Here is a 57671-nt window from a genome sequence, read left to right as displayed (position 1 = left end):
ACAAAGGCGCCTTCGAACTCGTCCGGTCCGCGGCCACCCTTGATCTGCTGGCCGCCTGCCTGGCAGGCGGGCTGCCGGTGCCCGTCGCGCTCGAGGCCGTCGCGCCGACCGCCTCACCGAAGACCGCGGTGGCTCTGCGTTCGGTGGCGTCGCATCTCGCCGTGGGCATCGGGCCGGCGGAAGCGTGGGCGCCGGTCCGCGACCTGCCTGGCCTGACCGAACTGGCCGTCGCCGCCGTCCGGACGGCGCGGGCGGGCACCGCGCTCGCCACGCATGCGAAGGACCTCGCGCGAAGGCTGCGCGAGTCGCTTTCCGCCGAAGCCGAGGAACGCGCGGAACGGGCGGGAGTGCTGCTGGCGGCACCGATCGGCCTGTGCTTTCTCCCCGCGTTCCTCTGCCTCGGTGTCCTGCCCGTCGTGCTCGGCCTGGCCGGGCGGCTCGACGGCGTCCTCTGAACTGAAAGGCGATTCCCTATGAACAAGGTCCCCGACTTCCGTGCAGACGACGGCATGGCGACGATCGAATACGCCATCGCCACCCTGGCCGCCGCCGCGCTGGCGGCCGTCCTTTACATGGTCATCGACAGCGAAGCCGTCCGCGCCGGGCTCACCGCGCTCGTCGAGCGGGCGCTGTCGGTGAAGTTCTGATGCGCGGCGAGGATCGCGGCTCCGTCACCGTGGAAGCCGCGCTCGGCATCGGCGCGCTGACCTTCGTCTCGGCCCTGTTGCTCGCCGGGATCGGGGTCGCCTCCGACCAGCTCCGCTGCATCGACGCGGCCCGCGAGGCCGCCAGGCTCCTCGCCCGCGGCCAGCCCGCCCGTGCCGAACAGGCGGTGCGGGAGATCGCGCCGCCCGGCGCCCGGCTGGACGTCGTCCGCGAAGGCGACACGATCACCGCCGGCGTCGAGGCCGAACCGGTCGCCGGGCTCCTGCCGGGTATCCGGCTGCGTTCCAGCGCCTTCGCCATCGCCGAGCCGGGGAGCGGGCCGTGACCGGGGACGATCGCGGCGTCGCGACCGTGTGGACCGCCTCGATCGTCACCGTCCTGGTCGGCGCGGCGGCGTTCGCCTTCTGGATCGGTGCCGCCGTCACGACCCGGCACCGCGCCGAGGCCGCCGCGGATCTGGCGGCGCTCGCGGCGGCCTCACACGCGTCGGACGGTCCCGCCGCGGCCTGCGAACGGGCGCGGCAGGTCGCCGTCCGGATGTCGGTCACGTTGCTGACCTGCCGGTGGGAGCGCGGTGATGCCCTGGTCGAAGTGCGTTCGGAGCCGTCGGGGCGGCCGGCGGTCACCGGACGGGCGGAGGCACGGGCCAGGGCGGGTCCGGTCGACCGGTCACCGTGACGGAGCTCGCGCGGTGAACGGTCGCCGGGCGGCGACCAGCGGGTGGTACGCGCGAGTAACCGCTGGGCGCGAGCAGCGGTCGTTGACGCGCGGCGAGCGGTCGAAGCCATGATCAGCTCGCCGCCGAACGGCCGCCCGCCGCTCACCGCGAGCGCCGCCGCGCAGGAGGGAAGCCCAGGTCGGCTGCGACGAACGGCTCCGTACCGGTCGTGCACGCCCGTTAACCGGACGTCCGGCGTTCGGTCCGTCCGGTCGCACTACCGCGCGTTCATCGCTAAGTAACCGCCGGTTGTCGCGTGAGGTCTTCTCCCGATGTGCAACTTGCCGTTTATTGAGATGTGCGCCACTTCGAAGAGTTCGCCGAGGCCGGTGCGACAGAGACAGACACAGGACAGAGTTGACCTGAGGCAGGGACAGTAATGTTGGACGCGAATTGGCCGGACAGCTGGCGGGGCGCCTTCCGCATCGAAATGCGGGCGGAGGCGATCGGTCTCGCCTGGCGTGGCTGGCCGGTGCTCCCGGGTGCCGAGCCCGCGGCGCTGACCGCCGAAGGTGACGACCTCACCTGGCGGCGTCCGGTCCCGGCCCAGGACAACTGGCGTGAACTGACCGAGACCCACCCGCACGAGGTCGCCACCTGGTTCGGCGACGACACGCACAGCCTCCTCGTCGCCACCGGCACCGTGCTCGACGCCATCGAGGTCGACGACGAGCTCGGCAAGGCCGCCGCCCGCCTGCTGCGCGCCACCGGGCACCCCGCCCCGATCGTCGCGATGCCGAACGGCCGCTGGCTGTTCCTCACCACCGTCGCCGCGAGCATCCCGCGGGAACTGGCCGACCAGGCCTCGATCCAGTGGCACGGCGCGAACGGCTACATCCCGCTGCCCCCGTCGCCGTTCCAGCACGGTGTCGTGCACTGGCGGGTCAAGCCCGAGGTCTGGGGCTGGCAGCTGCCCGAGGCCACCGAGGTGCACGACGTGCTCGTCCGTGCGCTGGCCGGTGACCAGGCCGTCGCCCCGGTGGCGAGCCTCAGCACCGCCGCCTGATCAACCCACAATTTCAAGCCACCCCGTGGCCGGACACGGACCCGTGCTGACGCAAAGCCCCGAGCACGGTGTCCAGAACGGCCACCGCCCCCGCCTTGTCCAGCGGATCGTTGCCGTTCCCGCACTTCGGCGACTGGACGCAGGACGGGCAGCCGGCCGGGCACTCGCAGGAAACGATCGCCTCCCGCGTCGCGGCCAGCCAAGGGACAATCGCGGCAAATCCGCGGTCGGCGAATCCCGCACCCCCGGGATGGCCATCGTGCACGAACACCGTCGCCTCCCCGGTGTCTTCGTGCCACGCGGTCGACACCCCGCCAATGTCCCAGCGGTCGCAAGTAGCGAACAGCGGTAGCAGGCCGATCGCCGCGTGCTCGGCGGCATGCAGGGCACCGGGGACGCGCGCCGGATCCAATTCGGCGCCCGTCCCCGGTGCTCCGCCAAGTTCCTCGGTCCCCACCCTGGAGCCTCCGGTCCCCACCGGCTCCAGAACTTCGGTCCCCGTCCGATGGCCCCCGGTCCCCGCCACGCCATCGGACGCGCCGAGCAGCTCGGCCGAGATCGTGTACCAGACGGCACGGGTGTGCAGGCTCTGTTCCGGCAGATCCAGCGGAGTCTGGTCCAGCACTTCACCGGACGGACGTCTCCGCAAGTAGCCGACCACTTGCGAGCTCACCGAAACCTCGCCGAGGTTCACCGTGACCCCGCCGTGCACTCGCCGCTCTTCGGTGCGCAGCACGCTGATGTCGACGACCTCGCGCGGTGACGTGGTCCAGTCCGGATCCTCCGCGTGCACCAGGGCGAGACCGGTCTCCAGATCCAGTTCGTCGACCACGTAGGACGAGCCCTGGTGCAGGTACACCGCGCCGGGATGGACCGCGTAGCAGGCGGAGCCCGGGTCGACCGTGCCGAGCATCCGGCCGGAGTCGGCCTCCACCACCGCGATCTGTTCGCCGCCGGAACCCCGGATGCCGACTTCGGCGTGCGGCCGGTCGCGCGAGGTCCAGTACCAGCCGCTCGTGCGGCGGCGGACGATCTTCTCCTTGACCAGATCGGCGAGTACGGCGCGCGCCGAGTCGCCGCCGAAGGCCGCGACCTCGGGCTCGGTCAGCGGGAGTTCGGCGATGGCGCAGGCCAATTGCGGCCCGAGCACATACGGATTCGACGGGTCGAGGACGGCGGCCTCGACGGGCCGGTCCAGGATCGCGGCCGGATGGTGCACGAGATAGGTGTCCAGCGGATCGTCGCGGGCCACGAACACGACCAGCGCCGCGTCGCCCGCGCGCCCGGCCCGTCCCGCCTGCTGCCAGAACGACGCGAGCGTCCCCGGATAGCCTGCCAGAACCACCGCGTCCAGCCCGGCGATGTCGACGCCGAGTTCGAGCGCGTTCGTCGTCGCGACACCGAGCAACCGCCCGGACAGCAACGCCGCTTCGAGGGCGCGCCGCTCCTCCGGCAGATACCCGGAGCGGTACGCGGCGACGGATTCCGCCAGTGCACCGTCCACTTCGGACAGAATCCGCCTGGCGCCGAGCGCGGTCAGCTCCGCGCCTCGCCGCGACCGGACGAACGCCAGCGAGCGAGCGCCTTCGATGACCAGTTCGGCGAGGATCCGGGAGGCCTCGGCCCCCGCCGAGCGCCGCACCGGTGCTCCGTTCTCGCCAGAGAGTTCCGACAGCAGCGGGGGTTCCCACAACGCGACCGTGCGGGCGCCGCGCGGCGAGCCGTCCTCGGTGACCGGGACACAGTCCTGTCCGGTGAGTTTAGACGCGAACGCCGCCGGGTCCGCGGTCGTCGCGGACGCGAGGACGAAGACCGGCGAAGCGCCGTAGTACGCAGCGACCCTTCGCAACCTGCGCAGCAGCAGCGCCACGTGGGAACCGAAGACACCGCGATAGCTGTGGCATTCGTCGACGACGACGAACGAGAGCCGCCGGAAGAACCGGGACCAGCGCGCGTGCGACGAGAGGATCCCGCGGTGCAGCATGTCCGGGTTCGTGAACACCCAGTTCGCGTGCGCGCGGACCCAGTCCCGCTCTTCCAGCGGAGTGTCCCCGTCGAACGAAGCCGCCCGCGCCTTCTTGATGTCCAAAGAGGACACCGAGCGCAACTGGTCGGCGCCGAGCGCCTTGGTCGGCGACAGGTACAGCGCCGTGGCCCGCTCGTCCTCGACCAGTGCCGAGAGCACCGGCAACTGGTACGCGAGCGACTTGCCCGACGCGGTGCCGGTCGAGATCACGACGTGCCGGCCCTCACGGGCCAAGGACGCGGCCTCCGCCTGATGCCGCCATGGTGTCTCGACTCCGTTCGCCTTCAGCGCCTCGACGACCGGACCCGCCGCCCACTCCGGCCAGTCCACGGAATCCGCCGGACGGGCCGGCAGATCGGCCACATGGGTGACCGGGTACAGCGAAGCCGGGATCCCCGCCGTCGCGCGGTCGAGAAGCCGCCGGCCCTTGCCGGATCGCACCGTGCCGTCCACCTTCGGAAGCTTCGCACAGCGCACCGACAGAAACGGTCCGCCGCCGGACGGAACGGGCGCTGGAAGCGGCCGCCGATGATCGATACAGTGACCAGCCTCACAAGATTACGGAACGTGCGGTGGCGGGGACGCCTTGCCGCCCGCCATCCCACTACCAATACACTCCCGCAATCCACACCGTCTGTGGCGAGCGTCATGTGAGACGTGCCTTGCAGTGCGACTAGCGTGACGTTCGGCTCAGATCCCCATGCCAGCGTCGGCACGCCGGTTCCATCGGCGGATCGTCGTTGGCCAACGGCGACGTCTCCAGGAGGACGAATGTCCCGGCAGTTCCTCGCGGAGGGCGAACTCACGCTCTCCGGAGGTGGTTACACCATCGTCGGTGTGATCGCCGTGGTCGCCCTTGCCGCACTGGTCATCGGCTACGTTCTGCTCAAGGAGGTCTTGGCCGCGGGCCAGGGCACCTCCAAGATGCAGGACATCGCGAAGGCAGTGCAGGAAGGCGCGGCTGCCTATCTCAAACGGCAGCGCAACACCCTCGCGATCTTCGGTGCGATCGTTTTCGTGCTGCTCTTCGCTTTGCCGGCCGATGACTGGAACGAGAAGATCGGCCGGTCCATCTTCTTCTTGGTCGGCGCTGGGTTCTCCTTCGCGATCGGCTATCTCGGCATGTGGCTGGCGACACAGGCGAACCTGCGTGTCGCGGCCGCTTCGCGCGAGGCGGGCGGTCGCGAGAAGGCGATGCGCCTGGCCTTCCGCACCGGTGGCGTCGTCGGCATGATCACCGTCGGTCTCGGTCTCTTCGGCGCCGCGGTGGTCGTCCTCGTCTACACCGGACAGGCCCCGAAGGTGTTGGAGGGCTTCGGTTTCGGTGCCGCGCTGATCGCGATGTTCATGCGTGTCGGCGGCGGTATCTTCACGAAGGCCGCCGACGTCGGCGCGGACCTGGTCGGCAAGGTCGAACAGGGCATCCCCGAGGACGACCCGCGCAACGCGGCCACCATCGCCGACAACGTCGGTGACAACGTGGGCGACTGCGCCGGGATGGCGGCGGACCTCTTCGAGTCGTACGCGGTCATGCTCGTCGCGGCGCTGATCCTGGGTAGCACCGCGTTCGGCGTGCACGGCCTGATCTTCCCGCTCATCGTGCCCGCCATCGGTGTGATCACCGCGGTCATCGGTGTCTACATCACCAAGGCCAAGGCGGGTGAAGGCGGTCTGGTCACGATCAACCGCTCGTTCTACATCTCCGCGGCGATTTCCGCGGTGCTCTCGACGATCGCGGCGTTCGTCTACCTGCCCGGTTCGTTCTCCGAGCTGACCAGCGGTGCGACCAGCGAACCCGGTAGCCCGGCGCTGATCGCGACCATCTCGGTGATCATCGGCATCGTGCTCGCGGCGGTCATCCTCAAGCTCACCGGCTACTACACCGGCACCGAGCACAAGCCGGTCAAGGAGGTCGGCAAGTCCTCCGAAACCGGTGCGGCGACGGTGATCCTGGCCGGTATCTCGGTCGGGTTCGAGTCCGCCGTGTACACCGCGCTCGTCATCAGCGCGGCCGTGTTCGGCGCGTACCTGCTCGGTGGCGGCGTCGCGCTGTTCGCCGTGGCGCTGGCCGGTACCGGTCTGCTCACCACCGTCGGCGTCATCGTCGCGATGGACACCTTCGGCCCGATTTCGGACAACGCGCAGGGCATCGCCGAGATGTCGGGTGACGTCGACGAAGACGCCGCGCAGATCCTCACCGAGCTCGACGCGGTCGGCAACACCACCAAGGCCATCACCAAGGGCATCGCGATCGCGACGGCGGTCCTCGCGGCGACGGCGCTGTTCGGGTCCTATCAGGACGCGATCAGCAAGGCGCTGAAGTCGATCCCGGAGGCGGCGCAGGCCAGCGCGTCCGCGCTGAACTTCTTCGTCAACGAAGTGGTCAGCCCGAACACCCTGGTCGGTGTCATCATCGGTGCGGCGGTCGTGTTCCTGTTCTCCGGTCTCGCGGTCAACGCGGTGTCCCGTGCCGCCGGCGCGGTCGTCTACGAAGTGCGCCGCCAGTTCCGCGACATCCCGGGCATCATGGAGGGCACCACCCGTCCCGAGTACGGCCGGGTCGTCGACATCGTCACGCGTGACTCGCTGCGTGAGCTGACCACGCCCGGTCTGCTCGCGGTCTTCGCCCCGATCGCGGTCGGCTTCGGCCTCGGCACCGGCGCCCTCGCCGGTTATCTCGCCGGTGCGATCGCTTCCGGCACCCTGATGGCGATCTTCCTCGCCAATTCCGGTGGTGCCTGGGACAACGCGAAGAAGCTCGTGGAGGACGGAAGCCACGGCGGCAAGGGATCGGACGCGCACGAGGCCACCATCATCGGTGACACCGTGGGTGACCCGTTCAAGGACACCGCCGGTCCCGCGATCAACCCGCTGATCAAGGTGATGAACCTGGTGTCGGTGCTGATCGCCCCGGCGGTCGTGCAGTTCTCGATCGGCGCGGACGCCAACGTCGGCATCCGCATCGCGATCTCGCTGGTCGCCGTCGCGATCATCGTCGCGGCGATCGTGGTCTCCAAGCGTCGCGAGTCGGTGCTTTCCGAGAACCCCGCGCAAGCGAAGGCTTAACGCCGGAAAGTTTCCTCCGCCGGGCCCGTCACGATTTTCGTGGCGGGCCCGGCGGCTGTCCGGCGCAGGCTAATGTCTGCGCGTCACGCCGATCCGATCCCGGGGGAGTCCCTGCCATGAGGCGTTCGATCATCCTGTTCGCCGCCGTTTTCCTGCTGGCGGGCTGTGGCGGCGCCGAGCGGACGGCCGCCCCTTCTCCTTCTTCTCCCGCCCCCGCGGCCGGGAGTTCCTGGATGGACGGTTTCTGCGGTTCGCTGATCGACTTCGCCAAGATCGGCGATTTCACGATGCCCGACTTCGAGCAGGACGACGTCGCCAGTGCGCGGAAGGTGATGGACGAGGCCTTCGGGGTGTTCGCGCCGGGTTTCGACAACGCGGTCACCGGTTTGGGGAAGCTCGGCCAGGCGCCGAGCGCGGAAGCCGACGCGGCGCGCAGGAGCATCGTCGACGCGCTGACGCCGATCCGGGACAAGGTGCTCGCCGCGAAGGCCGCGCTCGACGCGGCGCCGAAGGACGACAAGGCCGCCGTGGCGGCCGCCGCGGCTTCCTTCCGGCAAATCGGATCCGACATCAACGACATGCCCGACCCGTTCCAGCAGCTGGAAACGAACGTTTCGGTGAAAACACTGGCCGCGCAGGCCCCGAACTGCAAGAAGCTGCCTTCCTGACCTTCTTTCCGCCGCGTTGATTTGCATTGCCCCCCGGTATCGGTACCGTCGGGGGCCAGCCGGGAAGTCGTCAGGTCGGGAGGTGTTTTCGTGCGGCCGCGGTTCACCGTCCTTGCCGCGCTAGCAACAGGTATCGGACTCGGCCTCGCCGGGTGCGGGCAGCAGCCCGCGGTGACTTCCCACGCCAGACAAGAAGGTCTCGCGACGGTCAGCGCGTCGGAGGCCGACCCCGCCTCCGCTTGGACGGAGGGGTACTGCGGCGCGGCGGGTGGCCTCGTCCGGACGCTGGCGACGCTGCCCAGCGTCGATCCGAGCACGCCACAGCAGGCTTCCCGTACCTCCAGCGAGCTGATGACCTCGGTGGTCGAAGGGCTGGACCGCACCTCCGCCGCCTTCGAGAATCTCGGTCCGGCGCCGGTCACGGGCGGTGACACCTCGCGCACGGCCGCCGTCGCCCAGCTCGCCGGCATCCGCGCCCGTGCCGACGACGTCCGTCACCGCCTCGACTCCTCAAGCGACCCCGAGGCGACAAAAACGGCGCTTCGCGACGCGAGGACGTCCCTCGACGAGCTAGACCGCCTCGACCTTCTCAGGGGCCTTAACGACGTCCCTCAGCTCGCCGCGGCGAGCAGCCGGATTCCGATTTGCCAGGAATTGGTCAAGCAACCTCGCTGAGTCACCCCGCGATCACTGGCCATGACTCGAACTTGTGTTCTATTCTGTCCGGGTGGACGGGACGATCTCGCTCTTCTCGGCGGAGGCGAGCGGGCCGGGGCTCGCCGATCTCGCCGGTGTGCTGTGCGGGCCCGGGCGGATGACGGGCTTCGGGCGGACGGCCGCGCGGCTGTCCGCCGTGGTCGACGAGCCGTGGCGGGCGGGTGCCCTCGCCAGGGAATGCCGTCGTCGCGGCGCGGAGGCGCAGGTCTCGGCCGCCGAATGCGGGCGGCCGCTCGTGAGGACGCCGTTCCGGGTCGACCTGCTGCCACTGGAGCAGCGCTGGAACCGTGGTGACGAGAAGGTCCTGCCGGAGGGCTTCCGGCTCGACGGGGCCATGTTGAGGATGTGGGCGCTCGCGGCGGGCAGTCCCCAGGGCAACGGCTATCTGCTCGCGCTCGATCCGGAGGCGCCGGAGACGCACGAGCGGCTGATCACGGCGCTGGCCCAGCTGGGCGTGCCGGCGAAGGCGCAGAAAGGTGAAGAGGCGCTGCTCCGGGTCACCGGGCGGAGGCGGCTCGCGCATGTGCTGGAGCTGATCGGAGACGCGCCGGCGGGTGCCGAGCCCGCTTGGCCCAGTCTCGTGCCCGTGGTGCGTGCCGTTTGACGCTCGTGAGTGGTAAGGACGGTTAGAACCGTCTTTACCACTCACGAGGGTGGGGCATCAGGGTTTCGGAGCCCGGCAGTTCGGGTTCGACAGGTCGAGTTCACTGTGCGAGAGGCAGGAGGTCAGCTGGTAGGTCTGCTGCCCGTAGTTGATGCCCTTCCGCACGGTCACCTTCCCGGCCGCGTCGACCTCGCACGGGTTGTTCATCGTGCACCGCTGGCCGCTTTCGTTGCCGGTGTTGTTGACGCCGACGACCTTGCCGGTCGACCTCTCGACGATCGGCGACCCCGAGGTCCCGCCGATCGTCTTGCACGCCGAGGTGTACCTGATCGAGTCCTTCCAGACCCAGTTCGCCTCGCGCAGCTCGTGGACGAAGCCGTCGACGTTGCAGGAGTAGATCTTCTTCCAGTAACCCGACACCACGTCCATCGCGATACCCGCCGACGGACGGGTCGGCGAGAGCGCCAGCGGGGCGATACCGTAGGCCGACTTGATCTTGGCGTAGCTGGTGTCGAGCTGGTAGAGCGAGACGTCGGTGTCGGTCATCGTCGCGTAGAGCAGCTTCTTCGCCTTGAGCGTGCCGAGCGAAGAGCGGCCGTCCTTGGACAGCAGGCTGAAGGTCCGCGTGGACGGCTTGTCGACGATTACTTCCCCGGGGTCCGGGAAACCTTCTTGCAGGCAATGCCCGTTGGAAAGGACGAGGGCGGGGTCGTCGAGGCTCGCCTCGGGCGGTTTGACCACCGACCCGGAGCAGTTCGACAACGCCACGGTTCCGGCGAAGGTGGTCGTGGCCGCTTGCGCCGGCGCGGTTCCGACCAGCGCGGACGCGGTCAGCATGGCGAACAGTGTGCCGAGGAGTCGTCGGGTCACGTGGAGTCCTTTCGGGTCGGCGTGGACATCAAGTGAAGCGTTGGCAGGAGGGAGCCACCACCGTCGAACGGAGGGTGTTCGCCCCGTCACGCGGGCCCCCGGGCGGACGTGTCCGACGTCACGTGCTAGGTGTTGAAAGGAAACATCGACGAGGTCAGCGGCGATGCGCTGGACACACGATCGGCGGCGTGTTGCACCACCTAGCCGTGGTCCGGGCGGTGCGAGCGTGCACACTGACGGGTCGAGAGGCGGCGCGAAGGCGCCGAAGATGAGCGGAGAGCAGGACAGCGTGGCAGGAGCACGGACGAAGAAGACCGCGGCGTCGGACGACGGCGCTGGCCGTCGTCGGCTGGTGATCGTCGAGTCGCCGACCAAGGCCCGCAAGATCGCCCCGTACCTCGGCGGTAACTACGTCGTGGAGTCCTCCGTCGGACACATCCGCGACCTCCCTCGCGGCGCGGCCGACGTCCCCGCCCAGTACAAGGGCGAGTCGTGGGCGCGGCTGGGTGTCGACGTCGACAACGACTTCAAGGCGCTCTACGTCGTCACGCCGGACAAGAAGTCCAAGGTCACCGAGCTGAAGGGGCTGCTGAAGGACGTCGACGAGCTCTACCTCGCCACGGACCCCGACCGCGAGGGCGAAGCCATCGCGTGGCATCTGCTGGAGACCCTCAAGCCGAAGGTCCCGGTGCGCCGGATGGTCTTCCACGAGGTCACCGAGCAGGCGATCCGCGCCGCGGCCGACAGCACCCGCGAGCTCGACGGGGACCTGGTCGACGCGCAGGAGACCCGCCGCATCCTGGACCGGCTCTACGGCTACGAGGTCTCGCCCGTGCTGTGGAAGAAGGTCATGCCGAAGCTTTCGGCCGGCCGCGTGCAGTCCGTCGCGACCAGGATCGTGGTCGAGCGGGAGCGCGAGCGCATGCGCTTCACCTCGGCGTCGTACTGGGACATCTCGGCGACCATGGACGCCGGAGCCGACGCCTCCCCGCGCACCTTCCCCGCCAGGATGATCGCCGTCGACGGCGCACGCCTGGCCACCGGCCGTGACTTCGGCTCGGACGGGCAGCTCAAGGCTTCCAACAGCGAGATCCGCGTGCTGGCCGAGGCCGACGCGGTCCGGCTGGCCGAGGCGCTGAAGAACCGCGAATTCAAGGTCGCGAGCGTCGAGGAGAAGCCGTACACGCGCAAGCCGTACGCGCCCTTCATGACCTCGACCCTGCAGCAGGAGGCGGGCCGCAAGCTGCGGTTCACCTCCGAGCGCACCATGCGGATCGCGCAGAAGCTGTACGAGAACGGGTACATCACTTATATGCGTACCGACTCCACGACGCTGTCGGAGTCGGCCATCTCGGCGGCGCGCAGCCAGGCGACGCAGCTGTACGGCAAGGAATACGTCTCGCCGTCGCCGCGCCAGTACACCCGCAAGGTGAAGAACGCGCAGGAAGCCCACGAGGCGATCCGTCCCTCTGGCGAGGTCTTCCGCACGCCGGGCCAGGTCGCGAAGGATCTGGACACCGACGAGTACCGCCTCTACGAGATGATCTGGCAGCGCACGATCGCGTCGCAGATGGCGGACGCGAAGGGCACCACGATGTCGGTGCGGATCGTCGGCACCGCCACCAGCGGCGAGGAGGTCACGTTCGCCTCGTCGGGCCGCACGATCACCTTCGCCGGGTTCCTCAAGGCGTACGTCGAGGCCGTCGACACCGAAAGCGGTGGCGAGGCGGACGACAAGCAGAGCCGTCTCCCGCAGCTGGTCAAGGACCAGGCGCTGACCGCGACCGAGCTGAGCCCGGACGGGCACACCACGTCGCCGCCGGCGCGCTACTCGGAGCCGAGCCTGGTCAGCAAGCTCGAAGAGCTGGGCATCGGCCGCCCGTCGACGTACGCGTCGATCATCAAGACCATCCAGGACCGCGGCTACGTGTGGAAGAAGGGTTCCGCGCTGGTGCCGTCCTGGGTCGCCTTCGCGGTGATCGGCCTGATGGAGCGGCACTTCGAGCGGCTGGTCGACTACGACTTCACCGCCGGCATGGAGGACGAGCTCGACCGTATCGCCGCCGGTGACGAGCACCGCACGCAGTGGCTGTCGAAGTTCTACTTCGGTGGCGACATGGGCGTCGACGGTTCGGTCGGCCGTCTCGGCGGGCTGAAGAAGCTGGTCGGCTCGGGCGTCGAGGACATCGACGCCCGCGAGATCAACTCGATCCCCCTGTTCACCGACGCCGACGGTCACACCGTCGTCGTGCGTGTCGGCCGCTACGGCCCATACCTCGAGCGCGAGGTCGACGGGACGTCGCAGCGGGCGAACCTGCCCGAGGACCTGCCGCCGGACGAGCTGACCAAGGACATCGCGGAGAAGCTGTTCGCGACGCCGCAGGAAGGCCGCGTACTCGGCAAGGACCCGGTCAGCGGACACGAGATCGTGGCGAAGGAAGGCCGTTTCGGCCCCTACGTCACCGAGCTCCTGCCCGAGCCTGAGCCGCTGCCCGAGGGCGCGACGGCCGCGCAGAAGAAGGCCGCCAAGGCGAAGCAGCCGAAGCCGCGGACGGGATCGCTGTTCAAGTCGATGTCGATCGAGACGATGACTCTCGAAGACGCGCTGAAGCTGCTCTCGCTGCCGCGCGTGGTCGGCAAGGACCCGGAATCCGGTGACGAGATCACCGCGCAGAACGGGCGTTATGGGCCGTACCTGAAGAAGGGCACGGACTCGCGTTCGCTCACGACCGAGGACCAGCTGTTCTCGATCACGCTCGAAGAGGCCCTGAAGATCTACTCGGAGCCGAAGCAGCGTGGCCGGTCCGCGACCGCGAAGCCGCCGCTGAAGGAACTGGGCGACGACCCGGTGTCCGGTAAGCCGATGGTGGTCAAGGACGGCCGTTTCGGTCCGTACGTGACCGATGGCGAGTACAACGCGACGCTGCGGAAGTCGGACAGCATCGAGGAGCTGACCGCCGAGCGCGCCGCCGAACTGCTGGCGGAGAAGCGCGCGAAGGGCCCGGCGCCCAAGCGCAAGGCTCCCGCGCGTAAGACGGCGGCGTCGAAGACGACGGCCACCAAGGCGACCGCGGCCAAGAAGACCGCCGCGACCAAGTCGACGGCGACCAAGACCGCGGCGGCGAAGAAGCCCTCGACGCGTTCCACGGCCACGAAGACGAAGTAGCTCCCCTCAAGTGCAATGAAGGGGCCTTTCATAGCAAATTTTGCTATGAAAGGCCCCTTCATTGCACGCGGGGACAGGGCCGGTCAGGAGCGAAGGCTCGCCCAGAAACCGCACCGGTGATCGACGGCGTGAGAGACAGGGCGGATCGCGTCCGGCGCGAGCGAAAGCACGACATCGGAATCCCACTGCGGCGAGCCGTGCCCGTTCGGATCACCCGTGCGCATGAACGTGGTCCAGTAGCCGATCATCTGCTCCGAAAGACGTTTCCGCGCCTCATCGAGCGAGTCTTCGACCCCGCTGAGCTCGAACAGATAGACCAGATCGAGGGCGTGCGCCGCGCCGTGCGGGAGGCCGGGCGCCTCGATCCGGTTCACGTTGGGGGCGTTCTTGTCGTCGAACTCGTAGGAGTGCACCGGAGTTCGCCGTGAAAGCAGCCTGTTCCCCTCGGCCGTCGGGCAGGCCCACGAACGGTCGGTGGTGACCGTCGCCCACGCCATGGCGGGCGAAAGATAGTCCCGCGACGGATACTTCGCCGCCACCTCGTCCGCGTGTTCGCCGAAAGCGTTGCGCAGAAACTCCTGATAGCGCTCCTCGGTGATCGGTTTGTGCAGGGCGACGCCCGCGATGAACGACCTCATCTCGTCGTGCGTGCCGCCCGAGAGCACCGGCACGCGGTGAAAAGCGCCTTGTCGCACGGCTTTCGCGGGATCGGACGGCAGCAGCGGCGTGTGATAGGTCAGGTGATTGGCGAAGGACTGGTGATCCTTCAGCAAATCCGCGGCCGGGAGACGACGCAGGCAGGCGAGCGCGTCCGGGCCCTCGCAGCCGTGACTCGCGGCCATCGCCGCGCCGTCGGCTTCCGTCTTGGCGAGCGGCGAGTACGGGGTCTGTGCGGGCTGATTCGGGATGAGCCCGCCTGGAGGCCAGTTCAACAGGCAGGAGCCGGACATGATCGCGCCCTTGTGGAACAGGCCGGTCGCGGCGGGCGAGGTGAGCAGCGCGCAGGTGCTCATCCCGCCAGCGGACTGCCCCGCCAGTGTCACGTTCCGCGGGTCGCCGCCGAACGCGGCGATGTTGCGCTGGGTCCAGCGCAGCGCGGAAAGCTGGTCCATGAGCCCGAAATCGCCGGAACCCGCGAGGCCGGGAACACCGAAGTAGCCGAAGACGCCGAGCCGGTAGTTCGTCGTCACCACGACGACGTCGCCCTGATCCGCCAGCCGTCGCGCGCCGTAGAGGCTTCCCGCGTCCATGGTGTAGCCGCCACCGTGCAGCCAGACGAGCACCGGCAGGCGACGGCTCCCCGCGTCGCGCGGCACGGTGACGTTCAGGAAGAGGCAGTCCTCGGCGCTGCCCGGCAGGTACTGGGTGCACGCGGGGCCGGGTTTCGTCGCGTCGGCGACGTCCTTCCACGGTTCGGGCGGTCGCGGCGGCTTCCAGCGATCCTCGCCGACGGGTGGCGCGGCGAACCTGATCCCGTTGAACGTCCTGGCCGGTCCGGATTCCATACCCCGGACCGGGCCGGCGTCGGTGCGCACGACGAGCGGGTCCGCGGGGGCGGCGAGCGCGAGAAAGCCGGTGACGATGGCCAGCAGGAGATGCATGAGAGGTCCTTTCACGACGCCGCGAGGCGGCGCCACAGCCCGACGCGGCGGAAATAGAGGTGTTGCAGTACCTGCACGGCGACGAACGTGACGCCGTACAGCGCGGTGCCGAGGGCGGGTACGGAGTCCACGGGCAGCGTGTACGCCAGCAGGACCCGCCCGGCGGCGTCGGCGATCAGGGCGACGCCCCACAGGACGGTCGCGACCCGCCAAGCACGCCGGAACCACGCGTGCCGCGGCCACAACTCGTCCCATTCGCCGGCGCGCAGGGTGTCCGCGAATCGGCTCTTCGCGACCATCGAGCGGGCCATGCCGAACGCGAGCGGCCTGGAGAACAGCAGCGAAACCAGGAATCCGGCGCCGATCACCCCGGTGACCCAGCCCGCCTTCGCCAGCATGAACCGCGGGCTGCCGGTGATGAAGGAGAAGCCGGCGCTGACCGCGAAGATCGCCAGCACGAAGATCGCGAGCGTGTCGATCTTCCGCCATCGGATCGCCCGGTAGAGGACGAAGAGAACCGTCGGCAGGGCGCAGAGGGCGAGCGCGAGCAGCGCGCCGACGCCGAAGCCGCGAAGCACGTAGTACCCGGCGACGGGCACGACGACTTCGAGCAGCACCACACCCCACTGGCGGATCACGGGATCACTGCCTCCGGGTCGCGAGATCGAAGAGGGTCACCAGTTCGGCCGCGTAGGTGGTGAGGTCCGGTTCCGGCGTTCCGGCGAGCAGGAACACCGGGCCCTCCACCGAACGCCGGATCGTCGTCGCCATCACGTGGACGTCGAACTCGCGGAACTCTCCCGACTCCTGGCCCCAGCGCAGGATGCGTTCGACCGGTTCCAGCGCCGCCCGCTCGTTCGCCGGGTCGTAGTCGAGTGCGCCGCCGAGGAAGATGTTCAGCAACGCGCGCATCCGGGTCGGCTGCGTTGCGGCGAATTCGAGGTTCGCCTCCAGGTACGTCCGCAGCGCCTCGCTCGCGGACGCGGGCTCGCTCATCCGCTCGGCCATGAACGCGCCGATCTCGCGGAAGACGTCTTCGAGGACCGTGCGGACGAGTTCCTCCTTGTTCGCGAAGTGGTACGAGATGAGCCCGGTGCTCGACAGGTTCGCCTGTTTCGCGATCCGGGCGAACGACGCGCGGGCGTAGCCGAGCTCGGCGATCGTCTCGACGGCCGCGGCCACGATCTGTGCGCGTCTCGCACTCTCGGTGAACGTCTTCGCTTTTGCTTGCATGAGCAAAAAATAGCTCAGTCGAGCAAAATTGTCGACCGGAAACCGCTCGCCGACCGTTCGCCGAACGACCTCGCCCGTTCGAACAAAAGTTCTAAAAATTGTCGGTACCAGGGTGTTCAATGGTCAGGTGAGCACTTCAACGACCGCTGTCTTCGACGTCATCGACGAGGTCATCGCCCCGCTGGCCGCCGAGGTTCCGGAGCGTCCCTCGGTGATGGAGTTCTACGATCCGGAGCTCGCCGTGCCGCCGGTCCTCGCCGGCGAGGAGCCGACTCCGGGGCTCACCCTTGCCGAGGAGGTGGAGCAGTACACCCGGTTCGTGAGCGGGATGGCGACCATCGGGCTGGCCCCCGGCGGTGAGGTCACGCCCGAGGCCGTCGGGCTGTATCGCGCGCTGCGCGGCGGGTTCATCCGTGGCGTGGTGACCGGGGTGTTCCCGTCGCGCGCGGAGCCGTGGGAGGTCCGGTTCTTCGGCGACGAGGCCTACACCACGGTGCTGAACAAGCTCGGCAGGCGAGCGCGGCTGCGGTCCGGTTTCCTCAGCGCGCTGCCGGGCTGGGTGTTCGACGGGCTGCCCGACCATCCGCCCGGCACCGGCGAGACCGTGCGCATCGAGACGGACGCGGGCGGGCTGATCCCGGTGCGGGCGCGGGAAGCCGTCGAGGTGATCCGTGAGGGTGCTTCGCGGCCGCGGCACGGCACGGTCCTCGTAGATCTCGCGGTGCGGAACGCCATCCTCGCCGAGTACCCGCACGGCGCGTTCGGCCTGGTGGACAACGACCTCGGCCGGTACCAGTTCAGCGCGGCGATGGACGGCGACGGCCGCTGGACGCTCACCTGGGGCCCGGCCAGCCGGTCGACGGCCGAGCAATGGATCGTGAAGGCGGTGCAGAACCATGCGTGAACCGGCGACCGTGAAGGAACTGATGAGGCGCGCCGCCGAGCCGGTGCTGCGCGCCGTGCCCGAGCGGCGGAGCGTGTACCTGGGCTACGACCCCGAGATCACCGACGACGAGATCCGCCGTCTGTGCCCGTCGTACGACGAGCCGGCGGATCTCGTCACCCAGGCCGAGCGGTACGCGGCCAAGGCGGCGATGCTCGAAGTGGCAGGCCTGATGGAGAACGGCGAAATCCATCCCGCGGCGGTCCGGATGCACGGGGTGATGCTGCGGGGTTCGGTGCGAGGCGTCCTCACCGGCGTCTTCGCGTCCGCGCCCCGCTCGGTGCGCGTCGATTGCTACGGCGACGGGCATCAGGCGGTCGTCTGGCGGATGAGGACGGGGCGGCGGACCACGTTCAGCCTGAGCGATTTCGGCGAGCTGGGCGCCCGCGTCTTCGGCGGGCTCCCGCACGTCCCCGCCGGTGAGACCGAGCCGATGCGCATCAGGATCGACGGGCACGGCGTGCCGCTGCCCGGCCAGGACGAAGGGGTCGGCCTGGTCGCGGACACGCTGAGCCGTCCGCGGACCGGCACGGCGATCCTCGATCTGGTCGCCTTCGGCGGACTGAACGCCGAGTACCCGGACTATGGCTTCGTGATCGTCGACAACGATCTGGGGAGGTTCGTGTTGTATGCCGCCCCTTCCGAAGGGTGGCTGATGTTCGGTGGAATGGACCGCCGGGCACTGGCGGGCTGGCTGCACGAGGCGGTGGATTTGAGCCGGACGTAGCCGCCTTGAGCGAGGACGAGGGGGAGGCATGGACCTGGACCGGCGCGCGGCCGACGCGTGGTTCCGGCGGCGAGGGCTGCCGATGGTCATCCACCGGCGGAGGCGCGGGGCGGGGATGTTGCGCCGGTCCACACCAGGGCTGGTGTTCCTGTGCCTGCTCGACCTGCTGCTGGCCGGGCTGCTGAAGCTGCTCGACGTCCCCGAGGACGTGCTCGCGGCCAGGATGCGCGACAGCGGTGTCGGCTACGTCCTCGGCGTGCTGGCGCTGACGTTCGCCGTGGTCGTGGTCCCGGTGATCGCCGGTCGCCTGATGGCGAAGCTGCTCCGCGTGCTGAGTCGCACCAGGGTCCGGTTGGCCGTCATGGCGGCGACGATCGGCTTCTGGCTGTTCGTGCTGCCGCTCGGCGAGCGGCTCACCGGTCTGGTGGCGTGGGACAACCCCTTCTGGATCGCGGTGCTCGCCAACCTCGCCGCGCTGGGCGTGCTGATGCTGCTGGTCCGGATCGGCGTCGGTTCGATCCTGACCTGGGCGGCGCGGAGCGCGGTCGCCCAGGTCAGAGCCATCGGCTCGCTGGCGTCACGGGCGTTGCCGCTGCTCCTGCTGGTGGTGATGTTCAGCTTCTTCACCGCCGAACTGTGGCAGGCCGTGGAACGGCTGACCCCCGGCCGGTTGTGGCTGGTGGCAGGCTTCCTCGTCCTGATCGGCGCGGTGTTCCTGGCGTCGATGCTCTCCGACGAGATCAAGGAGCTGAAGTCCTGGACCGTGGAACCCGGGGCGACCGTCCTGCGCGGCACGCCGTTCGACGACGACACGCCTCCACCGGACCGGCGCGCGCTGACGAAGATCGAGCGCCTGAACATCGCCTTGGTGCTGTTCTTCGCCCAAGCGGTGCAGATCGTGGCGTTCGGGGTGCTGGTGTTCGCCTTCTTCGTCGTGTTCGGGGTGCTGATCCTCAGCCCGGAGGTCGTGACCGAGTTCGCCGGCCGCGAATCGGCGCCCGGAACACTGCTGGGTGTCCCCCTTCCGGTGAGTTCCGCGCTCGTCAACGTCTCCGTTTTCCTCGCCGTCTTCTCCGGTCTGTACTTCGCCGCATCGACCGCGACAGATGCCCGGTACCGGCGTTCCTTCTTCGAACCTTTGCTGGAGGATGTGAAGATCAGTCTCGCGGCGCGTGACATTTATCTGGCCCATTGGGCGGATGTGCGGCGGGCCGAGGTGGTTACCCTGGAAGCAGAGGACATTCCGTAGTGAGGTGGTCACCATGAGCGGGAAGGGCGAAACCCCCTTCTTCGATGCCCCCGACTTCGTGAAAGGCGACGGCACTCAGGCAGATCCTCCGGGCGACACGTTCGCCGACCCGCTGTCCGGGCTGGTCACGACCGGCGCGACGGCCCCGGCGTCCCCCTCGGCGGGAGCCGACGACGTCCGCGTGCAGGTGCCGGGACCGGTACAGCACGACCCCGAAGTCGTCAGCAGGATGGTCAACGCGGCCATGCTCGCGGACGAGCGGCCCGCCGAAGACCCGGGCCCCGAGCAGACCGCCGCGCAGTCGCCCGCCAAGATCGTCAGCACGGTCGGTGAGCAAGGCGCTGCGCCGATCGGGATCCTGCCCCAGCAGCGCACCTGGCCGTCGAGGCCTTCCCAGCTGATCCGCCAGCCCCGGCGCGTGAAGCAGGAAGAGCCGGTCGAGGTCGACGAAGAGGCCGAAGTCGAAGTACGGCGGGCAAAACGCTCCATGCAGATGCCGCGGCTCGGTAAACCGTCGTCGAACATGGCAGGCGTCATGATCGCGATCACCCTCATGATCGTCTTCGCGGTCCTCGCCATCCAGCTGCTGTCCAGCCTGTTCAACAGCATCGCGGGGATCTTCGGGTAACCCGTCCGGCGGATAGCGCCGGACGGGGCCGTCCGTCCATACCTCACCCATCGGGATACCCTGGCCGTACGGTCGGGGTACCCGGTGTTGACCCGGGTCGCACCTCGGCGCCGCGTGACTAGTGGGGTGGGCGTATCAGCGAGGGCGTGCAGTCGGTGCCCGAAGCGGGCACGGGTGATTCGGCGGGGCGTGACGCTTCCACCATGCACCGCGTGCGGCGGGTGCTGGCGATCAAGCCGTTCCGCCGGATCTGGGGTGTCTCCTACCTGTGCAGCGTCGCGGACTGGCTGAACCTCCTGACGTTGACCGGTCTGGTCACCAAACTGACCGACAACTACGCCGCGCAGAACTTCGCGTTCGTCGGGGTCGTGCTGACCTCGCTGCTGCCGGGGCTGCTGTTCGCCCCGCTCGGCGGGCTGCTCGCCGACCGGTTCGACCGGCGCAAGGTGATGGTGCTCTGCGACCTCGGCCGGTGTGGGTTCCTGCTGTCTATCGCGTTCGTCGGCACACCGTGGTGGGTGTTCGTCGGCAACTTCCTGGTCGGCTGCTGCTCGATGATGTGGATCCCGTCGAAGGACGCGGCGGTGCCGAACCTGCTGCGCCGTCCGGACCAGGTCGAGACGGCCAACCAGCTCGGCATGGTGATGACCTACGGCCTCGCGGTGATCACCGCGGCCGGGGCGAACGCCGTGCTCACCGGTAGCAACACGACGTTCCACTTCTTCCAGGGCGACGCCCAGCTCGGCATCGCCAAGGTCGCCGTCGTCATCACCGGCCTGCTGTACCTGACCAGCGCGATCGTGATCGCGACCCGGATCCCCGAGCTGTCGCTGCGCAACGTCCACGCGGTCGAGAAGCCCAAGGTCAAGGCCGCCGACGAGGAGAAGTTCGGCTTCCGGCAGATGATCGCCGACGGCGCCCGGTTCGTGCGGACGACGCCGCTGGTCCGCGGGCTGATGATCGGTGCTTTCGGCGCGTTCGCCGCCGGTGGCGCGGTGATCGGTTCCGCCAAGCCGTACTCGTCCAGCCTGCTCGCCGGTGACGCGGCGTTCAACCTGCTCGTCCTCGCCGTCTTCCTCGGGCTCGCCACCGGGATGGCGGTGGCCCCGAAGCTCGCGCGGCGGCTCGCGCACGACCGGCTGTTCGGGATCTCGATCGTCGCCGCGGGCCTGTGCCTCGTCGTGGTGGCGCTGTCGCCGCATCTCGCCGTTTCGCTGGTCGCGGTCGCCGCGGTCGGTGTCTGGGCGGGGACGGCGTTCCTGACCGGTGTCACGATCATCGGTTCGCGGATCGAGGACTCCATCCGCGGCCGGATCAACGCGATCTACCAGTCGCTGATGAAGATCGTGCTGTTCGGCTCGACGGTGCTGGTGCCGGTGCTGATCAGCGCGGTCCGGACGACCGAGGTGGAGCTGTGGGGCGGCACGATCACGATCGACGGCACGCGGCCGGTGATGATCGGCGGCGGCATCCTCGCGCTGCTCGCCGGCATCTTCGCGTACCGGCAGATGGACGACCGGCGGGCCGAGCCGATCCTCGCCGACCTCCGCAACGCCCTGCGCCGTAGCCCGCGTCGGGTGAACGGGCTGCTGATCGCGCTCGAAGGCACGCGGGCGATCAACACCGAGACGCAGGCCGCGCGGCTGGCCGAATGGCTGCGCGCGGGTACGCGTCCGGTCGTGCTGGCGGCCGACCCGGCGCTGGACGATCAGCGGCTCGCGAAACTTGTCTCAGGTGCTTCGCTGTCCGGTGCGCGGGCGCAGGCGCTGGCCGCCGCCGCGGTGCGGGCGGACATCGTCGAACGGGACATCCAGCCGGCGCTCGACGCCGGGTCCGTCGTGGTGATGGAACGGTTCGTGGACTCGCCGCTGGCGCATCTGTCCGCGGTGGCCGGCCTGGACAGCCAGGAACTCGAAGGGCTCGCCGACTGGGCGACCGGCAGGCTGCGGCCCGACATCACCATCCTGCTCGACGCCGATCCCGGCACCGTGATGCGGAAGTCCGCATCACTGGACGCGCAGTGGCGGGTGCAGCATCTGCTCACGGAAATGGCCGCCGCCGACCCGGACCGGTACGTCGTGGTCGACGCGGAAGGCACCGAGGACGAGGTGAGCGACCGGGTGCGGACGGCGATCCGCGCGGTGCTCGTCGGCAGGCTCGCCGGGCTCGCTCCGGTGGAAGAGGAAAAGGTCGAGGTGAGATGACGGAAGCCCCTGCGCTGATCGGTGTCTGGAAGCAGCTCGTCGGCCAGGAGCCCGCCGCGCGCACGCTTTCCACGGCGTCGGCCGCGGCCGCGCGGATCGTCGACAACCAACCTGTCGCGCCCGGCGCGATGACGCATGCCTGGCTGGTCACCGGTCCGCCGGGCTCGGGGCGCTCGACGGCCGCGCGGGTCTTCGCGGCGGCGTTGCAGTGCGGCACCGGCACCGGATGCGGCGAATGCCCTGGCTGCCGCACCGTGCTGGCCGGGACGCACGCGGACGTCAAGCTCGTCGTGCCCGAAGGCCTTTCGATCTCCGTCGCGGAAATGCGTTCGCTGGTGCAGGCCGCCGCCCGCCGCCCGACCACCGGGAAGTGGCAGGTGGTGATCATCGAGGACTCCGACAGGCTGACCGAAGGCGCGTCGAACGCGTTGCTGAAGGCCGTCGAGGAGCCGCCGGACCGCACGGTGTTCCTGCTGTGCGCGCCGTCGGATCACCCGGACGACGTGTCGGTGACGATCCGCTCGCGGTGCCGTCTGGTCACGCTGCGGACGCCGCCGCCGGAGGCGATCGCGCAGGTGCTCATGGAGCGCGACGGCATCGATCCCGAACGCGCGCGGTGGGCCGCGTCCGTCTCGAGTGGACATGTCGGCCGCGCGCGGCGGCTCGCGACCGACGAGGCTGCCCGGCAGCGGCGGGCGACCGTGCTGCGGATCCCGCTCGGCCTGCGCCGTCCGTCCGATGTGTTCACTTGCGCCGATCAGCTGATCAGTGCCGCGGAGGCCGACGCGGGCGAGGAGAGCAAGGTCCGCGACGAGGCCGAGCGTTCCGAACTCCGCACCGCGATGGGCGGCGATGGCACCGGAAAGGGTGTCGCCGGGGCGAAACGAGCCGCCGAAGCCGCCGTGAAGCAGCTCGAGAAGCGCCAGAAGTCCCGCGCGACCCGAACCCAGCGGGACACTCTCGACCTCGCGCTGGTGGACCTGGCCGCGTTCTACCGGGACGTGCTCGTGACCGCGAGCGGCGCGGGCGCCACGCTGAACCACCCCGACCACGCCTCGGAAATCGCGCAGGCCGCCTCCGCCTGGGCGCCGGACTCGATCCTGCGGCGGCTCGAAGCCGTCCTGGAATGCCGCGAGGCCATCGACCTGAACGTGAAGCCGAGGATCGCCGTCGAAGCCATGGTCACCACCCTGCGCCAAGGCTGACCCGCTCGGCTCGCCACACCCCAGCCCCCGCCCGTCCCAGGGGGGCGACCCCGAGTCCAGTCTACCGGGGGTGGAGGGGGAAAAGGGCTGGTCGCGGGAGTTGTCCACAGGTGGGGATGGTTGTGGACAAGTGCTGTGGGTAAGTGAAGTCGCTTCGGGTTCGCGGGGCGGTGGCGGTGATTGCCCCCAATGTCGCATTTGAGACGCTCAGTGTCCCTGATGCGACATTGGGGACATCAGGCGAGGCAATCGGGAGAGGGGTGTGTGGAAATAGGGACACTCAACGTCTCTATTCCCACACACCCGCACCGAACTGCCCCGGTGACGTGTGTCATCCGCCGCGCCGAAATCCAAAGCACGGGGCCTTCACCGCATCAAAGCGGCGAAGGCCCCACGTACGAACGGACCTCTCACGCCGGGGCTAGGCGTGAAAGGCCGTTCATCACCCTCCTCGCCCCGTCTAGTCCTCCGAGTCCAGCGAGCGCGGCCGCGGCGAAGGCTTGAACCCCCGCGACCCAGGCGAGTTCTTCGCGATGGGAACCACCGCGAGCCGACGCCGTCCCGGCATGGCGGCCACGAGAACGACACCGATCAGCAGCATCGCCGTACCCGTCCAGAACATCGGCACCGTGTCATAGGCCGCGTTGGTGTAGGCCAGGTTCTTGACCGGTCCCTTCGGCGCCGCGCCACCGTTGTTGCCCGCGGGCGGCGGAGTAGCCGTGCCGCACTCGACACCACCGGCCGGCGCGTACGCGCGGGCGATCTGCTCGCCGAGCGAGACCTGGGCCAGCGACGACGGGAGGTTCTTCGCGGCCTCCGGCGGCAGCGCCTTCTGCAACGCGGTCGTCGGCAGGATCTGCAGGTCCAGCAGCCGCGCCGAGGCGCCCATCTGGAAGCCCTTGAACGGCGAGGTCATGTCGCTCGACTTCTGGTTCAGCCCGGCGATCGACAGCTTCAGCACCCCGAGGTCGAGGGTGAGCCCGTTCCCGGCCTCGCCGCCGGGAAGGTGCTTGGTGGCACCGTCCATCATCTCGGCGAGCCCACCGACGACCGGCACGTTCTTCAGCTGCTCGAAGCCGGGGACCTGCTTGAGCGACGGCAGCGGGATCCCGATCGGGATGTCCTTGGTCGGGTTGTTCGCGTCGAGGGTGAACAGCACCTTGTCGCCGCGGACGATCTGCAGCACCGGCGCGGTGTACTCGACCTTCGACGTCTTCTTGTCGCCGGTCGAGGTGACCCGCAGCGTCGGCTGGCTGGCGACCTTGATCGTCAGGCCGAGCGGCGTGCCCTTCAGCAGCTCGATATTGGCCGCCTGCAGCGTCGACGTCGATTCGACGGCCTTGTTCTTCGAGCCGGGGATGTCGACCAGCCGCACGACCGAACGCGACGACAGCGTGTTCGGCAGGCTCAGCACGGCGCCCTTGCCGTCGGCGTTGGTGCTGGTTCCCGAAAGCAGGCCGCCCAGGTTCGCCAAAGGACCCAGGGCCGCAAGACCGGCCTTGAGCTGGTCCGAAGCCTGCGTCAGCTGGTCGGCGCCCGGGATGTTCGGGATGGTCGGCAGCAGCGCGAGGTTCGCGATCGACGTGCTCGAGTCGGCGATCGTGCCGACGCACGGTCCGAGCGTCGGGCTCCAGCGCGCGTGCGCCTCACCGTTGAGCAGGCCCAGGTTGAACAGCGGGTTCTTCGGCGCGTTGAGGCCGCCGCTGATCGGCTTCGGGTTGTCCGGCAGTGCCGTCTGCACGAGGCTGCCCGGCGTCTGCGGCGCGTTGCCCGCCGCGGACAGGCCGAACGGCGACGACTGCGCGATCGCCTTTTCGTAGCTCAGGTAGGCCTCGGAGTTGGCCTGCGCGCTGGAAAGCCCCATCCCGGCCTCGAGCGCGGACTGCTTCGGCAGCATCTCGCCGGCTCCGGGGAGGATGGCGCTCGTCGGTACCGCGTTCGGCAGCAACCGCAGGACGCCGAGCGCCGCCCCCGCGTCACCGACCGCCTTGCCCAGCGGCTGCGGCCCGATCGGCGCCGACATCGGCGGCTGTCCCGGGTTCGCCGGATCGGGGATCGGCGTGGTCGGGATCGTCTGGGCGGTCGCCGGGGCCGCGGTCAGCAGAAGCAGGGCCGCGGCGGCCGGAAGCGCCAGCACACGGGGCAGTCGTTGCCGCATGAACAGGTCCTCCAGTGGGGATGGGCCGATCTTGGGGGACTGAGACCGGCGTCATAGGACCTTAACGACGGTGGCCCTGGAAGGTGACGTTCAAGCCTCCGCTACACTTGTCCCCGTCATCGGGTGCGAGCCCGATGCCCGCCGCCTTAGCTCAGTCGGCCAGAGCGATTCACTCGTAATGAATAGGTCAGGGGTTCGATTCCCCTAGGCGGCTCCGCAGGTCAGGGCCCCATTCGGATACTCCGGATGGGGCCCTGAGCCGTTTCCGGGGCCGACGGCGCTGGCCGCCCCGAAATTCACCCGTTGGTGTCACCCTTGAGGAACATCCGCGACAGCGAAGTGCCCACTCCGGTGAGGTGGCCGACGAGCGCGTCCGCGTCCGCGTCGAGCAGGCCGGAGCGCCACGCGAGCATGATCTCGACGAAGCCGCCGATGCCCAGCAGGACGTTGACCCGGAACTCCAGCCCGTCCACGTCCGGCTTCAGATGCGGCCGGGCGAGTTCGATCAGCAGGCCGGTGGTCTCCTGGACGGTCTGCCGCCGCAGTTGCTCCAGCACCGCGCTGCCCGCGTGGTCGCCGAACAGGATCTGTGCGCGGGCAGGCTCTTCCTGCACGTGGTGCACGACGACGTCGACAGCGGCACGCAGCTGCTCCAGCGCGGGTTGCTCGATGTGGGCGGCGACGGCGTCGAGGACCATCCGCAGGGTCTCGTCGCGGACCTGTTCCCAAGCGGTGGCGAGCAATGCGTCGCGGTTCGCGAAGCTCTCGTAGAAGTACCGGTCGGTCAGGTTCGCCCGCGCGCACACGCCGCGCATGGTGACCGCCGCCCAGCCTTGTTCCTGCCAGATGTCGAGGGCGGCGCCGAGGAGGGCGAGCCGTCGTTCGGAGCGGCGTTCGTCGGCGGTCTTGCCGCTGTAGCGGCGGGACGCGGTCACCCTTCCATCTTGACAGCAGGTGCCCTCAGATTCATTCTGAGGGCATGCGACCGCAGAATGGCCTGCGAACCGGTTTGGCCGCCGCGCTGACGTCCGCTTTCGTGCGGCCGATCGCCAACGCGATCCCGGCCAACCGGGTGGGCGTCGCCTTCTCCCGCGCCTTCATCGCGAGCAGCCTGTGGCTGGCCTCGCCGCCGTTGAAGGGGAGCCGCGTCGAGCCGGGCATCCGCGGCGAGTGGGTCCGCGCGCCCGAGGTGACCGAAGGCAACGCCGTGGTCCTCTACATCCACGGCAGCGGTTACGCGCTCTGCTCGCCGCGCACCCATCGCGGGCTGACCACACGGGTCTCCGCCGGCACCGGGCTGCCGGTCTTCGCCTGCGAATACCGCCTCGCGCCCGGACATCGTTTCCCGAGCGCCGCCGACGACGTCCGCGCGGCCTACGGCCGGCTTCTCGACCAGGGATACCGGCGGATCCTTGTCGCGGGTGACTCCGCGGGCGGGCATCTCGCGGTCGACCTCGCCGCGCAGCTGATCCGGGAACGAAAAGACCCGCCTGCCGCGTTGGCACTCTTCTCGCCGCTGTTCGACGTGACGTTTTCGTTGGCCGCCCAAAGAGAACGCATGAGCCCGGACCCGATGATCTCGGCCGCCGCGGCCGCGCGGCTGGTCGGTCTGTACACAGTGGACGCGGACCTCGCTTCGGCGCGGCTCCGGTTCGCCTTCGACGACATCAAGGGTTTCCCGCCGACGATCATCCAGGCGGGCGGGCTCGAAATGCTCGCCGCGGACGCCATCGAGCTGGCCAGGGCCCTGCGCCGCGCGGGAGCGGACTGCGAACTCGAAGTGGTCCCCGGCCAGATGCACGTCTTCCAGGCGTTGACCCGCTTCATTCCCGAAGCGGCACCGGCGATGGAGCGGGCTTGCCGCTTCCTCGCCGGAAACCTACCGGCGATCGTGAGGGCGGCATGACGAAGCGGACCCACGGAGCACACGCCGTCGTCACGGGCGCGGGCAGCGGGATCGGGAGGGCGATCGCGGCCGAGCTCGTCCGGCGCGGCAGCCGGGTCGTCTGCGCGGACATCGACCTCGAAGCCGCCGAGGAAACCGCGAAAACACTCGAGAACGCGGTCGCCATCGCCTGTGATGTGTCCGATGTGGACGAAGTCGCGGACTTGGCGAACCAGGCACGCTCCTGGTTCGGCCGCGAGCCGGACCTCGTCGTCAACAACGCCGGGATCGGCGCGGGCGGCAAGCTCGTCGGGGAGAGCCCGCTGTCCGATTGGCGACGCACCCTTGGCGTGAACCTCTGGGGCGTGATCCACGGCTGCCACACCTTCGTCCCCGCCATGCGCGCGGCGAAGGCGGGCGGCGTCATCAACGTCGCGTCGGCCGCCGGTTTCACCGCCGCACCGAGGATGGCCGCGTACAACGTGAGCAAGGCCGGGGTCGTCAGCCTTTCCGAAACGCTGGCGGCCGAGCTGTCCGGCACCGGCGTCTCGGTCACCGTGCTGTGCCCGACCTTCGTGCGCACCAACATCTTCGGCGGCGAACTCATCGACGCCGAGGCTCGCGGGCTCGCCAAGCGGGTCTCCGACGTGGTCGGGTTCTCGCCGGAGCGCGTCGCGAAGATGACGCTCGACGCCCACGATCGCGGACGCCTGTACGTGGTGCCGCAACCCGACGCTCAGCTTCTCTGGCACGCCAAGCGGTTCGTGCCCGTCCCGTACACGCGGATCGCCGGTCTGCTCGGCCGGTTCCTGCCCGCCGAAAAGGAGAAGTGATGGCCTACGACTTCGACGCGATGCTCCAGACCATCAAGGACAAGCAATGGTCGCTGGCCGACATCGACTGGGACGCGCCCGGCGCCGAGACGATGACCGACGAACTGCGCGCCAAGATGCGGCCGTTCATGGCCGATCTCGTGTGGATCGAACACGTCGGCGCCCGCGGGTTCGCCTCGCTGGCCAAGAAGGCGCCGACCCCGGTGATCCAGGAGATCTACCGCTACTTCCACGCGGAGGAACAGAAGCACGCCAACGCGGAACTGGCGTTGATGAAACGCTGGGGCATGCTCGACGAGCACGGTTCGATGCCCGAGCCGAACATCAACGTCAAGCTCGCCATCAAGGTCCTCGACGACTACGGCGACACGCTGCCGCTGACGGCGCTCGCCACGCTCATCCCGCTGCTGGAATGCGCGCTGGACGGCGCACTGGTCAAGTTCCTGCTGGAAGAGGTCTCCGATCCGGTTTGCCACCAGGTGTTCCGGCATATCAACTCCGATGAGGCCCGGCATATCACGGCCGATTTCGAGGTGCTGGAACTGATCGGAGCCGGCTCCACGACCAAGCTCCTCACCGAATCCGTCGGCTCGCTCAAACCCCAGATCGTCCTCGGCCTGATCGTGGTGTTCGTCCCGCTGATCAACAAGATGCGGGACAACATCGTCGCGATGGGCCTGCCGGAGAAGAAGCTGTACAACGCCGTGAAGCGGTTCTCCACGATCGGCGGCCGCGGCGAGTTCACCAAACGCATTCCGGCGTACCACGTGCTCAAGGCGCAGGCGGCGATGATCGTCGACCGCTCGCACGTCTACCACCGGCTGCTCGCCGACCCGATGGTGAAGGTGACCCGGCTGATCCCCGCGCGGCTGCTGGGAAAGCCGCAGTCGTGGACCGAGGAGATCACCCACGAACCGGTCGCGTCGTGAGCCTCGGCGAATTCCGGGGCGAGGTGCTGCGTGGCACCGAGTGGTTCGGGCACGACTTCTCCGGGCAGCGGGTGGCCGTGGTCGCGCCCGGCCGCGAGGCGGCGCAGATCGTGCCCGAAGTGGCGGCCACCGCGCGTTCGGTGAAGGTGTTCCAGGAAGAACCCGACTGGGTGGTGCCGATGCCGGTCCCCGGACCGAACGTCCTCGGCATCACCGTCGCCCGGATTTTCCTGCGCTGGCAGGTCAAAGACCCCTGGATCCGCAGGCTCCTGACGCCCGACCGGCGCTTCGGCTCGCGGCGGACGGCGCCGGGTCTCGGCTACTACGGGGCGCTGCGGCGGCCCGGGTGCAAGCTCATCACCTGGCCGGTCTACGCCTTCGCACCCGACGGGATCCGCACGGCCGAAGGTATCGAGCATCAGGCGGACGTCGTCGTGCTCGGCGCCAGTTCGCTCTTCGCCAAGGAAGGACTTCCCGCATGACGCCGGACCACGAGATCGCGATCATCGGCGGAGGCTTCTCCGGTATCGGTGCCGCGATCCTGCTTCACAAGGCGGGTTTCGAGGACTTCCTGATGCTGGAAGAGGGCGACGGCGTCGGCGGTGCCTGGCACTGGAACACCTATCCGGGTGTCGCCGTCGACATCCCGTCGTTCAGCTACCAGTTCTCGTTCGAGCAGATCTCCGGCTGGTCGCGGGTCTACGCGCCGGGCCGCGAGCTGAAGGCGTACGCCGACTACTGCGTCGACAAGTACGACATCCGCCGCCGCACGCGCCTCGGCAGCAAGGTCGTCTCCGCGACCTTCGACGACGAAACGCACTTGTGGCGCCTCGAAACCGCCGAGGGCTGGTCGATGACGGCACGGTTCGTGGTCGGTGCCACCGGCGTGCTCACCCAGCCGAAACCGCCGGACATCGACGGGCTCGATGGTTTCCGCGGCGAGGTCATGCACACCGCGCGCTGGGACCACGGCGTCGATCTGCGCGGGAAACGTGTCGCCGTCGTCGGCACCGGGGCTTCGGCCGTGCAGGTCATCCCGTCCATCGCGCCGGAGGCGGGTCACCTGACGGTGTTCCAGCGCACGCCGATCTGGTGCCTGCCCAAACCCGACGCCGTCCTGCCGCGGCCGGCGCGGCTCGCGCTGCGGCGGCTGCCGGGCGCGAAACTGGTGTCCCGGCTGGCCAGCCAGGCACTCGTCGAGGTGACCTTCCCGCTGGCCGCGCATTTCCACAATCTCCTGCCGACCGCGGGCGCGGGGGAGCGGATCGGGCGCGCGCATCTGCGCCGCGCGGTGAAGGACCCCGTGACCCGCGAGAAGCTCACGCCGCGTTATGCCTTGGGCTGCAAACGGCCGAGCTTCTCCAACGAGTACCTCCAGACGTTCGACCGGGACAACGTCACGCTGGAGACCACGGGTATCGACGCGATCACCGGATCCGGGGTGCGCACCGCCGACGGCACCGAGCACCCGGTCGACGTCCTGGTGCTGGCGACCGGGTTCAAGGTGTTCGAGAAGGGCAACATGCCCGCTTTCACCGTGCGCGGTTCCGGCGGCGCCGATCTGGAGAAGTTCTGGGCGGAGAACCGGTTCCAGGCCTATCAGGGCGTCAGCGTCCCCGGCTTCCCGAACTTCTTCACCATTCTCGGACCATACGGCTACAACGGTTCCTCGTACTTCAACCTGATCGAGACGCAGACCGCGCACATCATCCGCTGCCTCCGCAATGCCCGGAAGACCGGCGCGACCCGCGTCGAGGTCACGCACGAGGCCAACGACCGGTACTTCCGGAGCATGCTGGACCGCCGCAAGCACCAGATCTTCTTCCAGGACAGCTGTTCACTGGCCAACAGCTACTACTTCGACGCGAACGGGGATGTGCCCTTCCGTGCCTCGCCGACCTTGGAAACGATGGTGACGAGCCGGTTCTTCGACCTCGACGACTACGCCTTCGCGGACGGCCGGTGAACACTGGCTGAAGTACGCCGTCCCGCGCCGGGATGAGCCATAGGTTCGACACCCCGAACCTGGAGGCTGGTCTTGGAAGGCTTTCCCTGGGACGTCCTGCTCGCGGTGGTCGGGATCGCCGTCCCGGCCGTCGCGTTCCTGTGGGAGTTCGTGCTCGTCGGCCGCAAACGGCTCGGCTACCGCGTGCAGATGGACACCCCGACGGCGTCCGGGCGCGGGTTCGCGCCGACGGCCGACGCGCTGGCGCAGCTCCAGCACGAGAACGGCGAACGGCTCGTCGACCCGTCGTTCGTGCTGCTGCGCATCGAGAACAACGGCACCACCGACATCGACACCGACGACTACGCGGTCAACGAGAACGACCGCGTCGGCATCCGCGTGAAATTCCCCGGCCGCACCGTGGCCGGGATGGTGGTGACCGAACTCAGTTCGCCGCATCTGCACGAGTGTTTCGGTGACGACTCCGGTTTCGGCGCGCGCGACGAGAATCCCGAGCAACCCGCCGGGGTGATCGACCTGCCGAGGGTGCCGCTGAACCGCGGCGCGCACTACAAGATCCTCGCCGTGCTCGACCGCGTCCCCAACGGCTCGCCCGACGCCTTCGACGATCCTCAGGTCGTCGGCGAGATCAAGGGCGGCAGCCTCCGGGAGACCAAGAGCCGCACCGGGCCGACGGGCTCGGTGATGGCGCTGGTCCTGTTCCTCGTGGTGATCAGCATCTTCCAGCTGACCCGTTCGCTGTTCTTCGACGAGAAGCCGCCGCCGCTGGACTGCGCGTCCGGGAAGCTCACGATCACCGGGTCGACGGCCTTCGCGCCGGTGCTGAAGGAAGCGACGGCTTCGTACACGAAGACGTGCCCGGGCGCGTCGTTCGTCTTCGACAGCCGGGGGAGCGCCGAAGGGCTGGGCAGCCTGAACCAGGCGGCGAACGACGGCACGCTGGCGTTTTCCGACGGTGCCAAGGGCGAGGGCTATCCGCAGCTGCTTCCGCGTCCGGTCGCGTTCTCGCTGTTCACGCTTGTGGTCAACAAGGAAGCCGGGGTCCAGGACCTTTCGCTCGCGCAGATCCGCGACGTCTACGACGGCAAGATCGCGAACTGGCGGGAGATCGGCGGCAAGGACCAGCCGGTCCGGCTCGTCGACAGGCATTCCGACTCCGGCACGCGGCGGACGTTCGAGGCCCAGATCCTGGCGGGCAAGCGGGAACCCGGCGACAACTCCGACGACTGCCTCAAACCGGCGCCGGGCGCCCAGCCGGGAGTGGTGCGGTGCGCGAAGCCGTCCACGAACGACGTCCTCGACGCGGTTTCGCGGGTGCCGGGCGCGCTGGGCTACAGCGAACTGGGCGCGGCCACGAAACGCGAGGACGTGCTGACGGTGCGGATCGACGGCCACCAGGCGACCCTGGAGGGCGCGATCCACGCGGCGTACCCGTTCTGGGAGACCGAGTACGCGTACACGTTCGGAGAGCCGAAGGCCGATTCGCTGGTCGCGAGCTTCCTGCGGTACCTGACGAATCAGGTCGGCAAGGACATCGTCCGGTCGCACGGGCACCGGCCGTGCGCGGAACTGGCGAACCCGGTGCTGTGCCGTCCGGGTGCGTGAAGGCGATGGGCCGGGTTGGTCGTGAGTGGCGATTCGGGTTAGAACCCGAATCGCCACTCACGACCCCCTGGACCGAGGTCAGGCGGGCGGCTTCAGCGTGACGACGGTGGCACTGGTCTCGCCACGCGGCGTCCGGTACGTGATCTCGTCGCCCTCCTTGGCGCCGACGAGCGCCAGGCCGAGCGGGCTGTCCGACGTGACCGTGGAGGCGTCGGCGTCCTCGCCGGGGATCGTGACGATGTGGAGCTCGTCTTCGTCGCCGTCGGCGAACCTGAGGGTGACGGTGGTGCCGTCGGGCAGCAGACCCTTGCTGTTCCGGCCACCGTGCTCCAGTTTCGCCGCGACGTCGGCGATGCGCCGGTCGAGGTAGGCGGCGGCCTCCGCGCGGTCCAGCACCTCCGCCTGATCGGCCGCGTCGCCGGTTCGTTCCTGCTCACCGACGAGCGGCGCCATCGCGTCGCGCTGCGCACGCAGATCGGCGAGTTCCTTCTCCAGCTGCCGTCGCGCGGCCGGGCTGAACCCGTTGTCCCCTGAGGTCACCATGCCGCGCATTGTCCGCTACGGATCGGCGGCTAGCCACCTAGATTTTTCACCCGCTGTGATCGGCCGGGACGGTTGCCCTAAGCTTCAGGGCTCCTGTCCTGACTACTTGGTGTAAGGAACTTCGTGACCGCCGTTCCCGGCCGCAGCGCGCGGCTCTCCCCCAATCAGCTGCAGAAACAGGAGCAGATCGTCGAAGCGGCGCGTGTCGTGCTCGCCAGGGACGGGCTCGCGGGCTGCACCGTCCGCGCGATCGCGGACGCCGGGCCGCTCACGAAGAGTGCGATTCATTACTACTTCGCGGATATCGACGTCCTGATCGACCGCGCGATGGCGGCGCACATCACAACGTTCATCGCCGATTTGCGCAAAATTTCGGCGAAGCACGATCACCCGTCCGAGCGGCTCTTCGCCGCGCTGGAGGCCTTCCTCGGCGAGTTCTCCGGCCGCCCGAACGCGGCCTTCCTCTGGTTCGAATACTGGATCGCCGCGGGCCGGGCGCAGCATCCTCAGGCCATCGACGTGATGCTGACGTCGATCACCGAACTGCTCGCGGAGCTGCTCGCCCCGCTCGACGTCGAAGACCCGCGGGCACGGGCGCGGGCACTGCTGTCCTACCTGCTCGGCGCGATCGTCCAGCAGCGCGTCCGGCGGCGGCCGTTCGCCGCACTGCGTGGCGACATCGAAGCTCTCTGTTTCGCGAACTACGGGTAGAAATACGCATTAGATCCGTACCGTTACGGATTGTTCTCCTCTTCCCGCTCCGGCCATGGTGAGGTTCCCCTTCCCTGCCTGAGAGCTAGGAGACGACGATGCGCATAAGACGGTGCATGGCCGTGGCGATCGCGGCCGTCGCGGCGTTCACCATCCCGGTCGCCGCGAGCCCGGCGACCGCGGACCAGCAGGCCGAGGACGCGCAGGTGCAGATCTACGAGGTCTTCGGCACCGGGACTTCGCAGCAGCGCACCCAGATCTCCCGGCTCGGTGTCGACGTCCTCGGCTCCGCGGGCGGCACGACCACCTTCATCGGCGAGGCGTCCGACGCGGCGAAGGTCCGCGCGCTCGGTTTCAAGGTCGAGCAGCGCGGTGTCGTCGACCGCTCGGAGAAGGTCGGCACGAACGCGATCAACGACTTCCCGCCGTACGACTCCGGCTACCACAACTACGCCGAGGTCACGACGGAACTGCGCAACGCGCAGGCCAATTTCGGTTCGATCGCGCGCCTGAGCAGCGTCGGCAACTCGTACCAGGGCCGCGCGCTGAACATGATGAAGATCAGTGACAACGTCGGGACCGACGAGAACGAGCCCGAAGTCCTCTTCACCTGCAACCAGCACGCGCGTGAACACCTGACCACCGAGATGTGCCTGCGGATCGTGAACCGGTTCACCCAGGGCTACGCCTCCGACCCGGCGATCAAACGGTTCGTCGACAGCGTCGAGATCTACGTGATCCCGAACGTCAACCCGGACGGCTCGGAGTACGACATCTCCGGCGGCAGTTACAAGTACTGGCGCAAGAACCGGCAGGGCAACGGCACCGACCCCAACCGCAACTGGGCCTACAACTGGGGCTGCTGCGGCGGTTCGTCGGGCTCGACGACCAGTGAGACCTACCGCGGCCCCTCGGCGTTCTCCGCGCCCGAGACCCGCGCGGTGTCCAACTTCGTGAACTCGCGCAAGATCGGCGGCGTCCAGCAGATCAAGGCGAGCATCGACTTCCACACCTATTCGGAGCTCGTGCTGTGGCCGTTCGGCTTCACCTACAACGACACCGCCCCCGGCATGACCGCCGCGGAAGCGCAGCGGTTCCAGACGGTGGGCCGTCAGCTGGCGGCGACCAACGGCTACACGCCGCAGCAGTCGAGCGACCTGTACATCACGGACGGGACGATCGACGACTGGATGTGGGGCACCCACAAGATCCTGAGCTTCACCTTCGAGATGTACCCGCGGGGATCGAACCCCGGTTTCTACCCGCCCGACGAGGTGATCGTCCGCGAAACCACCCGTAACGACAAGGCCGTGGACCTCCTCCTCAACACCGCCATCGGCTGAGCGACGTTCCGTGAAGGCCTCCTTCCCTACTCCATCCATGCCCCCGCCGCCGCCCTCAACGGACGCGCTGCGCGCGCAGCCTGGATTCGAGGTAGGGAAGGAGGCCTTCACGGACTTTCGCGCATAGGGTGCGGGGCATGCCGATGTTCGAATTCGAGGGGCACCGTCCCCAGGTGGATCCCGAAGCGTGGATCGCCCCCACCGCCACCCTGATCGGCGACGTCGTCGTCGAGAAGGGCGCCTCCGTCTGGTACGGCGCCGTGCTGCGCGCCGACTTCGGGAGGATCCTCATCCGCGAGGGCGCCAACATCCAGGACAACTCGGTCATCCACGTCAACGGCGGCGTGACCGAGGTCGGCAGGAACGTCACCGTCGGGCACCAGTGCCTCGTGCACGACTGCACGATCGGCGAGCAGGCGTTGATCGGGAACGGCTCGACGGTGCTCGACAAGGCCCAGATCGGCGCGAAGGCGCTGGTCGCGGCCGGTGCCACGGTGACGCCCGGAATGGTCATCCCGCCGGAGACGGTCGCCATGGGCAGCCCGGCGAAGAAGCACGTCCCGCTCGACGGCACCGCTCGCGGCTGGGTCGAGCACAACGCGGCGATCTACCAGGAGCTGGCGCGCCGTCACGCGGAAAGCGTCAAGCCGATCGATTGACTCTCCAGTAACTGGAGACCATAGCTTCGGGTGCATGGCACCGAAGTCGAAGAAGAAAACGCACCAGGCGACGCTCGAGTTGACCGCCGGCAACGCGCCGGTGGTCGACCTCGGGAAGACGCTCGGGCAGACCGGCGTGAACCTCGTCGAGGTCAAGAAGGCCTACGACGCGGCGACCGCCACGCAGCGCGGCGACATCGTCCCGGTGGTCGTGTCGGTGTTCGAGGACCGCTCCTTCGAGCTCCGGCTGAAGACCCCGCCGACGTCGTTCCTCATCAAGAAAGCCTTGGGTGGCAAGGGAGCCGGCCGGCCGGGGCATGAGGTCGCCGGGAAGCTGAGCCAGGAACAGTTGCGCGGCATCGCGGAGCGGAAACTGCCGGACCTCAACACCGGCGACCTCGGCGCGGCCATGCGCACGGTCGCGGGCACGGCCCGCTCGATGGGTGTCGCGATCGAAGAACCGTGACGCGCAAGCACGTGATCGTCCCGCCTTTCCGCGACCTCGACCCGGCTCTCGAAGTCGCGGAAAGGCTGCTGGCGCAAGGGAATCCGTGGCTCGCCGGAGTCGTCTCGGCGCTGCCCGACGAGCACGCCGCCGCCGACCGGCTCAACCGGGTCCTCGCCGGGAACGGTGCCGCGCCCCGGCTGGTCGAGGCCGGGAACGGCTGGCGCATGGTGCAGGTGGCGTCGTGGCCGGGCTGCGGGGACCTGGTCACGGGCGCCTCCGGGCTGGCGGAACTCGTCGTGTTCGGCGGCTGGCGGCGGATCAAACGCTGCGCCGTCTGCGCACAGACGTTCTGTGATCGCACGGCCGGATGCAGCCGCCGATGGTGCGCCGCGCATCGTCCGCACGCCGAGCCGGGCACGAGCGGAGTGCTCTAGTCTGGTCCGCACCAGCGACTGGCGCCATTTGAGGTGGAGCACCACCGGGAAGCGACGACAAGGCCGGTACCGCGCGCCTGGGTCCGGCCGTCTCTGGCAGGAGTACGTCCGATGACACACCAGCCCGAACTTTCCGCGCTCGCCGCCGCCGACCCGCAGATCGCGGGGCTCGTGGAGGACGAGGCGAAACGCCAGCACGACAAGATCCGACTGATCGCGTCCGAGAACTACGTCTCCCAGGCCGTACTGGAGGCGACGGGCACCGTCCTCACCAACAAGTACTCCGAGGGCTACGCCGGCAAGCGGTACTACGAGGGCCAGCAGCTCATCGACCAGGTCGAGAACCTCGCCATCGAGCGCGCGAAGGCGGTCTTCGGTGTCGACCACGCGAACGTGCAGCCATACTCCGGTTCCCCGGCGAACCTCGCGGTGTACCTCGCGTTCGCGCAGCCGGGTGACACCGTGCTCGGCATGGCGCTGCCGGACGGCGGCCACCTCACGCACGGCTGGAGCGTGTCCGCGACCGGCAAGTGGTTCACCCCGGTCCGCTACGGCGTCCGCAAGGAGACCGGTCGCGTCGACCTCGACCAGGTCCGCGAACTCGCGCTGAAGCACCGGCCGAAGCTGATCTTCGCGGGCGGCACCGCGATCCCGCGCACCATCGACTTCCCGGCGTTCGCGGAGATCGCCCGCGAGGTCGACGCCGTCCTGGTCGCCGACATCGCGCATATCGCCGGGCTGGTCGCCGGCGGCGCGCACCCATCTCCCGTCGGGCACGCGCAGGTCATCACCACGACCACGCACAAGACGCTGCGTGGTCCGCGCGGCGCGATGATCCTTTCCGACGCCGACCACGCGAAGGCCGTCGACAAGGCGGTCTTCCCCGGGCTGCAGGGCGGCCCGCACAACCACACGACCGCCGCGATCGCCGTCGCGCTGGGCGAGGCGCGGAAGCCGGAGTTCTCCGAATACGCGCACACGATCGTCGCCAACGCGCGGGCGCTGGCGGAGGCGCTGGTGGAGCGCGGCTACGACCTCGTGTCCGGTGGCACCGACAACCACCTGCTGCTGATCGACCTGACGAACAAGAACGTGCCGGGCAAGCCCGCCGCGCAGGCGCTGGACCGGGCCGGTATCGAACTGAACTACAACACCGTGCCGTTCGACCCGCGCAAGCCGTTCGACCCGTCCGGCATCCGGCTCGGCACCTCCGCGATCACCACCCGCGGGCTCAAGCCGGAGCACCAGACGCGGGTCGCGGAGTGGATCGACCGCACGATCACCGCGGCGGCGGGCGAGGAACAGTCCGCCTTGGACACCATCGCCGCCGAGATCCGCGAGTTCCTGGCGCCGTTCCCGATCCCGGGCTACTCGGCTTAAGCAGGTAGAGCGCGAAGGGGCCCTTCACCGCACGTGATGCGGTGAAGGGCCCCTTCGGCACTGCGACTAGTGAGCCGCCGGACCGTCGATGGCCTCCTTGGCCAGCCGGTCGGTCTCACGGTCGAGCGAACGCTTGATCTCGGCCTCGGCCTCGGAGCGCCCGACCCAGGTCGAACCCTCGACGCTCTTGCCCGGCTCCAGGTCCTTGTACACCTCGAAGAAGTGCTGGATCTCGAGCTTGTGGAATTCGTTCAGGTGGTGGATGTCGCGCAGGTGCTCCAGCCGCGGGTCGTTCGTCGGCACCGCGAGGACCTTGTCGTCCGGGCCCTTCTCGTCGGTCATCCGGAACATGCCGATCGCGCGGCAGCGGATCAGGCAGCCGGGGAAGGTCGGCTCCTGGACGAGCACCAGCACGTCGAGCGGGTCGCCGTCCTGGCCGAGGGTGTCGTCGATGAACCCGTAGTCGGCGGGGTACTGGGTGGCGGTGAACAGCGTCCGGTCGAGTTTGATCCGACCGGTCTTGTGGTCCACCTCGTACTTGTTGCGCTCCCCCTTGGGGATTTCGATAGTGACGTCGAATTCCACGCCGGCCTCGCTGCTCTCGTCTTTGGTACGCCCCGCCGTCGCGGACGGCTCACCGAAATCATCGTCTTGTCTTCACTAGTGTGGACCACGGGGGCTCGGGCGGTCGCATCGATGTGGTCGTATGTGAGCTTGGCCCCTTCCCCGGACGGTGGATGAAGGAGCGTTGAGTGCCGGAAAACGATGCCCCGAGGTGGCCGTCGGACGACAAGGACACCTCATCCGCCGAGCCCAAGAGCACCAAGGGGGAGGGCGAGGCCACCATCTGGCTGCCCATGACGGGGATGGCGAACGGCAAGACCGAAGAGCTGTCAGTGCCGAAGGTCACACCCGAAAGTGGCTCCTGGTTCGAGCCGGTCGTCGAGGTGGAGGAGGAACCGGATGTTCCGGAGACCCCGACGCCGAAGTGGTCCGCCTTCGAACCGGTGACGCCGGTCGAGCCTGAACAGCGCGAAGAGCCGAAGACGCTTTTCGTCCAGCCCGTCCAGCCGCGGCAGACCGACGAGCCGGACTGGGACCAGTTCGACAGGGTCGCCGAATCCCCGAGACCCGAGCCGAGGCAGGAGCCTCCGCGTCAGGAGCCGCCCCGCCGTCCCGAGCAGAGCCGGGTCGAGCCGCCGCCTCCCGCGCAGGTCCCGTCCGCGACCATGCACGCGCGCCCGGTCCGCATCGAGCCCGCCGAAGAGCGCGTCGGCTCCGAAGCGACCGTCGGGATCCAGCGGCCCGAGCCGCCGTCCCAGGAACCCCCTGCAACCGAGGCCGCGCCCGCGCCGAAGCCGAAGCGCAAGCGCAAAGCCCTGCTGATCACGACCCTGGTCGTCGTCCTGCTGCTCGCCGGGATGGGTGGCGCCGCCGCGATGCCGAAGGTGTCGAACCGCCTCGGCCTGCCCTGGGCGCCGAACGCGCCGAAGGGCGAGATCCCCAAACCCGCGGGTATCACCCGGGTCCTGCACGGGCCGGACATCAACGGCGCCGGGCCGACGAAGGAAGGTCTCGCGGCCGCGCTGGCGGGCCCCGCCGGTTCCCCGGACCTGGGCACGCTCACCGGCACCGTCGTGGACGCGGCGTCCGGCGAAGTCTTGTGGGACAAGAACTCCGGAACCCCGCTGACCCCGGCGTCGACCACGAAGATCCTCGTCGTCGCGGCCGCTCTGCTGTCGATGGACCACGGGACGCAGTTCTCGACGAAGATCGTCCAGGGCGCCGAGCCGGGCACGGTCGTCCTCGTCGCGGGCGGCGACCCGTCGCTGACCTCGCTGCCGCTGGGCACGGACTCGCCGCTGTACCCGGGCGCGGCCCATGTCGACGACCTCGTCGCCCAGGTCAAGAAGGCCGCGGGCGGCAAGATCTCCAAGGTCCAGCTGGACATCAGCCTGTTCAAGGGGCCGACGTCCGCGAAGGGCTGGGACCCGGAGGACACCGCCGCCGGGAACACCTACATGGCGCCGGTCCTCCCCGTGATGGCCGACGGCGGCCGCGCCGACCCGAAGAACGACCACGCGCCCCGCGTCGCGAACCCGGCTGCCGCGCTGACCCAGAAGATCGCGGGCAAGCTCGAAGCCCAAACCGGCGGTACGACGACGGCGCCGAAGGACGCGAAGGTGCTCGGCGAGGTCAAGTCGCAGCCGCTCGCGGAGTTCGCCAACTCGCTGATGCAGCTTTCGGACAACCTGATGGCCGATGTCCTCGCCCGCCAGCTCGCGATCTCGAAGGGCGCCGAGGCGTCGTTCACCGGCGGCGCGACCGCGACGATGGACGTGCTCAAGCAGGCCGGGTTCGACCTCACCGGTGTCCAGATCAACGACGGCAGCGGACTGTCCGACCTGAACAAGATCCCGGCCAAGGTGCTCAGCGAGATCCTCGCGGTCGCGGCGGCACCGGACGGCAAGGATCCGAGGACGGCCAAACTGCGGCCCCTGCTGGCCGGCCTCCCCGTGGCGGGTGGCAGCGGGACGCTGGAGAAGCGCTACGGCGATCCGGCGTCGGCCGCGGGCCGCGGCTGGGTGCGCGGCAAGACCGGCACGCTGTCCGGGGTGAACACCCTGGCGGGCGTGGTGCTGGACACCGACGGCCGGATGCTGGTGTTCGCGCTGATGTCGTCCGGTTCGGACCAGAACAAGGGCAGGGCGGCGCTCGACGTCGTCGCGGCGACGCTGCACAAGTGCGGCTGCAGATGATTTCGGTGAACCCGCGACCGCGATCGCGGGGCCTTCGGCGGGCGGGTTCACGTCGTAGTCGGTCACCTTCGTTCATCCGCACCTGCTCCGCCGACCGGCTGCCGGTGAGTGACCGGAATCGGAGCGTGAGGAAGTCGGGACGGAATCCGGTCTTCCAGCGGGTAGCGTCATAAGAGTGACTGAGGAAACGCCGACCAAGACACGTTCGATGGTCGACTGGTCCCTGGCCGCCTCGACGGGTGCCCTCCTGGTGCGCGGCGGCCCGGTGGTCGACCGCGAAGAGGCCGAAGAGGCCGTCGCCGATCTCCGTGACCTGACCGGCGAGGCGGAGAGGCATGTCCGTGAGCTGACCGGTCTCGGCCTCGACCTGCCGCTGCTGCCCGCCGAAGTCGTCGACAGGCCCGGCTGGGTCCGTTCGGCCGCGGCCGGCCTCGACGCGCTCACCGGCCGTGCGCTGCCGGAGGCACAGGGCGGCCCGCTGGCGCCCGTGCTGGCCGGGGGCGCCGGTGTTCAGACCGGTCTGGTGCTCGCCTTCCTGGCTTCCCGCGTGCTCGGGCAGTACGACCCGTTCGGCGGGCCGGACCGCGCCGGGCATCTGGTGCTCGTCGCGCCGAACGTGGTCGCCGCCCAGCGCGCGATGGACGTGCCGGGCCATGACTTCCGGCTGTGGGTCTGCCTGCACGAGTGCACCCACCGGTTGCAGTTCACCGCCGTCACCTGGCTGCGCGACTACTTCGCCGACGAGGTCGAGCGCCTGATCGGCGGGCTCGCCGGCCGGGACGCGGACGGCCTGAGCGATCTGGTCGGCCGCCTGCCGGACACCATCAAGCAGATCGGCAAGGGCAAGGCGGGCGGCGCCGGTCTCGCCGAACTCCTGCAGTCGCCGAGCGAACGAGCGGTGTTCGACCGGCTCCTCGCCCTGTCCACGCTGCTGGAGGGGCACGCCGACTTCGTGATGGACGCCGTCGGGCCGCAGGTCGTGCCGAGTGTCGAGCTGATCCGTTCGCGGTTCACCGCCCGGCGCAAGGGCGGCGGCCTGATCGACCGCGTGCTGCGCAGCCTCCTCGGCGTGGACGCGAAGCTGCGCCAGTACGAACAGGGCGCGAAGTTCACCAAGCACGTCGTCGACGCCGTCGGCATGGACGGCTTCAACGCGGTGTGGACGTCGCCGAACACGCTGCCGACCAGGGCCGAGATCAGCGATCCGGCGGCCTGGGTACGGCGCCTGCACGGGTGAGCGGACCGGATCCGGCGATCGCGGCCGTGCGGACGGCCGTGCGGGACTTCCTGGCCTCGGTGAGCGAAGCCGAGGAAGTGTGCGTCGCGGTCTCCGGCGGCGCGGACTCCTTGGCGCTGGCCGAAGCGGCCGCGTTCACCGGCGGCCGCGCGGGACTGAAGGTGCGGGCACTCGTCGTCGACCACGGCCTCCAGGAGGGTTCCGCCGAAACCGCCGCCCGCGCCGCGAACACGGCGCGGGAGCTGGGCGCCGACACGGCCGAAGTCCTGAAGGTGCGGGTCGAGGGCGCGGGCGGACCGGAGGCGGCGGCCCGCCGGGCCCGCTACGGCGCCTTGCGCTCGGCGCTGCCGGACGGACGCGGGGTCGTCCTGCTCGGCCACACCCTCGACGACCAGGCCGAAACCGTGCTGCTCGGCCTCGGCAGGGGCTCCGGGCCGCGTTCGCTGGCCGGGATGCGCCCGCACGACCCGCCGTGGGGACGGCCACTGCTCGGCGTCACCCGTGCCACCACCCGGCGGGCTTGCCAGGCGCTCGGCGTCGACCCGTGGCAGGACCCGCACAACGAAGACCCGCGGTTCACCCGTGTCCGGTTACGGACCGAAGTACTGCCCCTTCTGGAGGATGTGCTGTCCGGCGGTGTCGCGGCGTCGCTCGCCCGCACGGCGGCGCAACTGCGCGAAGACACGGAGGCGTTGGACACACTCGCGGGCGAGGTCCACCTGCGTGCCTTCACCGGCGAAGGGCTCGACGTCGCGGTGCTCGCCACCGAACCGCCCGCGCTGCGGCGACGCGTCCTCCGCAGGTGGCTGCTGGACTCCGGTGTCCGCGAACTCACCGACGCCCACCTGCGTTCGGTCGACGCTCTGGTGGGGAACTGGCGGGGTCAGGGCGGGGTCTGGCTACCCGGCGACTTGGTGGCCGCGCGGGCGCATGGCAGGCTCTCCCTCGAAGCACCCCAGTCCACCACCTAGAGGGGATCGTCCCGTGTACGAAGGCGAGATCGCCTCCGTGCTCGTCACCGAGCAGCAGATCAACGACAAGATCGCCGAGCTGGCGGCAAAGGTCGCGGCGGACTACCCGGCCGACGGCCCCGGCGCCGGGCAGGGAGACCTCCTGCTCGTCGGCGTGCTCAAGGGCGCGGTGATGTTCATGACCGACTTCGCCAGGGCGCTCCCCCTTCCCTGTCAGCTCGAGTTCATGGCGGTCTCCTCCTACGGCTCGGCGACGTCGTCGTCCGGCGTGGTGCGGATCCTCAAGGACCTCGATCGCGACATCGCCGGCCGCGACGTGCTCATCGTCGAGGACATCGTCGACTCCGGGCTGACCCTGTCCTGGCTCCTGAAGAACCTCGCGAGCCGGAACCCCGCGTCGCTCGAGGTCGTCTCGCTCCTGCGCAAGCCGGAGGCGGTCAAGGTCGACGTACCGGTCAAGTACATCGGGTTCGACATTCCCAACGAATTCGTAGTCGGATACGGCCTCGACTACGCGGAGCGTTACCGGGACCTGCCCTACATCGGCACCTTGGATCCGCACGTTTACACGTCCTGAGAACCGCTTGCCCGCGTGTGCGGAAATACGGAACCCTGAGCGGCGAGAACGCGTCATAGGCTGCGATCGAGTGCGTTAACCTATGCGAAGACCTTTGCCACGCAGCCGTCGTGGCCTGGCCCGGGGGAAACGGAGAGAGCTCAGATGGGGAACAGCTTGGCGGACGCGAACGCGTTCAAGAACGCCGCGGCCCAGGGTCAGGTCGGGATCGACCCTGACGCGGCCCAGACCGTCCTGAACAAGATCCGCACCGGCAAGGACGCCATCGAGGCCCTCCTCCAGCGGGCCGGCGACCTCGGGCAGGCGCCGAAGCTGGGCAACAACCCGGTCGGCAACGCGATCGCCGCGAAGGTGGCGAACCGTGCCGACGGCGGAGGCGACTCGTACGCGGCCGCGCTCCAGAACCTTTTCCAGCAGTACGAGGCCGCCGAGTCCGGCATCGTGACGGCGATGGCCCGCTACCACGAGATCGACCAGGCCGCGGCCGAGCCGTTCCGTAACGTCTGAGGGGGAGTCAGAAAGCCATGCCACCGAAGCACAGCGCCGACTCTTACGGCGAAAGCAGCAGCACCACGCCGGTCCAGCTCGGCGACAACTCGCACGCCGAGAGCATCGTCTCCTCCGCGCGCGGCCGTTCCGACGGGTTCGACATCGGCGCCGACCGCGCCATCACCAACCCGCCGAACTGGGAGAGCGCGCCGAGCAGCCAGGACCTGTGGAACCAGGCCAACATCGGCAACGACCCCAGCACGGCGACCGCCATCAGCCAGTCGTGGGGCTCGCACGGCAGCAAGCTGAGCCAGGCGTCGAACGACCTCTACAACGCGATCTCCGAACTGGGCGCCGCCTGGATCGGGCAGGGCGCCGCGGCCGCGCAGGGTTCGCTGGTCGCCATCGCGAACTCGGGTTCGCAGGCCTCCGAGGCCGCGCACACGATGTCGGACAGGCTGCAGAAACAGGCCGACGCCGCCACCAAGGTCAAGCTCATGCCGAAGCCGACCGACTACAGCCCCGAGAAGGCCATGGGCCAGGCGCTGGCGGCGGGCCCGATCGGCATGATCACCGACCAGAAGCCCCTCGCCGACCAGGACAAGGAAGTGCGGGCGGAGCAGGCCAGGTTCCTCGAGGCCTACACCAAGGAGATGAGCGAGGTCGACAGCTCGACCCCGAGCTTCGGCCCCGAATCCCTCGGCATGAAGCCGACCGCGACGCACAACAGCGCTTCGTTCAGCGGCATCGGCAACATCGGCGGCGCAGGCCTCAACTCGGGCGCGGTCTCCGGCACCCCCGTCTTCGGCGGTACGCACGGTTATGGCGGCGCGCAGGGCAGCGTCGGGGCTCCCGTCCACGCCGGTCCGGACTCGGGCGTGTTCTCGCAGGCCGGGTACAGCCCCGCCGCGAGCCCGGCCGCCGGTGTCGCGCCGGGTGCGGGCGTCGCGTCCGGCGCCGGTGCCCCGATGACCCCGCACGCCCCGGCGAGCGGCGGCAACGGGCTCGGCCAGGCCCTCACCGCGGCCGCGCTCGGCGGTGGCCTCGGCTACGCGGGCGCCAAGGCGCTCGGCCAGGGCAACAAGTCCGGAGCCAAGGACACCGACAGCACCGACGCCGCCGCCACCGAGAAGGGCGGGCCCGCGCAGAGCGCCGCGTCCCAGGCCGTTCCGCAGCAGGGCATCGTGTCCTCCAGCGGCACCATCGGCGGCGCCACCCCGCCGCCGATGCACGGTATGGGCGGCGGCATGGGCATGGGCGCCCACGGCGCGCAGGCCGAGCAGGAAGAGGAGCACACGCACGCGTCGTTCCTCATCGAGCCGGACCCGGACGACGCCTTCGGCGCCAACGAGGCGACCCCGCCGCCGGTCATCGGCGCCTGGACCGAAGACGACGAACGCTAGAGCGGTTTTTTCACCGGGCGCGCGGCCGATCCGGCCGCGCGCCCGCTGACTTCGTGCGAGAGCCTGCCCCGGCCGAAGGCCCCGCCATCGCGGTGGCAGGACGCCCTGTCCGCGGTCGTGAGGCAGCTGACCAAGCAGTGTCCTGCCGACGCCGATCGCGGACGCGGGTTCACCAACAGACACTAGGGGCGGAAGATGGCGAACGGTGAACTGCTCACCCCGGTCGAGCTGGACTTCCTGTGGGAGGGCGCGAACGCCGGAGAGCTGCCGTACCCGCTGCGGCTCCGCTCGCACGGGGCGACCATGGACGAGCGCGGCGCCCTGCGGACGCAGACGCTCCAGTCGCTGAACCAGCGTCGTCTCGCCGACGAGCGCGGACGCCCCGAGCCGCATATCGAGGACTGCTTCGGTGTCCTCGCGAGGCCGGACCTGAGCCTGGACTGCGTCCAGCTCAACAATCCCAACACCGAACCGCTGCTCGCGGTCGCGTCGCTGCTCGGCGGCCAAGGCCTGCTGACGGTGCAGGACCCGCGCGGTTTCCACTTCCACCCGATCGCCCCGGACGGCCTCGCGAGCGCGATCGTCTCCCTCCTGCCGCCGGGTTCGCGCGGGACGGAGAAGTCGATCACCCTCCCGCTGGACGGGCTCGTCGGCGCTTCGGGCGCGGACTTCCTCCAGCGCCGCCAGCCGCAGGTCGACGGCTCGGCGACGTCCGACGAGGACCGCAAGGCCCTGTCGAGGCTTCAGGCGCAGCCGCGGCTTCGCGGTGGCCAGTTCGGCGCCAACGCGCGCAGCAAACACGGCACGCGGAGCCGGTCTTCGGTGCTGAGCTGGTTCGACACGCAGTCCGGCCGGTACTTCACCCAGGCCACCCGCGGTTCCGACGGCCGGGACTGGATCACCGTCGCGCCCGCGGACCCGGCGACGCTGCGGCAGCGGCTCACGGAGTTGCTGGGGAAGATCGCGGCCGAGGCCTCGCCCGCGCACTGAGCCGAGGGTGGGCAAGGGGCCCTGCACTGCTCCCCGATCGCCCCCCACCCCGTGCCGCGAAAGCCACTTTCGAGACATCGGACGTCGCGAAAGAAGCCTTCGCCACTCACGACCACCGCAGCCATCCGACTTTGCCGGGAACCGGGTTCCGGAGCCGCGGCCGTGTACCGGTCGTCGATGATCGGCCGATCCGGCCGCCGACCGTCGTACCCCTTCGCTATCGTGAACCTCTGGGCGTCCCGAGGCCCATGAAGCCGAGGTGCCGGGAGGGCACGGAGCACATGCACCAGGAACACTTCACACCGATGGCGTTCGACTTCCTCTGGGAGTCCGCCGAGCTCGGCGACCTGCCGTACCCGCTGCGCGTCCGGTCGCACGGCGCGACCGAGCTCGAGCGCCGGGCGCTGCGCCAGCGCGTCGACAACGAACTCCAGGCCCGCGGCATCCGCGACGGCCGGGGAAGGCTGGAGCGGCGGATCGAGGACTGGCTGTACCTCCTCGCCCGCGGCTCGCTGACCATCGACGCCCTGCACATCCCCGAATTCCAGGCCCCGACCATCGCCGTGCTCGGCGCCACCGACGGCCGCGACGCGGTGATCGCGATCCAGGACCAGTCCGGGATCTGGCTGCGTGAGGCACCCGCCGACGGGCTCCCGACGGCGGTCGTCGACCTGCTGCCCCCCGGGCAGCGCGGCTCGGAGGCGTCCGTCACGCTGCCGATCGACGACGCCCGCCGCACCGAGCCGATTCGCGCCGCCATCAACCCGACGAAGCAGGCCGAGGAGCCCGAAGCGGCGAAGCCCCGCCGCAAGGACAAGCCGCGTGTCTCGCTCAGTGAACGCATCACCGCGGACCCGCGCGAGGCGTTCGGCAAGCTCACCGGCCAGCCGAGGCTGCGCGGCGGTCAGCTCGCAGCGAACAGCCGGTCCCACGTGGGCGCCAAGCAGCGGTCCCGGGTCCTCGGCTGGTTCGACACCGCCAGCGGCCGCTATCTCAGCACGTCACAGGCCGGTCCCGACGGACGCGAGTGGGTCACCGTCTCGCCTGCCGACGTCAAGACACTCCGAATGCGGCTGGGCGAAATGGCCGCCGGTGTGGCGGTCGACACACGGTAGGGTCCCGCTCCGGGAACCCTCGCGCGACGTCCGCCGTTTACGTCCGAGAGGCTCACCACCCTCATCCGTCCAGGCGGGCGGTATCCTGAGGGGCGGGTGTCGGAGCACCATGGGTCGTCAAGATCGTGATGGCGGGTATCACAGGAGCCGCCCAACCAGGAAGGGTCGAGGCCACCAGGGCCGAGTCGTATGAACCGGAAGAGCGTGCTCAAGAACCCAGTGCTCTGGATTCTCGCGGCGGTACTGGCGTTTCTCGCATACAACACGATCTTCGACAGTGATCGTGGCTACACCCAGGTGCCGATCTCGATCGCGAACCAGCAGATCACCGCGAACAACGTCAAGGAAGCCTCGCAAGAGGACAAGGAGCAGCAGATCAAGCTGCTGCTGAACAAGAAGATCGAGGTCGACGGCCAGCAGGTCGACCAGATCATCGCGCAGTACCCGGCGAACGTCGCGGGCACCATCTACGGCCAGCTCATCGGCCTCAAGAGCGGTGACAACCCGGTCAAGTTCACCACCAAGGTCACCCAGCAGAACGTCCTCACCCAGATCCTGATCTTCGCCATCCCGCTGGCGCTGGTGCTGGGCCTGCTGATGTGGATGATGAACAACGCACAGGGCGGCGGGAACCGCGTCCTCAACTTCGGCAAGTCGAAGGCCAAGCAGCTCAACAAGGACATGCCCAAGACGACCTTCGGGGACGTCGCGGGCGCCGACGAGGCCGTCGAAGAGCTGTACGAGATCAAGGACTTCCTGCAGAACCCGGCGCGCTACCAGGCGCTCGGCGCGAAGATCCCCAAGGGCGTCCTGCTCTACGGGCCGCCCGGTACCGGTAAGACGCTGCTCGCCCGAGCCGTCGCCGGCGAGGCGGGCGTGCCGTTCTACACGATCTCCGGTTCCGACTTCGTCGAGATGTTCGTCGGTGTCGGCGCCTCGCGAGTCCGCGACCTGTTCGAGCAGGCCAAGCAGAACGCGCCCTGCATCATCTTCGTCGACGAGATCGACGCGGTCGGCCGCCAGCGCGGCGCCGGCCTCGGTGGCGGCCATGACGAACGCGAGCAGACGCTGAACCAGCTCCTCGTCGAGATGGACGGCTTCGACGCGCGCGGCGGCATCATCCTGATCGCCGCGACCAACCGTCCCGACATCCTCGACCCGGCGCTCCTGCGCCCCGGCCGCTTCGATCGCCAGATCCCGGTGTCCGCGCCGGATATGCGCGGCCGCAAGGCGATCCTCGAGGTGCACGCCAAGGGCAAGCCGATCGCGCAGGGCACCGACCTGGGCAGCCTCGCCAAGCGGACCGTCGGCATGTCCGGCGCGGACCTGGCGAACGTGCTCAACGAGGCAGCGCTGCTCACCGCCCGCCAGAACGGGCACGTGATCACCGACGCCGCGCTGGAGGAGTCCGTCGACCGCGTCGTCGGCGGCCCCGCCCGCAAGAGCCGGATCATCTCCGAGAAGGAGAAGAAGATCACGGCCTACCACGAGGGCGGGCACGCGCTCGCCGCGTGGGCGATGCCGGATATCGAACCGGTCTACAAGCTGACGATCCTGCCGCGCGGGCGCACCGGCGGTCACGCCCTGCTCGTCCCGGAGGACGACAAGGAGTTGATGACCCGCTCGGAGATGATCGGGCGCCTGGTCTTCGCGATGGGCGGCCGGACGGCGGAGGAACTCGTCTTCCACGAGCCCACCACCGGTGCCTCCTCCGACATCGAGCAGGCGACGAAGATCGCCCGCGCGATGGTCACCGAATACGGTATGAGCGCCCGGCTCGGCGCGGTCAAGTACGGCCAGGAACAGGGCGACCCGTTCCTCGGCCGCTCGGCGGGCCGCCAGGCGGACTACTCCCTGGAAGTCGCGCACGAGATCGACGAGGAGGTGCGCAAGCTCATCGAGACCGCGCACACCGAGGCGTGGCACGTGCTGAGCACCTACCGCGACGTGCTGGACGAGCTGGTCATCGAGCTCCTCGAGAAGGAGACGCTGACCCGCAAGGACCTCGAGCGGATCTTCGCGACCGTCGAGAAGCGCCCGCACATCACCATCTTCAACGAGTTCGGCGACCGGAAGCCGTCCGACAAGCCGCCGATCAAGACCCCCGGCGAGCTGGCCATGGAGCGCGGCGAGCCGTGGCCCCCGCCGGAGGAGAAGAAGGAGCAGCCGGTGCTGCAGCCGGCGCCGACCCCGGTCGGCACCGCGCAGGGCGGCGGCGACCTTCCCGGTGGCCCGCCGTACGCGCCGCCGGAGCCGAACGCCAACCCCTACGCTCCTCCGCCGCCGGGCGCCTACCCCAACGGTGGTCGCCCCAACGGTGGGCCGAACGGCACCGGTCACTGGCCCCAGGCATATGGTGGGCAGCAGCCGGGCGGACCGGCAGGCGGTTACCAGGGTGGGCCCGTAGGCGGCCCGCCGAACTACGGGGCTCCTCCCGGATGGACCCCGGCCACGCAGCCGGGCGGCCAGCCGAACCAGCCCTGGCGTCCCGCCGAAGACCGCCCGCGTGAAGGCTGGTTCCCTGACCAGCCCGGCGGTCAGCAGGACGAAGGACAGCAACGGCGTGACGACGGACAGGACGACACCAAGCGGTAACGGCGCAAGCCCGGTCTTCGACCAGGACCGGGCCGAGAAGGCCGTACGCGAACTCCTGCTCGCCTGTGGAGAGGACCCGGACCGGGACGGTCTCTTGGAGACCCCGGCCCGGGTCGCTCGCGCTTACCGGGAAATGTTCGCCGGGCTCTACACCGAACCGGACAACGTCCTGGACCGCACGTTCGACGAGGCACACGAAGAACTCGTGCTGGTGACGGACATTCCGATGTTCAGCACCTGTGAACACCACTTGTTGTCATTCCATGGCGTCGCCCATGTCGGCTACATCCCCAATGAGCACGGCAAGGTCACCGGCCTGTCCAAACTGGCTCGCCTTGTCGATCTCTACGCCAAGCGTCCCCAGGTCCAGGAACGCATCACTTCCCAGGTCGCCGACGCGCTCATGCGCAAACTCGCGCCCCGCGGCGCGATCGTCGTGGTCGAGGCCGAACATCTCTGCATGGCCATGCGTGGCATCCGCAAGCCCGGCGCCAGGACGACGACGTCCGCCGTGCGCGGGCTGTTGCAGACTTCGGCGTCCTCGCGGGCGGAGGCGCTGGATCTGATCAAGGGCCGTCGATGACCGCCCTGCCCCGGCCCGGCCGGTGCGCGGTGATGGGCATTCTCAACGTCACCCCTGATTCCTTTTCGGACGGTGGCCGCTACCTCGGTGTCGAGCAGGCGCTGGAGCACGCGCGCGAGATGTGGGCGCGCGGCGCGGATCTGATCGACGTCGGCGGGGAGTCGACGCGGCCGGGAGCGTCCCGGGTGGACGCCGAGACCGAGATTTCCCGGATCATGCCGGTGATTCGCGCGCTCGCCGCCGACGGGATCGCGATGTCCGTGGACACCACGCGGGCCGAGGTCGCCCTCGCCGCGGTCGAGGCCGGCGCGTCCGTCATCAACGACGTCTCCGGCGGGCTGGCCGATCCGAACATGGCGAAGGTCGCCGCCGAGACCGGTGTCCCGTATGTCCTGATGCACTGGCGTGGGCACAGCAAGGACATGAACGCGCTGGCGTCCTATGAGGACGTCGTCGTGGACGTGCGCGCCGAACTGCTGTCCCGAGTGGACGAAGCGCTCGCCGCGGGTGTCGACGGCGGCGCGATCGTGCTCGACCCTGGGCTCGGGTTCGCGAAGAACGCCGAACACGACTGGGCCTTGTTGAACGGCCTGGATTCCTTCCTGTCATTGGGTTTCCCGGTTCTCGTCGGCGCGTCGCGCAAACGGTTCCTCGGGCGCCTTTTGTCCGGAAAGGACGGAAAACCCGCTCCGCCGGACGGCCGCGAGAACGCGACCGCGGCCGTGTCCGCGCTCGCCGCGGCGGCCGGCGCCTGGGGTGTGCGGGTGCACGAGGTCGGCGCGAGTATCGACGCGGTGACCGTCGCGGCGGCTTGGCGGAAGGGGAGTCCTGTTGTCTGACCGGATCACGTTGACCGGATTGCGGGTCTTCGGCAGGCACGGGGTCTTCGACCACGAGAAGCGGGACGGGCAGGAGTTCGTCGTCGACATCGTGGTGTGGCTGGACCTCGGCCCGGCCGCCGCGTCCGACGACCTGACCAAGACGCTGCACTACGGCGAACTCGCGGAACTCGCGGCCGGGATCGTGGCGGGCGAGCCGTACGACCTCATCGAGAGTGTCGCCGGGAAGATCGCCGAAGAGGTGCTGCGCGACGAGCGGCTGACCGCCGTCGAGGTGACGGTGCACAAGCCGTCCGCGCCGATCCCGCTGAACTTCGACGACGTCGCGGTCACGGTGTTTTCCGCGCGCGCTGACGAAAACGCGGAGACGGGGCGCGGACCGGAGTCACCCCGGCGGTCGGCATGACCGGCGCCCCGGCAACGCGTTCTGGCGGCCGCGAAAGAGGGCGCGCGCGGTGAAGTCTCCGATCGTGCGCTGCGCGCACTCACAGAGACGGCGGGAGCGATGAGCCGCGCGCTGCTCTCGCTCGGTTCCAACCTCGGGGACCGGCTCGCGTTCCTTCAGGCCGCCGTCGACGCGGTCCGGCCCGCGGTCGTCGCGGTGTCGTCGGTCTACGAGACCAAGGCGTGGGGCGTCGAGGATCAGCCGGACTTCCTCAACGCCGTCGTCCTGGTCGACGACCCGGCGCGTGATCACTGGGACTGGCTGCGCACCGGGCAGGCCGCCGAGCAGGCGGCGGAGCGCGTGCGCGAACTCCGGTGGGGTCCGCGCACGCTGGATGTCGACATAGTGACCGTGGACGAGGTTCGCTCCGACGACCCCCAGTTGCTGCTTCCTCATCCCGGCACGCCGGAGCGCGCGAGCGTGCTGATCCCCTGGCTGGAGATCGAGCCCGATGCGGTGCTCCCCGGCCACGGTCCGGTCGCCGACCTCCTCGCCGCCCGCCCCCCTGCGGACCGCGATTCCGTCCGGCTCACCTCCCTGCCCCTCGCCTGACCCCCGCATTTCGTCCTCTGAATGCGGTAGTTCGCGCCACGAACCACCGCATGCGGAGGACTAAGTGCGCGGCGAGCCGCGGGTGGTAGCAAAGGTCCCTTGCTACCCCAGCGCGGAGCGCAGGGCGGCGATGATCCACTCGGCCTGCGCCATCTGCGAGGGGAACGACGGCCAGCCGTTCATCTTCCCCAGCAGCAGCCAGTACCGCTCGGCGCGCGGGTCGGAGCTGATCGCCATACCGTCGGTCAGCCGCTTCCGCCAGGCGGGGTCGGCCGGGTCCTGGCCGTTCCGCGAAGACTGCGTGAAGATCGTCTCCGCCAGCTCCCGGCCCTCGGCCGAGTCGGGCGCGAGGCCGGCTTCGAGCGCTTCGGTCGCCTTCGCGCTCCACGCCATCCACAGCTCCTGCTGCTTCGCGCTGAAGTCCGCTCCGTCCTGCTTCCGGAGCTGCGAGTGCCACTCGCTCATCCGCCGGATGGACGCGCGGAACTCCTCGTCCTGCACGAGTTCGGCGAACTCGATCCAGGCCTCCAGCTGCTCGGGCGTCGGGTCGTCGGGCAGTTCCGGTTTCGCCGAGCGCATCCGCTCGTAGAACTCCGGATCCAGTTCGAGCCCTTCGACCATGTCCGCCCAGAACTCGTCGAGCAAACGTTTGCGGTCTTCGTCCGACATCGACGCGAGTTTGTTCATCAGTTCGACCTCCTCCAGTGGTGAATCCCGTTTGGCCACCGCTCGCAGAACCGCCCGGCGCAGCTTCAGCCGCCGGATCTGCTCGTCCAGGGCGGCGACGTGCTGGACCGCGAGGTCCCCGATGGTCGCTTCCCTGGTCAGCGCCCGCTCCACGTCGGCGAGGCCGAGCCCGAGCTCCCGCAGCGTCCGGACCAGCTCGAGGCGCGCCATCGCGGTGGCGTCGTAGAGCCGGTAGCCGGAGCTGGTGCGGTCGGTCGGGGGCAGGAGCCCCTCGTCGGAGTAGAAGCGGATGGTCTTCACCGGCAGGCCGGTCCGTTTGGCCAGCTCCCCGATGGTGAAAACCGCTGCGGTGCCCATATGCTTCATCGTCGACTCTCCAGTTGGTGGAGAGTCAAGCCTGCCAGGTAGCGTTGGACCATGCACTTCACCCGGCCACGTGAGCTGGCGGTGGCCGGCCTCCTGGGTCTGGTCCTGGCCTATCTGGTCTTCCAGGTCGCCTACGGATCCATCCCCGCGCTTCCGCTCTTCGCCGGAGTCACGCTGCTCGTCCTCGCGCTCTGCGAGTTCGTGCTCGCCTTCATCATCCGGTCGCGGATCAAGGAGGGCCGCGTGCTCGCCGCGATCTCCGTCGCCCGATCGGTGGCCCTCGCCAAGGCCTCTTCGCTCGCCGGATCCGCCATGACGGGCGTCTGGCTCGCGGCTTTCGCGTATCTTTTTCCGCGACGTGACGAACTCCTCGCGGCGAGCGGTGATCTCCGCTCGGCGACGGTCGGGATCGTCAGCTCGGCGGCGCTGGTAGCTGCGGCTTTATGGCTCGAACACTGCTGCCGGACCCCCGAGGGCGGTGATCGGGACAGCGATCCCGCGCCGACCGGTTAACGCTCGGGAGCCACCGCTCGAAGTACCGACTAGGTCTCGTTCGGATTACTAGAAGGTACGGTGTTGGGCATGACCGGGGTGGGTGACGACTCGCGCGGCCGCCTTGCGGGTAGGCCGTGGCTTGTCGTCGGCTTGGTTCTCGCCGTCGGCGCGACTCTCGCATTGGTGCTTTCCGACGACCTCCGCTACTTGCGTCTGGGGATCGTCGCGGCGCTGTGGGCCGCCTTGATCGGTGCGTTCCTGGCGGTCCGCTACCGCAAGCACGTGTCACAGAGCGAGGACGCCGTCGCCGAGGCGCAGGCCGTCTACGAGCTGGAGCTGGAACGCGAGATCGCCGCCCGCCGCGAGTTCGAGCTCGAAATCGAGGCGGAGACCAGGCAGGCCGCCGAGAGCCGCTCCCAGGAAGAGCTCGAAGCGCTCAGAGCCGAGGTGAGCGCTCTGCGTGAGAGCCTCCAGTCGCTCTTCGGCGGCGAGGTCCTCCTCGAACGCGTCGCGCTCACCGCGCAAGCCACCCGGATGCGGTCCCTCGACAACAAGCAGCTGATGAGCGCCGGGTCCGAGAACGGCAACGGAAAACCCCAGCTCATGGCGGCCAAAAGCACCACGATCGACGTCGACGAGCGTGAGCGCGACCGCCCGACCGAGATGATCGACCGCGTCCTCGAGCCCGCCTCCGCGCGGGCCGGGACACCGCCCGCCGCTCGCCGCAAACCGGCGAACGGCCAGGTCAACGGCACCAACGGCTACGGCCAGAGCAATCAGGTCCAGCGGCCGAAGCCGGTCGACGAGCCGACTCGCCGCAGTATGCGCAAGGCGGACGCCCGCGCCTCGAAGGCGGCCGAAGCACTCGCCGCCGAAGCCGCCCGTCGCGAGCGGCTCGAGATGTCGAACCCCGGGATGTCGCCCGCCGAGGTCTCCCGGCCGATGCCGAGGGTCGACCCCCAGCGCAAGACCCCGCCGCCGGTGACCCCGGCCGAGGTGTCCCGCCCGTCCATGCCGGGTGTGTCGCGCGCGGAGGTCTCGCAGCCGTCGATGCCCACCGTCGCCCGGCGGCCCCAGCGCCCGGAACCCCAGCGCAACGAACCGCCCCGCCGCCCGCAGCAGTCTTCGCTGCGGCAGCGGCTCGACGCCGGCACCGTGCAGCGTCCTCCCGCGACGCGGCCCGAGGAGCAGACCCGCAAGCAGACGCCGCCGGTGAAGCCCCCCGCGCAGGCGAAGCCGGTCAAGAAGGTCGAGCCGGACCGTCCCCGCCCGAACCGCGAGCTCGGCCTGACCCGCCCCGGTATGAAGCCGGTCGAGCGGTCCAGTCCGGCCGGCGGCACGCCGCCGCCCGCGAACAAGCCCGCCGCGCCGGAGCCGATGGAGGCCACCGGCGAGTGGAAGCCGTCGTGGACGCAGGAGCGCCCGGTCTCCGACCTGAGCGCGGCGTTCCCCAGGAAGGACGACTTCCAGGACCGGCCGCGTCCCACGCCGCCGCCGAAGCCCCAGCCCTCGGTCTCCCTGCCCCGGCCCGAGCCGAGGCCGGAGCCGCGCCGTGAGCCGGAGCCGCCGACGCCGCCGTCGATCCCGGCCGTGTCCGAGCCGCCTCGCCGGGCCGAGCCCGTGCGGAAGCCGGAGCCCGAACCGGTGCGCCGTCCGGCGGCCGAGGCGCCGTCGCGGCACAGCTCGCCGCCCGCCGAGGAGCCGCCCGCGGTCAACCCGACGCTGCCCGAAGAGATCCGCCTGGCGCAGAACGGCGGCGGTGGACGCCGTCGTCGCGCGGCGGAAGACTCCTCGGTTTCGCTCACCCCGGCCCCGAACGTCCCCGAGCCCACCGGTGGCGGTCGTCGCCGTCGTCCGGACGGGGAGCCCCCGGTCTGGCAGAGCACCGAGTCCACAGGTGGCCGTCACGGCGGCAGGCGGGCGAAGCCGGACGACGAGGAGTCGTCCCGCAACGGGTCCTCGCACAGCCGTCCGGAGAACTCCGCCGCGGGTTCCCACGCCTCCGGCCGGTCGGTGATGGATCTGCTCGCCGCCAACGGCGCGAACGAATCCACTCCGCGGCGCAGGCGGCGCGCCGAAGACTGACCGCGTCCGACAGGTGAACCAGCGATCGGCGTCGGCAGGGCCAGGTCTTCGGCCGGACGGGTTCACACGTGTGGCCGGTACTGTGTCGAACTTCAGCTCCACGTCCCGCTCGTGTCCCGTACCGACGGTAGGGTGACCCGCTGTGAGCGAGCCTTCCTCCCCGGCGCCCGGTTCCGACCGGACCCGCCGGTCTCGGTCGATCACCGTGCTGCTGCCGGTGCTCGGGCTGATCGCCGTCGCGCTGTGCGGACTGTTCGTCTTCGGCACGGTGACCGAAAAGGTCGGCCCGCTCGCGGTGGGGATCGGCGTGCTCGCGGCGCTGGTCCCGGTCGCCGTGGTGGTCACCGCGTTCCTGTGGGTCGACCGCTGGGAACCGGAGCCGCCGAAGCTTCTGCTGCTGGCCTTCGTCTGGGGCGCGTGTGTCGCGACGATCATCGCGCTGCTGCTCAACAGCGGTGCCGAGGCCGTCGGTGACCTGCTGCTCGGCACCGGCGTCGGCGGCAAGATCAGCGGACTGGTCTCCGCGCCGCTGGTCGAGGAGGCCGCGAAGGCCGCTTTCATCCTGCTGTTGTGGTGGCGCCGCCCGATCGAGTTCGACGGCGTCGTGGACGGCATCGTCTACGCCGGGTTCACCGCGGCGGGCTTCGCCTTCACCGAGAACATCTATTACTTCGGCCGCGCCTTCGCCGAGCACGGCTTCGGCGACGGCACGAGCGCCGGTGTGCTCGCGGCGTTCTTCCTGCGCGGTGTGCTCTCGCCGTTCACCCATCCGCTGTTCGCCGTGATGACCGGGATCGGGCTCGGTGTCGCCGCGAGCAGCAAGGTGCGCTCGCTGCGGATCCTGGCGCCGATCGGCGGCTACATCGTCGCGGTGCTGCTGCACGCGCTGTGGAACGGTGCCGCGCTGCTCGGCGGCGCGAAGACCTTCCTGAACGTCTACTTCCTGATCATGGTGCCGCTGTTCATCGGGGTCTTCTCGGTGGTGGTCATGCAGCGACGCCGTGAGCAGCGGATCGTCGCGGCGGCGCTGCCCATGATGGTCGACGCACGCTGGATCGCCCCGTCGGAGGTCGCGCTGCTGGCCAGCCTCTCCGGACGCCGGTCGTGGCGGAAACAGGCGCGGAAGCAGTCGGGGCGGGAGGCCGCGAAGGCCGTCAGCCGCTACCAGGCCAGCGTGACCGAGCTCGCGTTCCTGCGGCGCGGACGCAAGCTCACCGAAGACGCGAAACAGCGGCAACGTGAGCTGCTCCAGGTGCTCAAGACGTCGCGGGCCGAGGCCGTGCGGCTGGCCG

Annotated in this window: 54 protein-coding genes and 1 tRNA gene (2 of these 55 cut by a window edge); 45 read left to right on the top strand and 10 right to left on the bottom strand. The window is 69.5% G+C overall.

Annotated elements, in window-relative coordinates; genetic code table 11:
• The 5 genes from AC069H_RS26790 to AC069H_RS26770 form a co-directional block, all read left to right on the top strand.
• Positions 1-455, top strand: partial view of a type II secretion system F family protein gene (locus tag AC069H_RS26790; protein WP_478234197.1) — the 3' portion only. Its footprint begins 130 nt before the window's first position; 455 of the gene's 585 nt are visible here — the last part of the coding sequence; the start codon falls outside the window, past its left edge; it ends in the stop codon at positions 453-455.
• Between the two features lie 18 nt (positions 456-473).
• Positions 474-647, top strand: a complete 174-nt coding sequence (locus tag AC069H_RS26785; RefSeq protein ID WP_478234196.1) for a DUF4244 domain-containing protein — start codon at positions 474-476, stop codon at positions 645-647.
• The gene (locus tag AC069H_RS26780) at positions 647-991 is read left to right on the top strand and encodes a TadE family type IV pilus minor pilin (RefSeq protein WP_478234195.1); all 345 of its coding nucleotides are present in this window, start codon (positions 647-649) and stop codon (positions 989-991) included. The genes AC069H_RS26785 and AC069H_RS26780 overlap by 1 nt, the downstream gene beginning before the upstream one ends.
• Positions 988-1344 (top strand): Rv3654c family TadE-like protein, encoded by a 357-nt coding sequence (locus AC069H_RS26775; RefSeq protein WP_478224387.1) that lies wholly within the window; start codon positions 988-990, stop codon positions 1342-1344. The genes AC069H_RS26780 and AC069H_RS26775 overlap by 4 nt, the downstream gene beginning before the upstream one ends.
• Positions 1345-1763: 419 nt before the next feature.
• Entirely contained in the window at positions 1764-2390 is a 627-nt protein-coding gene (locus AC069H_RS26770) for a bifunctional DNA primase/polymerase (RefSeq protein WP_478234194.1), read from the top strand.
• Positions 2391-2403: 13 nt separating this feature from the next.
• Here the strand turns inward: AC069H_RS26770 and AC069H_RS26765 are convergent, their stop codons facing one another.
• Entirely contained in the window at positions 2404-4869 is a 2466-nt protein-coding gene (locus AC069H_RS26765) for a DEAD/DEAH box helicase (protein WP_478234193.1), read from the bottom strand.
• A gap of 318 nt (positions 4870-5187) precedes the next feature.
• On the opposite strand from AC069H_RS26765, the gene AC069H_RS26760 reads away from it, so the two are divergent.
• The 4 genes from AC069H_RS26760 to AC069H_RS26745 all read left to right on the top strand — a co-directional run bounded on the left by AC069H_RS26760 (position 5188) and on the right by AC069H_RS26745 (position 9471).
• Positions 5188-7482, top strand: coding sequence for a sodium-translocating pyrophosphatase (locus AC069H_RS26760; protein ID WP_340685326.1), 2295 nt, complete (start codon positions 5188-5190; stop codon positions 7480-7482).
• 116 nt (positions 7483-7598) lie between these two features.
• Positions 7599-8150, top strand: a complete 552-nt coding sequence (locus AC069H_RS26755) for a hypothetical protein (RefSeq protein WP_478234192.1) — start codon at positions 7599-7601, stop codon at positions 8148-8150.
• A gap of 90 nt (positions 8151-8240) precedes the next feature.
• The gene (locus tag AC069H_RS26750) at positions 8241-8825 is read left to right on the top strand and encodes a hypothetical protein (RefSeq protein ID WP_478224391.1); all 585 of its coding nucleotides are present in this window, start codon (positions 8241-8243) and stop codon (positions 8823-8825) included.
• Positions 8826-8859: 34 nt separating this feature from the next.
• Positions 8860-9471: a hypothetical protein gene (locus AC069H_RS26745; RefSeq protein ID WP_478224392.1), complete on the top strand. Its 612-nt coding sequence runs from the start codon at positions 8860-8862 to the stop codon at positions 9469-9471.
• Between the two features lie 57 nt (positions 9472-9528).
• On the opposite strand, the gene AC069H_RS26740 is transcribed toward AC069H_RS26745, so the two are convergent.
• Entirely contained in the window at positions 9529-10341 is an 813-nt protein-coding gene (locus tag AC069H_RS26740; RefSeq protein WP_478224393.1) for a S1 family peptidase, read from the bottom strand.
• A 268-nt stretch (positions 10342-10609) separates the two neighbouring features.
• On the opposite strand from AC069H_RS26740, the gene topA reads away from it, so the two are divergent.
• Positions 10610-13507, top strand: coding sequence for a type I DNA topoisomerase (gene topA / locus AC069H_RS26735; protein WP_478234191.1), 2898 nt, complete (start codon positions 10610-10612; stop codon positions 13505-13507).
• An 83-nt stretch (positions 13508-13590) separates the two neighbouring features.
• Here the strand turns inward: topA and AC069H_RS26730 are convergent, their stop codons facing one another.
• From AC069H_RS26730 to AC069H_RS26720, 3 genes are read right to left on the bottom strand one after another with little or no spacing between them, the layout of a single operon-like run.
• Complete coding sequence (locus AC069H_RS26730) at positions 13591-15108, bottom strand: carboxylesterase/lipase family protein (RefSeq protein ID WP_478234190.1); 1518 nt, start codon at positions 15106-15108, stop codon at positions 13591-13593.
• A gap of 11 nt (positions 15109-15119) precedes the next feature.
• Complete coding sequence (locus AC069H_RS26725) at positions 15120-15746, bottom strand: VC0807 family protein (protein ID WP_478234189.1); 627 nt, start codon at positions 15744-15746, stop codon at positions 15120-15122.
• A gap of 4 nt (positions 15747-15750) precedes the next feature.
• The gene (locus AC069H_RS26720; RefSeq protein ID WP_478234188.1) at positions 15751-16341 is read right to left on the bottom strand and encodes a TetR/AcrR family transcriptional regulator; all 591 of its coding nucleotides are present in this window, start codon (positions 16339-16341) and stop codon (positions 15751-15753) included.
• 112 nt (positions 16342-16453) lie between these two features.
• Here AC069H_RS26720 and AC069H_RS26715 point away from each other — a divergent pair, with 112 nt between their 5' ends.
• From AC069H_RS26715 to AC069H_RS26690, 6 genes are all read left to right on the top strand, one after another.
• Positions 16454-17245 (top strand): ESX secretion-associated protein EspG, encoded by a 792-nt coding sequence (locus tag AC069H_RS26715; protein ID WP_478224398.1) that lies wholly within the window; start codon positions 16454-16456, stop codon positions 17243-17245.
• The gene (locus tag AC069H_RS26710) at positions 17238-18011 is read left to right on the top strand and encodes an ESX secretion-associated protein EspG (protein WP_478234187.1); all 774 of its coding nucleotides are present in this window, start codon (positions 17238-17240) and stop codon (positions 18009-18011) included. Before AC069H_RS26715 ends, AC069H_RS26710 begins: the two co-directional genes overlap by 8 nt.
• 28 nt (positions 18012-18039) lie before the next feature.
• On the top strand, positions 18040-19260 hold the full coding sequence (locus AC069H_RS26705; RefSeq protein ID WP_478234186.1) for a hypothetical protein: 1221 nt from the start codon (positions 18040-18042) through the stop codon (positions 19258-19260).
• A 13-nt stretch (positions 19261-19273) separates the two neighbouring features.
• Complete coding sequence (locus AC069H_RS26700) at positions 19274-19888, top strand: hypothetical protein (RefSeq protein WP_478224401.1); 615 nt, start codon at positions 19274-19276, stop codon at positions 19886-19888.
• 146 nt (positions 19889-20034) lie between these two features.
• Positions 20035-22092: a bifunctional MFS transporter/dTMP kinase gene (locus AC069H_RS26695; RefSeq protein ID WP_478234185.1), complete on the top strand. Its 2058-nt coding sequence runs from the start codon at positions 20035-20037 to the stop codon at positions 22090-22092.
• Positions 22089-23297 (top strand): DNA polymerase III subunit delta', encoded by a 1209-nt coding sequence (locus AC069H_RS26690; RefSeq protein ID WP_478234184.1) that lies wholly within the window; start codon positions 22089-22091, stop codon positions 23295-23297. The genes AC069H_RS26695 and AC069H_RS26690 overlap by 4 nt, the downstream gene beginning before the upstream one ends.
• Before the next feature lie 460 nt (positions 23298-23757).
• On the opposite strand, the gene AC069H_RS26685 is transcribed toward AC069H_RS26690, so the two are convergent.
• Positions 23758-25455, bottom strand: a complete 1698-nt coding sequence (locus AC069H_RS26685; protein ID WP_478234183.1) for a hypothetical protein — start codon at positions 25453-25455, stop codon at positions 23758-23760.
• Between the two features lie 140 nt (positions 25456-25595).
• Between AC069H_RS26685 and AC069H_RS26680 the strand changes: the two genes are divergently transcribed.
• A tRNA-Thr gene (locus AC069H_RS26680) sits at positions 25596-25669 on the top strand.
• Between the two features lie 82 nt (positions 25670-25751).
• Here AC069H_RS26680 and AC069H_RS26675 read toward each other — a convergent pair.
• Positions 25752-26390, bottom strand: coding sequence for a TetR/AcrR family transcriptional regulator (locus AC069H_RS26675; protein WP_478224405.1), 639 nt, complete (start codon positions 26388-26390; stop codon positions 25752-25754).
• A 44-nt stretch (positions 26391-26434) separates the two neighbouring features.
• Between AC069H_RS26675 and AC069H_RS26670 the strand changes: the two genes are divergently transcribed.
• The 6 genes from AC069H_RS26670 to AC069H_RS26645 all read left to right on the top strand — a co-directional run bounded on the left by AC069H_RS26670 (position 26435) and on the right by AC069H_RS26645 (position 32673).
• Positions 26435-27361, top strand: coding sequence for an alpha/beta hydrolase (locus AC069H_RS26670; RefSeq protein ID WP_478234182.1), 927 nt, complete (start codon positions 26435-26437; stop codon positions 27359-27361).
• Positions 27358-28173, top strand: coding sequence for an SDR family NAD(P)-dependent oxidoreductase (locus AC069H_RS26665; RefSeq protein ID WP_478234181.1), 816 nt, complete (start codon positions 27358-27360; stop codon positions 28171-28173). The genes AC069H_RS26670 and AC069H_RS26665 overlap by 4 nt, the downstream gene beginning before the upstream one ends.
• Positions 28173-29102 (top strand): ferritin-like domain-containing protein, encoded by a 930-nt coding sequence (locus AC069H_RS26660; protein WP_478224408.1) that lies wholly within the window; start codon positions 28173-28175, stop codon positions 29100-29102. The genes AC069H_RS26665 and AC069H_RS26660 overlap by 1 nt, the downstream gene beginning before the upstream one ends.
• Complete coding sequence (locus tag AC069H_RS26655) at positions 29099-29584, top strand: NAD(P)/FAD-dependent oxidoreductase (protein ID WP_478224409.1); 486 nt, start codon at positions 29099-29101, stop codon at positions 29582-29584. Before AC069H_RS26660 ends, AC069H_RS26655 begins: the two co-directional genes overlap by 4 nt.
• Positions 29581-31068 carry a flavin-containing monooxygenase gene (locus AC069H_RS26650; protein ID WP_478234180.1) on the top strand — a complete coding sequence of 496 codons (1488 nt, stop codon included), beginning with the start codon at positions 29581-29583 and terminating at the stop codon, positions 31066-31068. The genes AC069H_RS26655 and AC069H_RS26650 overlap by 4 nt, the downstream gene beginning before the upstream one ends.
• A gap of 72 nt (positions 31069-31140) precedes the next feature.
• On the top strand, positions 31141-32673 hold the full coding sequence (locus tag AC069H_RS26645) for a PstS family phosphate ABC transporter substrate-binding protein (protein WP_478234179.1): 1533 nt from the start codon (positions 31141-31143) through the stop codon (positions 32671-32673).
• 78 nt (positions 32674-32751) lie between these two features.
• On the opposite strand, the gene AC069H_RS26640 is transcribed toward AC069H_RS26645, so the two are convergent.
• Positions 32752-33216 carry a GreA/GreB family elongation factor gene (locus tag AC069H_RS26640; protein ID WP_034310019.1) on the bottom strand — a complete coding sequence of 155 codons (465 nt, stop codon included), beginning with the start codon at positions 33214-33216 and terminating at the stop codon, positions 32752-32754.
• Between the two features lie 123 nt (positions 33217-33339).
• On the opposite strand from AC069H_RS26640, the gene AC069H_RS26635 reads away from it, so the two are divergent.
• From AC069H_RS26635 to AC069H_RS26610, 6 genes are all read left to right on the top strand, one after another.
• Positions 33340-33927 carry a TetR/AcrR family transcriptional regulator gene (locus AC069H_RS26635; RefSeq protein WP_034310021.1) on the top strand — a complete coding sequence of 196 codons (588 nt, stop codon included), beginning with the start codon at positions 33340-33342 and terminating at the stop codon, positions 33925-33927.
• Between the two features lie 116 nt (positions 33928-34043).
• Complete coding sequence (locus tag AC069H_RS26630; protein WP_478234281.1) at positions 34044-35270, top strand: M14 family metallopeptidase; 1227 nt, start codon at positions 34044-34046, stop codon at positions 35268-35270.
• 137 nt (positions 35271-35407) lie between these two features.
• A complete protein-coding gene (locus tag AC069H_RS26625; RefSeq protein ID WP_478224412.1) occupies positions 35408-35929 on the top strand; it encodes a gamma carbonic anhydrase family protein in 522 nt (173 codons plus the stop codon).
• A gap of 34 nt (positions 35930-35963) precedes the next feature.
• Entirely contained in the window at positions 35964-36395 is a 432-nt protein-coding gene (locus AC069H_RS26620) for an uL11 family ribosomal protein (protein WP_478224413.1), read from the top strand.
• Complete coding sequence (locus AC069H_RS26615; RefSeq protein WP_478234178.1) at positions 36392-36811, top strand: CGNR zinc finger domain-containing protein; 420 nt, start codon at positions 36392-36394, stop codon at positions 36809-36811. The genes AC069H_RS26620 and AC069H_RS26615 overlap by 4 nt, the downstream gene beginning before the upstream one ends.
• A gap of 111 nt (positions 36812-36922) precedes the next feature.
• Positions 36923-38191: a serine hydroxymethyltransferase gene (locus AC069H_RS26610; protein WP_478234177.1), complete on the top strand. Its 1269-nt coding sequence runs from the start codon at positions 36923-36925 to the stop codon at positions 38189-38191.
• Positions 38192-38257: 66 nt separating this feature from the next.
• Here the strand turns inward: AC069H_RS26610 and AC069H_RS26605 are convergent, their stop codons facing one another.
• Positions 38258-38776: an inorganic diphosphatase gene (locus AC069H_RS26605; RefSeq protein WP_016337787.1), complete on the bottom strand. Its 519-nt coding sequence runs from the start codon at positions 38774-38776 to the stop codon at positions 38258-38260.
• A 167-nt stretch (positions 38777-38943) separates the two neighbouring features.
• Here AC069H_RS26605 and dacB point away from each other — a divergent pair, with 167 nt between their 5' ends.
• From dacB to folK, 13 genes are all read left to right on the top strand, one after another.
• Positions 38944-40950 carry a D-alanyl-D-alanine carboxypeptidase/D-alanyl-D-alanine endopeptidase gene (gene dacB, locus AC069H_RS26600; protein WP_478234176.1) on the top strand — a complete coding sequence of 669 codons (2007 nt, stop codon included), beginning with the start codon at positions 38944-38946 and terminating at the stop codon, positions 40948-40950.
• A 208-nt stretch (positions 40951-41158) separates the two neighbouring features.
• Positions 41159-42187: a zinc-dependent metalloprotease gene (locus AC069H_RS26595; protein ID WP_478234280.1), complete on the top strand. Its 1029-nt coding sequence runs from the start codon at positions 41159-41161 to the stop codon at positions 42185-42187.
• Positions 42184-43158 carry a tRNA lysidine(34) synthetase TilS gene (gene tilS / locus AC069H_RS26590; protein ID WP_478234175.1) on the top strand — a complete coding sequence of 325 codons (975 nt, stop codon included), beginning with the start codon at positions 42184-42186 and terminating at the stop codon, positions 43156-43158. Before AC069H_RS26595 ends, tilS begins: the two co-directional genes overlap by 4 nt.
• 13 nt (positions 43159-43171) lie before the next feature.
• The gene (gene hpt, locus AC069H_RS26585; RefSeq protein WP_034310045.1) at positions 43172-43735 is read left to right on the top strand and encodes a hypoxanthine phosphoribosyltransferase; all 564 of its coding nucleotides are present in this window, start codon (positions 43172-43174) and stop codon (positions 43733-43735) included.
• Between the two features lie 144 nt (positions 43736-43879).
• On the top strand, positions 43880-44242 hold the full coding sequence (locus AC069H_RS26580) for a hypothetical protein (RefSeq protein WP_125683481.1): 363 nt from the start codon (positions 43880-43882) through the stop codon (positions 44240-44242).
• A 17-nt stretch (positions 44243-44259) separates the two neighbouring features.
• Positions 44260-45627 (top strand): WXG100 family type VII secretion target, encoded by a 1368-nt coding sequence (locus AC069H_RS26575; protein ID WP_478234174.1) that lies wholly within the window; start codon positions 44260-44262, stop codon positions 45625-45627.
• A 195-nt stretch (positions 45628-45822) separates the two neighbouring features.
• Positions 45823-46617, top strand: coding sequence for an ESX secretion-associated protein EspG (locus AC069H_RS26570; protein ID WP_478234173.1), 795 nt, complete (start codon positions 45823-45825; stop codon positions 46615-46617).
• Positions 46618-46898: 281 nt separating this feature from the next.
• The gene (locus AC069H_RS26565) at positions 46899-47732 is read left to right on the top strand and encodes an ESX secretion-associated protein EspG (RefSeq protein WP_478229245.1); all 834 of its coding nucleotides are present in this window, start codon (positions 46899-46901) and stop codon (positions 47730-47732) included.
• Positions 47733-47921: 189 nt separating this feature from the next.
• A complete protein-coding gene (gene ftsH / locus AC069H_RS26560) occupies positions 47922-50327 on the top strand; it encodes an ATP-dependent zinc metalloprotease FtsH (RefSeq protein ID WP_478234172.1) in 2406 nt (801 codons plus the stop codon).
• Positions 50296-50910, top strand: coding sequence for a GTP cyclohydrolase I FolE (folE, locus tag AC069H_RS26555; protein WP_478234171.1), 615 nt, complete (start codon positions 50296-50298; stop codon positions 50908-50910). The genes ftsH and folE overlap by 32 nt, the downstream gene beginning before the upstream one ends.
• A complete protein-coding gene (folP, locus tag AC069H_RS26550; protein WP_478229248.1) occupies positions 50907-51749 on the top strand; it encodes a dihydropteroate synthase in 843 nt (280 codons plus the stop codon). Before folE ends, folP begins: the two co-directional genes overlap by 4 nt.
• Positions 51742-52155, top strand: a complete 414-nt coding sequence (gene folB / locus AC069H_RS26545; RefSeq protein ID WP_478234170.1) for a dihydroneopterin aldolase — start codon at positions 51742-51744, stop codon at positions 52153-52155. Before folP ends, folB begins: the two co-directional genes overlap by 8 nt.
• Positions 52156-52254: 99 nt before the next feature.
• Positions 52255-52746, top strand: a complete 492-nt coding sequence (gene folK, locus AC069H_RS26540) for a 2-amino-4-hydroxy-6-hydroxymethyldihydropteridine diphosphokinase (RefSeq protein ID WP_478234169.1) — start codon at positions 52255-52257, stop codon at positions 52744-52746.
• A gap of 102 nt (positions 52747-52848) precedes the next feature.
• Here the strand turns inward: folK and AC069H_RS26535 are convergent, their stop codons facing one another.
• Positions 52849-53790, bottom strand: coding sequence for a MerR family transcriptional regulator (locus tag AC069H_RS26535; RefSeq protein WP_478234168.1), 942 nt, complete (start codon positions 53788-53790; stop codon positions 52849-52851).
• 60 nt (positions 53791-53850) lie between these two features.
• Between AC069H_RS26535 and AC069H_RS26530 the strand changes: the two genes are divergently transcribed.
• From AC069H_RS26530 to AC069H_RS26520, 3 genes are all read left to right on the top strand, one after another.
• Entirely contained in the window at positions 53851-54312 is a 462-nt protein-coding gene (locus AC069H_RS26530) for a DUF3180 domain-containing protein (protein WP_478229252.1), read from the top strand.
• 69 nt (positions 54313-54381) lie between these two features.
• Positions 54382-56379, top strand: a complete 1998-nt coding sequence (locus AC069H_RS26525) for a DUF6779 domain-containing protein (protein WP_478234167.1) — start codon at positions 54382-54384, stop codon at positions 56377-56379.
• 142 nt (positions 56380-56521) lie between these two features.
• Positions 56522-57671 carry the 5' portion of a PrsW family intramembrane metalloprotease gene (locus tag AC069H_RS26520; RefSeq protein ID WP_478229254.1) on the top strand. 20 nt of this gene lie beyond the right edge of the window, so only the first 1150 of its 1170 coding nucleotides appear in the window; it begins with the start codon at positions 56522-56524; its stop codon lies beyond the right edge, outside the window.

This window comes from Amycolatopsis sp. NPDC043887, assembly GCF_056435665.1.
Note: the sequence above shows the minus strand (reverse complement) of the source record. Positions and strands in the feature narration are given on the sequence as shown.

Bases quoted from the DNA above. Each gene is read 5' to 3' on its own strand.
- AC069H_RS26785 (WP_478234196.1), top strand. From the start codon at position 474: ATGAACAAGGTCCCCGACTTCCGTGCAGACGACGGCATGGCGACGATC.
- AC069H_RS26780 (WP_478234195.1), top strand. From the start codon at position 647: ATGCGCGGCGAGGATCGCGGCTCCGTCACCGTGGAAGCCGCGCTCGGC.
- AC069H_RS26770 (WP_478234194.1), top strand. From the start codon at position 1,764: ATGTTGGACGCGAATTGGCCGGACAGCTGGCGGGGCGCCTTCCGCATC.
- AC069H_RS26760 (WP_340685326.1), top strand. From the start codon at position 5,188: ATGTCCCGGCAGTTCCTCGCGGAGGGCGAACTCACGCTCTCCGGAGGT.
- AC069H_RS26755 (WP_478234192.1), top strand. From the start codon at position 7,599: ATGAGGCGTTCGATCATCCTGTTCGCCGCCGTTTTCCTGCTGGCGGGC.
- topA (WP_478234191.1), top strand. From the start codon at position 10,610: ATGAGCGGAGAGCAGGACAGCGTGGCAGGAGCACGGACGAAGAAGACC.
- AC069H_RS26730 (WP_478234190.1), bottom strand. From the start codon at position 15,108: ATGCATCTCCTGCTGGCCATCGTCACCGGCTTTCTCGCGCTCGCCGCC.
- AC069H_RS26720 (WP_478234188.1), bottom strand. From the start codon at position 16,341: ATGCAAGCAAAAGCGAAGACGTTCACCGAGAGTGCGAGACGCGCACAG.
- AC069H_RS26710 (WP_478234187.1), top strand. From the start codon at position 17,238: ATGCGTGAACCGGCGACCGTGAAGGAACTGATGAGGCGCGCCGCCGAG.
- AC069H_RS26705 (WP_478234186.1), top strand. From the start codon at position 18,040: ATGGACCTGGACCGGCGCGCGGCCGACGCGTGGTTCCGGCGGCGAGGG.
- AC069H_RS26700 (WP_478224401.1), top strand. From the start codon at position 19,274: ATGAGCGGGAAGGGCGAAACCCCCTTCTTCGATGCCCCCGACTTCGTG.
- AC069H_RS26690 (WP_478234184.1), top strand. From the start codon at position 22,089: ATGACGGAAGCCCCTGCGCTGATCGGTGTCTGGAAGCAGCTCGTCGGC.
- AC069H_RS26685 (WP_478234183.1), bottom strand. From the start codon at position 25,455: ATGCGGCAACGACTGCCCCGTGTGCTGGCGCTTCCGGCCGCCGCGGCC.
- AC069H_RS26670 (WP_478234182.1), top strand. From the start codon at position 26,435: ATGCGACCGCAGAATGGCCTGCGAACCGGTTTGGCCGCCGCGCTGACG.
- AC069H_RS26665 (WP_478234181.1), top strand. From the start codon at position 27,358: ATGACGAAGCGGACCCACGGAGCACACGCCGTCGTCACGGGCGCGGGC.
- AC069H_RS26660 (WP_478224408.1), top strand. From the start codon at position 28,173: ATGGCCTACGACTTCGACGCGATGCTCCAGACCATCAAGGACAAGCAA.
- AC069H_RS26650 (WP_478234180.1), top strand. From the start codon at position 29,581: ATGACGCCGGACCACGAGATCGCGATCATCGGCGGAGGCTTCTCCGGT.
- AC069H_RS26640 (WP_034310019.1), bottom strand. From the start codon at position 33,216: ATGGTGACCTCAGGGGACAACGGGTTCAGCCCGGCCGCGCGACGGCAG.
- AC069H_RS26630 (WP_478234281.1), top strand. From the start codon at position 34,044: ATGGCCGTGGCGATCGCGGCCGTCGCGGCGTTCACCATCCCGGTCGCC.
- AC069H_RS26625 (WP_478224412.1), top strand. From the start codon at position 35,408: ATGCCGATGTTCGAATTCGAGGGGCACCGTCCCCAGGTGGATCCCGAA.
- AC069H_RS26620 (WP_478224413.1), top strand. From the start codon at position 35,964: ATGGCACCGAAGTCGAAGAAGAAAACGCACCAGGCGACGCTCGAGTTG.
- AC069H_RS26610 (WP_478234177.1), top strand. From the start codon at position 36,923: ATGACACACCAGCCCGAACTTTCCGCGCTCGCCGCCGCCGACCCGCAG.
- AC069H_RS26595 (WP_478234280.1), top strand. From the start codon at position 41,159: ATGGTCGACTGGTCCCTGGCCGCCTCGACGGGTGCCCTCCTGGTGCGC.
- AC069H_RS26580 (WP_125683481.1), top strand. From the start codon at position 43,880: ATGGGGAACAGCTTGGCGGACGCGAACGCGTTCAAGAACGCCGCGGCC.
- AC069H_RS26575 (WP_478234174.1), top strand. From the start codon at position 44,260: ATGCCACCGAAGCACAGCGCCGACTCTTACGGCGAAAGCAGCAGCACC.
- AC069H_RS26570 (WP_478234173.1), top strand. From the start codon at position 45,823: ATGGCGAACGGTGAACTGCTCACCCCGGTCGAGCTGGACTTCCTGTGG.
- AC069H_RS26565 (WP_478229245.1), top strand. From the start codon at position 46,899: ATGCACCAGGAACACTTCACACCGATGGCGTTCGACTTCCTCTGGGAG.
- ftsH (WP_478234172.1), top strand. From the start codon at position 47,922: ATGAACCGGAAGAGCGTGCTCAAGAACCCAGTGCTCTGGATTCTCGCG.
- folP (WP_478229248.1), top strand. From the start codon at position 50,907: ATGACCGCCCTGCCCCGGCCCGGCCGGTGCGCGGTGATGGGCATTCTC.
- folK (WP_478234169.1), top strand. From the start codon at position 52,255: ATGAGCCGCGCGCTGCTCTCGCTCGGTTCCAACCTCGGGGACCGGCTC.
- AC069H_RS26535 (WP_478234168.1), bottom strand. From the start codon at position 53,790: ATGGGCACCGCAGCGGTTTTCACCATCGGGGAGCTGGCCAAACGGACC.
- AC069H_RS26530 (WP_478229252.1), top strand. From the start codon at position 53,851: ATGCACTTCACCCGGCCACGTGAGCTGGCGGTGGCCGGCCTCCTGGGT.
- AC069H_RS26525 (WP_478234167.1), top strand. From the start codon at position 54,382: ATGACCGGGGTGGGTGACGACTCGCGCGGCCGCCTTGCGGGTAGGCCG.